We start from the raw sequence: 56,355 nt of genomic DNA on the forward strand, positions 1-56,355 counted from the left end.
GAGCTGGGGAAGTAACAGCTGTCGAGGCGTGGGTCGGCCGTGCGTTTCAGGGGCAATAGCAAACGCTCTGTAGCGATCCTTCGCGCCCCCCTCTGTCCTGCCGGACATCTCCCCCACAAGGGGGGAGATTGGCAGTTTGGGCGCTCCGCTCACGAACTGCGATGTTGGAGATTGGCGAAAGCCGGCGTGACGTCCGATCTCCCCCCATGTGGGGGAGATGTCCGGCAGGACAGAGAGGGGCGCTGTCCCGCCGACGTCAAAGTTTCTGCACCGCACCTAACCCGCCCCATACAGCATCTCGTCCTGCAGCCGGCGCAAGGCGAATAGCCTGGTCGTCGGGTCGGGCTCGGCATTGTCGGCGGTGAGCAATTCGCCTTTCCTCACCGGTTTCAGCACCTTGCCGCCTTCGAGCAGGCCGACGGGCACGGCGTGGTGGGCGCGAGCCTCCTCGACGGTCATGGTCCAGGAGCGGTAGCAGGTCTCGCCGATCGCGTCGAACGTCTCGCCTGCCGCCAGATCGCGCTTGGCCACGGCGCAGACCTCGGCCACCGGCCTCGGCAGCGGCACCATGTCGGGCTTGCCGTAAAGCGCGATACGGGCGGCCGTCAGCGGCACTTCCAGCGAGGTCAGATGGTAGGGCCTGAAGAAGCTGTAATAGGGGCCGTGGCCGATATGCAGATCGTCCATGCGCTCGATGATCCGCGGATGAGTCGCCTCGACGATGACGAAGACACCGGGCGCCACGCCCTTGCCGACGGTATAGTCGACAACGCCCTTCTTCGACAGGATGCCGCCCTGCTCGCGCGGGATCAGCACCTTGACCAGCTCGTCACGGTCGGCCTTGGGGCCGTGCATGCCGGGAACGTCGGGTACCAGCCCAGTGGCGTTGGCGATGGCGCACATCTCGACCATGGTTTTCGAGCCGTCGACGAACTCGACCAGCATGCGCGGATTCATGTTGCGGCGCAGCGCTTCCGCGCGGTAGTCGTCGGGAACGGCGTCGTGGTTGAGAGGGTTGTTCTTGCCCTTGCCGGCGGAGACGATGGTGTAGCCGAGCGCCGAGGCGAACTCGATCAGCTCCATGCAGCTCGACGGCTCGTCGCCGGCGCCGACCGAATAGACGACGCCGAGCCGGTCGGCCTGCTGCTTGAGGTAGCAGCCAATAGTGACGTCGGCCTCGACATTCATCATCACCAGATGCTTGCCGTGCTGCATCGCCATCAGGTCGAAATCGGCGGCGACGCCGGGCTTGCCGGTGGCATCGATGACAACATCGATGAGCGGATTGGTGACCAGCATCTCGTTCGAGGTGATTGCGATCTTGCCGCTCTCGATCGCCTGGCTGACCTTCGAAGCGCTGTCCGCTTCGGCTGCCATTGCCTCGTCGCCATAGGCGATGCGGATGGCGTCACGCGCTGTATGCGGCCGGCGGGTCGAAATCGCGCAAACCGAAATGCCCGGCATCAGCATGCCTTGTGTCACCAGATCGGTGCCCATCTCGCCCGAACCGATGACACCGATGCGCACCGGGCGGCCTTCCGCCGCGCGCTTGGCAAGATCCCGGGCAAGCCCAGTCAAGGCGACATTGGTCATGCTGGAAACGTCCACTGCTTTTTTGATTTGAAGCGGGAATAGCAGGGAACGGCAACCCTTTGCCAATCGAAACCGGTCGCGGCCACCTTTTCCTGTGCGCTATTGCAATTCGGCCAGCAACGCTTGTGCCTTGGCAAGGTTCTTTGCGGAGCCGGCGGCAAGGTCGTCCATCTTGCCATCCCGAAAGATGACGAGCGCATGCTGGCAGGCGGCTATCGCTTCCTCGGCCATTGCCTTCTGCTTGCGAGCAGCACCCAGATCGGTAAGCACGTCGCACAGGCTGTCCTCGGTGAACGCAATGCCCGGCACCGAACCGATCTTCTTCTGCACGGCGATGGCCTCGCGCAGGATCGGCACCGCCTCCTCGATTTTGGCGACGTCGTTTTCGGCGCGGCCGGCGAGCGTCAGCTGATAGCCGATCTCGTTTTGCAGGCTCGCCCAGCGCTCGGGGTCGCGGTCGCGGTCGACCTGGTCTGCCAACGCCCGATTGACGGCGACCGCCTCGTGGAACAAAGCCGGCGAAGGCTCTTTCGCGCCGATCATGCCAAGCACATTGGCCAGGCTTGCCTGCGTGCTGGCCCAACGTTCGGGGGCGCGGTCGCGCGTGCGCACGCTCTGGATCGAACGATAGATGCCGGCCGAACGCTTCAGCAGGGCAACGTCGTCGCGCCAGTAGCCCAGCGTCGAAAGCGCGCTGGCCAGATTGGTCTGGTTGCGCAGCCATTCGTCGGCATCCCTGTCGCGGCTTATCACTGTCAGTGCCGCCTCATAGGCCTGGACAGACTTGGCCATGGCGTCCGGGTCGGAACTGGCGTTTGCCTGCATCATGCGGACATTGCCGAGGTCGCCTTCGACCGAAGCCCAGAGCGAGCGGTCGGGCAGCGTGGCATAGACGGCCAGTGCCTTTTCATGCGCGGCCGCCGCCTTCTGGTAGAGCGACGGGTCATTGGCGCTGCCGGCAAGGTAGTAATAGGCGCTGCCGAGTTCGTTCTGCAGCTGGGCGTGATCTTCCGGCACCGTGGCGAGGTCGTAGAAGGGCAGCGCCGCTTCAAGCGCCGTCGCCGACTGGTTGAACGCTTCGCCGTCCTGCGTGCGGTCGCCCAGAACCAGGAGCACATGGCCGAGACCCCATTGCGTTGCCGCCCAAGCGTCGGGGTCGCTGTCACGGCTCTGCATTTCGAGCGCCGCGCGATAGGCCACCGCCGAGCGCTGGAGCGCCTCGTCCGAACCGCCATCGGCCTTGCCGAGCATGGAAAGTGCTGCGCCCAGCCGGTACTGCGTCTTCGCCCAGTCCTTCGGGGCGCTCTCCTTGGTTCGCACGGTGAGCGCTGCATCATAGGCGGCGACCGCTTCTTCAAGGACCGCTTTGTCGCGAGCACGGTCGCCCCAGGTCGACAGCGAGTTGCCGAGACTGTGCTCTATTGAGGCGAATTCGAGCGGCGCGGCGGCGACGGTATAGACCTGCGAGGCCTCGCGATAGGCGGACGCCGACTTCCGGAGATAGTCGATGCCGGTGTCCCGATCGCCAAGCGTCGCATAGACCGAGCCCAGATTCTGGTTCAACGAAGCCCAGTCGAGCGGCAGCTTTTCGCGCGGATATTCAGAAAGTGCGGCCTCATAGGCAGCGACCGCCTTGAGCAGCGCGTCATTGCCGGCCTGCCTGGCGCCGAGACGCTGCAAGGCATTGCCAAGCGTCAACTGGGCGTTTGCCCAGCTGGCCGGCGCATGGTCGCGCGTCCACACCGTCAGTGCGGCCTCTGCCGCCTCCGAGCACGCTGAAGCGTAGCAATGTCGCCATTGATCTGGCCGATCGATTCCAGCGCCGAACTCAAATTGTTCTGGATCGTCGCCCATTGCGCCGGCGCGCGCTCGCGCGTCATTTCCTCCGTCGCCGCCTGATAGGCGGCAACGGCCTGCTCAAGCGTCGGTACGTCTTGTTCACGCTCGCCAAGGCGAAACAAGGCCGTGCCGAGATTGACCTGGCTCAACGCCCAGTCGAGCGGCACGCGCTCCCTGCGGTATGCGGTCAGCGCGGCGCGATGCGCTTCGATGGCGGCGCGAAAGCTGTCGCTGGTGGCTTGGCGCTCACCCAGTTCGGAGAGCACGATGCCGAGATTATCCTCAGTCGCCGCCCATTCGAGCGGCAGCTTTTTCGACACTTGCACCTCGAGCGCCGCGCGGAACGAGGCAACGGCATTGTCGAGCAACGTCGTGCCGTTCTCGCGCTGGCCGAGCCGCCAATAGACGGTGCCGAGATTGCCTAGCGTCGAGGCCCAGTCGTCCGGATTGGCGTCGCGCGTGTAGACGCTCAGCGCCTGATCGAAGGCGGCTGCCGCTTTGTCGAGGTCTTCGCGGCCGGCCTCGCGCTCGCCCAGCGTCGACAGTGTGGTGGCGAGATTGTTTTGCGTGGCCGCCCATTGCCGCGGGCTGTTTTCGCGCGACACATAGGTCAGCGCCTTTTCATAGGCAGCGACCGCCTGCACCAGAAAGGCGTTGTCGCCCGAGAAAGAACCATGCGCGGAGAGCGCCTGGGCCTCGGCTGCCTTGTAGAACCAGGCTTCATGGTCGTCCCATTTCTCGACCTGCTCATAGGCCTTGGCATAGTCCTGGGCTGCCGCCTGATAGCTGAAGGAGATTTCGTAGGTTTTGGCGCTGTCGCCGAAAACCTCGGCAAACTCGAAACGACGCGCCTTGAGGTCGGCTTCAGCCCGGTCGACGGTCTTCGACAGTTCGCCAACGCGGGCCTTGGCCTGTTCATGGATTTTCTGCGCTGCTTCCAGCGCGCCTTCCTGCACCGCTTGTTCGGCCAGTTTTGAAAGCCGGACCATTTCCGGATCCTGGCTCTTCAGCGTCGCCTGCTCGGCCAGTACCTGTTTCAGCCGCTCGGTCTGGCCGCGCAGCAATGTGTCGAGTTCGGCTGCATCCCTGGGTGTCTCGGTGCCCAGCGTCTTCAGCATGGCGTAGAGCGCGTCCATCGGTACGCCGCCGTCGCGGGCGATCGTCTCGATCTGGCGGCGTTGCGGGTCGGGCAGCGTCGAGATCGTCAGCAGCAGCCGGCGGCGCTCTGTGAGGATCTCGCCCTCCTCGCCTTTCGGCACCTCGGCGGGCGTGCCGAAATAGAGCAGCCGGCGCAGGCTCTCATTGACCCAGGGCCGCTGCCGGCCGCCGGTCTTGAGATAGACCTCCTCGCCGACCATGCGCAGCACAGTGCCGAATTCCTCGCCGCCCATCGTGTCGATGTGACGCAATATGGCTGCCGCGTAGGGGCTGTTGCCGTCGGCGGGACCGTCGAGCGCCACCTTGCCGGGCTCGGCGGCAAAGCCGATGACCTGGCCCAAGCTGTCGTTGCCAGAACCGCTGTCGTCGGCCGAACCCTTGGCCGGCGCGCTGTCTTTTAACGCCACGACGCTGCGGGTATCGCCGAGGCCGCCGGCGCCGATCGGCTTGCCCGCTTCACCCGGCTTGAGTTTCAAAAGCGTGCCCGGCGGAAACGGGTCGTTGCGGCAGGCATCGAGCAGCACGATGGTGACCGGCACCTTGGCCTTCAGTTCGGCCACGATCGACGACAGCGGGACCAGCTTCTCGCCGGCATCCTCGAGCGCCGCAATGTCGGCATCGACGGGCACCAGGAAATTCTCGCCACCGGCTTCGATGCCGTGGCCGGAATAGTAGATAATGGCGACGTCGGCACCCTCGGCATCGTCGACGAAGCCTTCGAGGTCGCGCCGCAATTTGCGCGCGTCGCGATTGACGGCGACATCGGTTTCGAAGCCGAGCCTGTCGAACATCTCCTCGATGGCGCGGGCGTCGTTTTCCGGATTGGGCAGCTTGCCGACATGCTCATAGTCGGACTGCCCGATGACGAGCGCGACGCCTTTTAGCGCCTTCGGCTCCTCGCCCCGAGCAGGAACCAGCGCGCACAAAAGCAGCGCGGCAAACGCCACGCCTATGCGCCCTGTTGCACCTGGAAACAACATCGCCCACCCCAACCCAGCGTGCAATCTTCCACAGCGCCATGGCATCATGATGGCCGGCGCTTGGCAAGTGTTCGGGCAAGAGGTGTTCTTGTCGTGGCCTGTCGTGCCGCTCCGTTGCGATCTTCGCGCCCCTCCCTCGCCCAGCGCTGCGCCGCCGCTACTTGTTTGTTGACAGCATGCGAGGCCCACATGTGGAATTTGGCAGCAGAGAGCTGGAGGCTCCTCAAGCAGAGCGTCCTCGGCTTCATCGATGACAATGCGCTGAGCCATGGGGCGGCGATAGCTTTTTATGCCACGACCTCGCTTGCGCCGATCCTGCTGATCGTCGTCGCTATCGCCGGCATGGCCTTCGGGCACGAGGCGGCACAACTCGCCCTTTCGGCACAGATCGCCGGCCTGATGGGACCGCAAAGTGCCGAGCTGCTGCAGGCGACGATCGAAAACGCTTCGCAGAAGGAAGCGGGAACCCTTGCCAGCATTCTGGGGCTGGTCACGCTGTTCGTCGCCGCATCCGGCGTGTTCGGCGAAATGCAGCTGGCGCTGAACGAAATCTGGAAAGTCAAACCGAGGGCAGCAACGATCTCACGGCTGGTGCGGGCACGCATTGCAAGCCTGGGCCTGGTCGCCGCTCTCGGTTTCCTGCTCCTGGTGTCCTTGGTTGTAAGCGCCGCGATTTCGGCGCTCGGAGACGTCATCAACGCCTATCTGCCGTTCGGCACCATCATCCTGAGCGCGGTCAACGGGATTGTCTCGTTTGCCCTGATCGCGCTGCTGTTTGCCGCGATCTACAAGGTGCTGCCCGACCGCAGTCTGCAATGGCGCGATGTCGGCCTTGGCGCCGTCGTCACCGGGTTTCTGTTCACCATCGGCAAGTCGCTGATTGGCTGGTATATCGGAACCAGCGCTTTCGCATCGTCGTACGGCGCGGCCGGCGCCCTGCTCGTCGTGCTGTTGTGGGTCTATTATTCGGCCGAGATATTTCTGCTGGGCGCCGAATTCACGCGAGCCTATTCGGTTCGACACGGCAGCCGGTCCGATTTGAAGAACAAGGTGGAATTGCATGACAAATGAGTTCACGCCGAAATTCGACCTGGCCGGCAAGGTGGTGCTGGTCACCGGCGCCTCGCGCGGCATCGGAGGCAGCGGCAGGCGGACTGCAGTGGTCAAACCTGGTGTCCGGCTTTCTCATTCATTGCCGGCGAGCCAACGGACCATGTTCGCCGTCAGTTTTCCGTAGAACGGCCATGCGAGAAAATCCTGCGAGAGCCAATGCGGGCCGATATCGGTTGCCCAGGCAATCGTGCGGCCGCGGCCGTGGCTGCCGACGGCAAGGAGCGTCCAGTCGGTGCCGCGGTGGTGGCAGGTCGCCAGAAGCCGGGATGAACCGTCGCGCCTGAATTCCAGCTTGTTCATGCCGAGGATCGGCGGCAAAGGCCCCTCCACCCCGGAAAAAATCGGATGTGACGGCTGCAGGATGGAGGCCTGCAGGCCTTGCGGCACCTCCATGCCGTCGCAGTAGGGTAGGCAACGGACCGGCAGAACGTCCTCGACCGGGGTGTCGTGGAACCGCGCCGTCCCGAACATGCCCTGAAAGCCCATATAGCCGCCGGCTAGCATCAGCCCGCCGCCACCTTCGACATAGGCTTTGAGCAGATCGAGGCGGTTGACGCCGACACGCCCGGCGCGGGCATCCGGCGTCACCAGCAATGTCAGGGCGCCGACGTCGGAGATCACCACCGCCTGATATTGGGCGAGCCCATCGAGGTCATAGGGAAACTCCGCGCTGCAACGCTCACCGCCGATCTGCGTGACGGCGATGCCCTCAGTGGCCAGCGCGGCATTGAAGGCCGTCGCGCCATTTGTCGAGGTCGCACTTGTAAGCACATCGCTACCGACGGCGACCGACGTCGTCGCCGCAAAGGTTTCGCCCGCAAGCAATATCTTCATTGCCGCCCCCGCACTGTTTTCATTCGAGAGGTTTAGGAAGGGCGCCGGTTGGACCGGCGCCCCGCGGAGTTCGAACTCCAAAGGATCAGAACTTGAACTCGGCCAGATTTTCGGGGGTCACGATCTTGGCTGGACCAAGGATCAGTTCGCCGCCGGCGCCAATCGTGTATTCGCCGAGCCTGCCTGCCGTGAACTTCTCACCCTCCTTTCCGGTGATCTTGCACTGCGCAAGCGCCTGGGCCGTCTGGTAGGTAAGATAGCCAAGATCGGTGACGTTCCACCAGATATCCTGGGCCGCCCCGTCCTTGATGTATTTCGAGATCAGAGTAGCCGGCGCGAGGCCGGTCAGCTTGACCTTGCCGATCATGCCCGCCTCCTCGAGCGCACGCGCGGCCGCCGGAAGGCCGATGCCTGCCGGGACGATGATCACCTTGAGATCGGGAAACGCCTGGACCAGCGCCAGCGCCTGCTGCTGGTTGATTTGTTCGCTTTCTTCGCCATAGGCCACCTGCACCAGCTTCATTTTGGAGAACTTCGGCTCGGCAGCCATCTTCGCCTTCATGAAGTCGATCCAGGCGTTCTGGTTGGTCGCCGTCGGCGTCGACGACAGGATCGCGAATTCGCCTTCACCGCCGCTGAGGGCGAATGCACTTTCCAGCATCATCTCGGCGAGACTGTCGCCCTTGACCTGATTGACAAATGCCGCGCGGGCATCGGCGGCCACATCGGAGTCATACGAAATCACCCTGACGCCCTGCTGAACGGCGCGCTTCAGCGCAGGCGCGACGGCATTGGCGTCGTTGCCGGCAATTGCGATGACCCCAACCTTCTGCGACACGAGGCTGTTGATGAATTCGATCTGCGCCTCGGCAGTCGCCTGCGATGGGGCGACCTGCGTAGCGGTGCCGCCAATTTCCTTGGCTGCCTCTTGTGCGCCTCCAAAGGCCACTTTGAAGTAGGGGTCGGTGTCGAGCTTGGGCAGGAAACCGACCGTTACGGGTTCCTTGGCGCATTCCTGGCTGAACGCCAGCGAGGTTGGCGCGAGCAGAACCGCGGATGCGAGCAGGGCTAATCTAAACGCTTTCATTGTGACTCCTCCGTTTAAAATTCGGGCTTGAAGGAAGGGGCCCGAGATCACCCCTTGGTCTCGCGCATTGCGCGGGATCTGCTGAGCATCTCCTGTGTGGAGCGCCAGTAATTGCCGACCAGCAGCGAGCCGATCAGAAGCAGGCCGATGATCATCCCCTGCGCGTCGCCACCGATCTGGTTGAGCGCCAGCACATTGCGGATGATGGCGATCAGGACCAGCGCCAGCATGACGCCGGTCAGGCGGCCCTTGCCGCCAAAGACGCTGACGCCGCCGAGCAGCACGATGGTGATGACGTCGAGCTCCATGCCGAGCGCATTGTTGGCGCGGGCATTGGAAAGGCGCGCGGTATAGACGATGCCGGCTATCGCCGCGACGACGCCCGAGACGACGAACAGGTTCAGCACCATCCGGCGCGTGTTTATGCCGGAATAGCGCGCCACCTCGGGGCTGCCGCCGAGCGCGTAGATGCGCTTGCCGGTCGGCGTCTTCTGCAGCACGACCGCAAACACCGGCGCCAGCGCCAGGAAGGGGACGATGGTCCACGGTATCTCGGTGCCCGGCAGATTGTTGATGCCGAAATCCACGACCGCGGGCGGCAGGATGTTGACCGAACCGGTGCCGAGCAGGATGTAGCCAATACCTCGATAGAGCGCCATCGTGCCGAGCGTCACCACCAGCGACTGCAGTCCAAGGCCCGAGACCAGGTAGCCGTTGAAAGCGCCGAGCAGGCCGCCGGCGACGAGCGTCAGCGGGATTGCGGCAAGCGTTGGCACGCCGGCCTGTACCAGCAAGCCAAAGACGACGGACGTCAGCGCCAGCACCGAGGCGATCGACAGGTCGATTTCGCGGGTGATGATGAGCAGCGTCATCGGCAGGATCAGCAGCGCCTTTTCCGAGGCGCTGGCGGCCAGTTGCGAGAGATTGAAGCCGGAGACGAAATTCGGCACGAAGATCGCCGCGTAGAGGAAGATGGCCACGCAGGAGGTCGCCAGCAGCAGATCCCAGAAGTCGATCGAACGGAGGAACTTTCTCACCGCGCCCTCGCCTGTCTTGCCTGCTCGGCACGCCGCACGATGAACGTGTCGATGCCGATGGCGACCAGGATCACCAGGCCGTAGACGCCCTGCAGCCACAGCGGGTCGACGCGCACCAGCGTCAGCCCGTTCTTGATGACGAGCAGCGTGAGCGCGCCGAGGATGATGCCGAGCAGCGTGCCCGAACCACCGCGGATGGCGACGCCGCCGACCACCGCCGACGCGATCACGGTGAGTTCGAAACCGAGCGCGACGCGGGCATCGATGGTCGCATAGCGGGATGCCCACAGCGCACCGCACAGGCCGCCGAGCAGGCCGGCCATGCCAAAGGCCAGCAGAATCCGCCGGTCGACGGGGATGCCGATAAGACGTGCGCCGTCGGGATTGGAGCCGGCGGCAAACAGTTCGCGCCCGATGGCGGTGCGATAGAGCAGCACATAACCCAGGCACAGGATGACGATCGCGATAATGACGATCAGCGGCACGCCGGCGATCTTCAGGCCGGTCATGTCGAGCCAGGCTTGCGTGACTTCGTCGGCGCTGATCTGGTCGCCGGCTGCCCAGATCGAGTTGAAGCCGCGAAATATCGACATCGAGGCCAGCGTGACGACGATGGCCGGGATCTTTCCCCTGGTGACGACGAGGCCGTTGATCAGGCCGGCGACACCACCGACGGCACATGCCGTCATCAGGCCGATGCCGATGTCGAGCCCCGGATAGGCCTGAACCATGCTGGCCGCCATGTAAGCCGACAGGCCAATCACCGCCGCGATCGAAAGGTCGATGTTGCGGGTGATCAGCACCAGCATCTGCGCGAGCGCTGCAACCACGAGCAGGGCGGCATCCATCGACACGGCGGTCAGGTTTGCCGCGCTCACCATGCGCGGGTTGATGATGGTGACCGGGATGGCCACCGCCAGCATCGCGGCGAGCAGGCCGAACTCCCGCCGCTTCAGTATGTCGAACGGTCCTTTTCTCTTCTCCTCGCTGGCAGGCTGTGCTGCCCGGTCGGTGCTTTCGCCGGCCTTGGTCGCTGCTTCCAGCACCTTTTCCTGGGTGGCTTTGCCCCTGGTAAATTCGGCCGTCCGATGGCCTTCGCGCAGGACGATGATGCGGTCGCACATGCCGATGAGCTCGGGCATTTCGGAGGAGATCAGGATGATAGCCATGCCTTGCGCGGCAAGGTCGGCGATCATCGCATGCACTTCCGCCTTGGTGCCGACATCGATGCCTTGCGTCGGCTCGTCGAGGATGAGGACACGCGGTTCGGTGCGCAGCCATTTGGCCAGCACCACCTTCTGCTGGTTGCCGCCGGATAGTTCCTTCACCGGCTGCGCGTAGCCGGAAAAGCGAAGCTTCATCCGCTTCAGCCAGTCCGAAACCAGATCGATCGCGCGGTCCGTGCCGTAGAAGCCGGAGCGGGCTGCCTTGTCGAGGACGGGCAGCACCGCGTTGTCGAGGATGGAAAAATCCATCACCAGGCTCTGGCCCATGCGGTCTTCCGAGACATAGGCGATGCGCGCATCCATGGCGTCGCGTGCCGATGCGAAGCGCACAGCCTCGCCGTCGATCAGGATTTCGCCGGCATCGGGCTGGTCGATTCCGAACAGCACGCGCGCGATCTCGGTCCGCCCGCTGCCGACCAGGCCGCCGAGCCCGAGCACCTCTCCGGCGTGGAGCTTGAGGTCGATGTTGGAAAAGCCGCCGGCGTGCGAAAGCCCCCTCGCCTCCAGCACCAGCGCGCCGGTTGCGTGGTTTCGTTGCGGATAGAGGTCGGTCACCTCGCGGCCGACCATCATGCCGATGGCGGCGGCGCGGCCAAGCTCGGCCTTCGGCTTGACGCCAATGAGGCGCCCGTCGCGCAGCACCGCGATGCGGTCGGCGATGCGGAAGATCTCGTCCATGCGGTGGCCGACGAACATCATCGCCACGCCATGCAGCCGCAGGTCGGCAACGACGGTGAACAGCCGCTCGACCTCGCGCTGCGACAGGGCGGCCGTCGGCTCGTCCATGATCAGCACCCGCGCGTCGAGCGACAGGGCGCGGGCGATCTCGACCAGTTGCTGTTCAGAGGTGCGCAACATCCCGAGCCGGGTTTCGGCCGGCACGTCGAGGCCGACTGTCGCCAGCACCTTACGCGCACCGGCAAGCATGGCGGCGTTGTCGATGCCGCCGAAGCGGTCGCGCGGTATATGGCCGAGATAGATGTTCTCCGCCACCGAAAGATCCGGGAAAAGACCGGGGTGCTGGTGCATGACCGAGATGCCGGCAGCCTGGGCATCGTGCGGCGAATGGAAGACCACAGGCTTGCCGTCGACTTCGATATGGCCGCCGGTAGGGAGGTACACGCCGGCCAGCAGCTTCACGCAGGTGCTCTTGCCGGCACCGTTTTCGCCAAGCAGAGCCAGCACCTCGCCTGAGCGCAATTCGAAGGACGCGTCCTTGAGGGCAATCGTGCCGCCGAAGGCCTTTGTCGCCTGAACCAGGGCAACGGGGACAGCCACGTCGCTCTTCACCACGGCATCGGCTTCGCCTAATGCGCCCAAGTGCAGCACCCTTCCTCCCTGGTCCTGTTTTTTCAATTTGCTATATTAAATGGTTTGACGCCGCAACTGGAAAATTGACTTCCATGACCCCGAAGGGCACTGTCGCGTCGCGCACGGGTGCAGCTGGAGTGCTCGACCCAGCAGCCTAAAAGCTGCAGGCGGCCAGAGTGGCTCCGCGAGAATGAATGGGGAGGCGCCGGTTTTGTCCGGAAAAGGCAGCAATTCGGTCAAGGTTCGGCATTACAACGAGCGCTTCGTGCTTGATGCCATCCGCCGTCTGAAGGAGGCATCCAAGTCCGATCTGGCGCGCGCCGCAAATCTGACGCCGGCCGCGGTCGCCACCATTGTCGACGGGCTGGAGTCGTCCGGATTCGTAAAGCAAGTGGGAAAAAGGTTCGGGCAACGCGGATCGCCGTCCACCCTCTACCGGCTTACACCGGAGCGCATCTACAGCGCCGGCATCAAGATCGGCCGGCGCGCGCTGGAAGCCGTGCTCGTCGACTTCGCCGGCGAGGTCCGCTCCCGCGAGTCGCACGAATATCGCTTTCCGGACCCCGATCTGGTGCTCAAGGCCGGCAACATGTCGCTGGCCAATTTCGACAAGCTGGTCGAGGGGCTTGGCGATGCCAGCATCGTCGGTGTCGGCATCGCTTCGCCATATTTCCTCGGCGGCTGGAGCGAGGAACTCGGCTTTCCCGATGACCTCGGTAGCCGCTGGGAAGCAATCGATCTGACGACATTCTTCGCCACAAAACCGAAGACCCCGGTCTTCGTGGAAAACGACGCGTCATCGGCCGCACTCGCCGAACTCATCCAGGGGACCGGCGCGCGGTTCCGCGACTTCATGCATATTTCGATCGACACCTTTGTCGGCGGCGGATTGGTGCAAGGCGGCAAGGTCCATACCGGTCCGCACGGCAACAGCGCCGCGCTCGGTCCTTTGCCGGTTTCGCCTTCAAGCCTCGATTCGGTGGCGGCCAAGCCGGCGCGTTACCAAAGTCTGCTGCATCGCGCCTCGATCTATGTGCTGGTCAATCATCTCAAATCGCGCGGCATCGAGATCAATCGTGTGCGCGAACTGAATCCCTTGCCGCCAGGGGCGCGCGAGCCGCTGTCCGAATGGATCGACGATTGTGCCAATGCGCTGGTCGAGGCGATCATCGCCATCACCTCGGTCATCGACATCGAGGCGATCGTCCTCGACAGCATCCTGCCGCGGCCGATCCATCTCGAGCTGCTGGCAAAGGTGCAGACCCAGTTCAACACGATCAGCGCCATCGGCATCGTGGCGCCGGAAATCGTATCGGGACAATTCGGCCCCGAGGCCTCGCCTATCGGCGCCGCGATGCTGCCGTTCTCGGCACTGTTGGCGCCCGACAGCGGCGTGCTGATGATCGGCAAGGACAGAACAATGCTGCTGGGCAGCCTTTCGAGGCTTGCCAGCCAAGGCCACCCAGCGAGAAGCTCAGCGCCTTCAACGGGATAGGATGGCGCTGCGAGAGAGCATCAAGCTCTGGACATCATCAACATCAGCTCGCAGTCCGGCACGGGCACGGCGGGCTTTTTTGCGCCGGCTCCGGAACTTTTAGCGGCCGCTAATCTTCATTCGTCACCGACATCGAAATGCTCGATCGGTCCGCGCTCCGCTTTAGTGCGGGCCCAGGAAGCAAGGAGGAACATATGAACTGGGATCAAATCAAGGGAAAATGGACGCAGTTCAAAGGCAAGGCGAAAGAGCAGTGGGGTGACCTCACCGACGATGATCTTGATCGGATCGAGGGTAACCGAGACCAGCTCTTGGGACGTATCCAGGAGCGATATGGGATCGCCAAGGAAGAGGCGGAGCGCCAGGTAGATGACTGGTCCAGAAGCATCGGCTGAGCCTTGGACGTAACGCTGTCTGCTGCCCACCACCGGGTTAACCTCTGAGTCACCCGCCGTGCCGAATGGTGCGGCGGGCTCTTTCGACAGCGAGGCCCGCGAGGAACCTTTAGCTATATCTAATGTTCTACTTGCGTGGCGGGCTTCGCCTTGGCGTGTGCCCGACCCGGAGGCGAAGGAGCGTAATCATGAACAACATTATCTGGCTGGTCGGCGCCATCGTGATCGTAATAGCCATTTTGAGCTTTTTGGGTCTGCGGTAGCATCTGGGCCTTCTCTTCGACCCGACAGCGCTCCCCCGGTCGGCGTGGCCTCACTGACCGCTGCGCCCAACAGATCAGACTTAGGTCCTAAGCAATACCCTCCAGAAATGGACCGAAGCCCCGGCTGAGGAACGTAGCCGGCTGGCTCACGTTGTAGTGAGCTTTGGCGCGACCAAGATGCGTCTGGGCGGAAGAGTTCAAGCCAGAGAGGAGAAGCCCGACGCTCCGAACGAGCGTCGGGTTTGGGCGTAAATGCAAACGATCAGCCGACTATTCGATTCCCATGCCCAGGCAGCACGTGCTGTTGCCAGGCTTCAGGCCGCCGGGATTCGTCGCCGGCAGATCAGCGTGGTCGGATCTTACAATGACAACGATGAACCGATCAGCGTTGCTGGATATTACAACGATGAGATGAGCGCTCTCTGGCAAGGTGCGGGCGCAGGCGCCGCACTTGGCGCGACGGCTGGTCTGCTGGCCGGTTTTAGCGCTTTTGGAGCTCAGGGCATTGATCCCGCGGGGATGACCGGCATGGCTCTGGTCGGTGCGGCGTGGGGCGGCTTTGGCGGCGGGCTTCTCGGAACCTTCGCCAATTTTGCCCAGAAGCCGGGCAAGCCGAAGATCGCAGAGGGTGTCGTTCTGGTGATGGCCCGCGTCGATGAAAAGCAGGCCGGCGCCGCGCAGGCAGTGCTTCGGAGTTCCGTGGAGATGCCGCGGCGCATCTGCCGTTCCGGACAGATGAAGACGAGCGCTTACACAAATTCAAGCCGGCTCCGCGTCCAATCTGGTGCCCGATGAAGTTTGTTTCGCGAAATGGGAATTCAAACCGGAGGCGCCCGACAAAAGTTTGGCAAACCAACACCTTGGAGGCATGCCGGCTGCTTGCCGTCGTGCTGTCCCTTATCCTTACCGTTCTATTGGCAGGTCTCATCCTTGGCTGAAGCCGTGCCCTGCCGCCGGCGACACGGTGCCAAGCTCCGGCAATCGGCAACTGGCGAAAGGTGCGGCCAGTTCGAAGGATTAAACCATTCGTGCTAAGCGTTCACAGCTTGTCGCCATAGGAGAGGACGCCGAGATGGACAAACGGGCTGAAGGAGACGCGGAGAGATTGGCTCGAGGCGAGTTCGAGCTCAAAGCCGAACGATATGGCGTGAACGCCTTTCTTCTCGTTGTCGAACTTATAAATCTGCTGGAAAAGCGCGGAACAATCAGCAGCGACGACGTCGCGAAAATAGCCGAGGCCGCCGCACTTGCCGTTGCCGCATCCAGCGAACCCGACATGAACAGCATCAATCTGTTGCAGGCCATCGCCGCCGCACGCCGGCCCAAATAGGGCAAGTCCGCCAGCAATCGGCGCGAACCGATAACGCTATATTGAAACTGATCTCGATCGAGCGTCCGGAGCCATATTAATGTGCAATGACTACGAGCAGCACATCGCCTGGGCCGAGTATTGCCGGATGATGGCTTTGCTGGCGCTCAATATTCCCAGCCATCAAACCGAACTGGATCTGCCGCAGGCGGATGACATCCACATCAACGACCCCGCGCCTGTAATGCGGGCTGCCGGCAACACAATCGAACTGGCGTCGATGACGTTCGGCTTTCCTCCGGCCGGACCAAAAGGCGGACCTGTATTCAACTTTCGCTCGGAGGGTCGACAATTCGGCAACAGCAAACGCTGCCTCGTCCCGGCGTCGGCATTCTTCGAATTCACGGGAACGAAATATCCGAAAGCCAAGCACAAGTTCACGCTGAATGGCCATTCGTTCATGGCGATTGCCGGGCTTTGGCGCGAGGGGGTCGGCAACAAGCCGCCGACGTTCACGATGCTGACGACCGATCCGGGGCCGGACGTGGCGCCATATCACAACCGCCAAGTGGTTGTGCTGCGGCCATCGGACTGGGCGGCATGGATCCATCTGACGAAGTCCGAGGCTGAACTCATGCGGCCGCTGCCGGAAGGGTCGCTCAGAGCAGAAACAGTTCGCGCAGGTTCCGAGTAGGAACCATCGAATGAGCGTGGAAAAGATTATATGATTGCGCCAACATCGCAGGTAAACTTGTCGACCAAAACTGATGCCGATCTTCTCAGTCCAGCATACGACGGTCTATCGCTATAGCCGGCCGGTGAGGTTCGGCGAGCATCGGCTGATGTTCAGACCGCGCGACAGCTTCGATCAAAGACTCCTGGACCACGCCTTGTCTGTCGATCCCGAGCCGAAAGAGGTTCGCTGGATCCATGACGTTTTCGGAAACTGCGTGGCGGTGATCGATTTCGAGAATCCCGCGAAAGAACTGCGCTTTGCGACAGACATTCGGCTGGACCACACGCCGCAGCATGCGCCTGATTTCCGTATCGACGAAGCTGCGCTTCACTATCCGTTTTCCTACGATCCCGACGAAGCCGCAGATCTCTCCCAGACGATGGAACGTCAATACGAGGATGACAGTGACGAGGTTGGCAACTGGGCACGACAGTTCCTCAGTGCCGCAGGGCACACCGGGACCGGCAATCTGTTGATGACGCTTTGCTATGCCATCCACGAGAGCTTTGTGTATTCCCGTCGAAGCGAGCCTGGGACGCAGCCGCCGCTGATGACGTTGCACCTGCGTCGCGGCACATGCCGGGACTTTGCGCTGTTCATGATGGAGGCGGTTCGTTCGCTCGGCTTTGCCGCCCGTTTTGTGACTGGTTACGTCTATGTGCCGAGCCGCGACAGCGCGACGGTTCTTGGCGGCGGGTCGACGCATGCCTGGTGCCAGGTCTACCTGCCGGGTGCCGGCTGGGTCGAGTTCGACCCCACCAATGGCATTGTCGGCAATCGGGATTTGATCAGGGTGGCCGTGGCCCGGCATCCTCGTCAAGCCATTCCGCTTTCCGGGAGTTATTCGGGAAGCGCGTCGAGCTTTCTTGCAATGACCGTCGAGGTGAATGTGGCGAAGGAGATCGGTGCGTAGGAAAATTAGCATCCGCTGATGTTTTCCCGGAACTGTTTGGCCGACGCGGAGTTTGCCCGGTTGCTGAATGACAACAATCGGAGCGTCGATGCGGATCCGCGCAGGTTACACCCTCACCTACGAATGTCCGCAGCCAACGCCGATGCTGTTGGCGCTCGAAATCCATCCATCGCGCCGGGTCGATCTGTTGACGGAACAGGTCATCGATTTCGATCGTCCCGTCGAAGCACGCGGCTACGTCGACGGTTTCGGCAACGCCTGCACGAGGATCGAGGCGCCCTCGGGCCTGACGACGATCTCAACCACCTTCGATATCTACGATAGCGGCGAGCCCGATGCGGTCGCCGAGCAGGCTGTGCAGCACAAGATCAAGGACCTGCCGGACGAAGTGCTCGTCTTTCTTCTCGGCAGCCGCTACTGCGATACCGATCGTCTTGGAGATTTTGCCTGGGCGAAATTCGGCAATACCGCGCCTGGATGCGCGCGTGTCCAGGCGATCTGCGATTTCGTTCACAATCACATCGTCTTCGACTACCAGAAAGCCGACCCGCTGCGGACGGCTCACGACAGCTTCACCGACCAGGCCGGCGTTTGTCGTGACTTTACCCATTTGGCGATCGCGCTATGCCGTTGCATGAATATTCCCGCGCGGTACTGCACCGGCTATCTCGGTGACATCGGGGTACCGCCGGCGCCGTATCCGATGGATTTCAGCGCCTGGTTCCAGGCCTATCTCGCCGGCACCTGGTTCACATTCGATCCTCGCCACAACCGCCCCCGCATCGGGCGGATATTGATGGCAACCGGGCGCGACGCGACCGACGTCGCCATCTCAACCAGTTTCGGTTTTTCGCGGCTTACCCGCTTCGAAGTCGTGACGGAGGAGGTCCAGGCCGAACCTTCCCTGGCGTCTGTCGAAAATTCCGCGTTCTCACCTTGAGCTGCAAGGTTCGTAGAGGTGGGTCGACGATGTCCCGAGGCCCCTCTGACCTCGAGGTCAGGGCCGCGCTGCATTCAGGGCGACGCTGGCGCCATGCGAATGCATCCGCCCGCACGATATAAGCGCTTCAGCCCCGCTTGACGTTGCCGGCGGTGACCTCGTCTTTGTGGGCGGCGAAAGCTTCCAAGACTTCGGTTTTCTCAGGCTTCGGAATTTTGAAATGATCCAGGGTCCGCCCGAGTTCCGCTGCGACCTCATCGAATTCCGCGGGGGAAATCCGCAGGTCGCGATGCGCCTCCTCGAGGCCGAGCGGCGTCGTGCCGGGCTTGGTGGCGACGAACTTGAAGGGCCCGCCAGAAACGTCGCAGACCCACAGCGTGCGCATGAACTTGAGGCCGGGCAACCTTTCAAGGTTCTTGGTGTGCCATTTGCGCAATTGTGGGTTCTTCGACTTCTTGCCGACGATCGGGTTCTTCACGACGGCGTCGCTGAAATGATCGATCACCGCTGCGATGGCGAATACGCCCCCCAGCCGCTCATACAGACTTTTGTCAGCTGTGGTTTTCTTGGCCTGGGCGAGTGCGTTGTCGGCGGGCAATACCGCCGTCGACGCGGCGGCCAGCGCCAGCGCGGCAACAACACTTCGTCTTGTCAAAGAGGTTGAAACAGCCGTTTTCATCCCTGGTTCCCTTCGAGGTTAGGCCAGAGCAAGCCGCAGCCTGTCTGGCGGGCTTCATGAAGTGACATTCGGACACTTTGCTATATTTTAGCATCGTCTAAGGAACAAACGAGCCCTTCGCCCGAATTATTCCGATGGACGGCATTCTCACGGTCAACATGCGTAAAAAGGGCGAAGGCCGCGCGGATGAGGAAGGCTTAAGCACGCGTCGCTGCACGCGGCAGAGGTCGCGAAGCCACTTCGGCCGCATCGGCCCGATCGATGTTGCGGGCACCGTAGTGTTCCTGGCCTCGCTGGCGGCGGTCGCCTGCGGCCAATAGCCTGTGCTTTTCAAAAATCGCTAGCTTCTGCGGATAGGTGATCCGCACCTTTGCGTTGCACCCGTCGCATTTGAAGTGCGCGATTGTTCTGAGTGCAGAGCCCTTTCTTACCGCCGGATGCGAGCAATCCGGACATTCGAATGTGAGCGCGACATCCGATAAGTCTTTGGCTAAGCCCATTTCCATCCCCTTCGCAAGCTCGGTGGCTACACTCTGGCGATTCTCAATGGGCAATTCAGATGCCAAACGGCTGTGCCAAAGCGGGATTAGACCAATTCACCTCGGAACGCCGCAAAGCTAGTGCGCCTTCTCTCTGCCTTTTGAGCGACGAAGAGACCTAACTTCCTCCAGCAGTTCGCGCTCATTGGTAGTCAAGTTTCGGAAGATTGCGACAATCATCACCGCTAAGGCTTCGGCATCCAGGCTTAAAAGGTCAATGTGTTCATCTGCGCAAACCTGATCAAACACGCGTTCACAAATAGCCAAATCGTGAGGGCTGAGGCGAGTGCTATTGAAACGCCGGCGCGACATTTGCGAGCCTTCGACGCCCGCCGCCCTGTTGCAAAAGAAGCGGGCCCTGGCAGAAACGCGAGTCGTTGAGTGGTTGTTCCCGGCTGCAAGCTTTGCTAAGCCGCCTGCAGCAGGGGCAGACCAGAAGCCTTTCCCCGCACGCATCATGGCGCATGCGAGCGGAGCTGTGCGCCGACCTTGGCACCTCAGACATTTTCGAGCGCCCGCCTGAGCGGCTCTGGCTGCCATGCGCGGGCCGATCTTGGACGGCAGGACCGTTGGACTCACGTCAGACACAGTAGCCTGGGGGCAAGACTGCTTCGAACCCTAAACGGGGCCGTCGGCTACCCATTTGACGACCGGAGGAGCCACGCGTTCCTCTGCTGGCACTCGTCATCGCAGCCAATGCCACCGCGACGACCTAGTTCCAATACTTGAAAACTCTCCCGAGACGGTTTGGCATCATGAACAGTCTTCTTTGGCGGCAGGCGCACTAGGGTGGCCCGAAATTTGGTCCGCCCCGTAAGGCGGTACATATGCTATAGCTAATATTGTGTCGAGGGGGTGACCATGAACAGGGAGGACCAACCATGAAGCCGCATTCCCTCAGCGCCCGCCGTATTAGCCTGCTTATATTCTCGGTGTGTGCTTTCGGGCTGATGACGTCAGTCTCAATGCCCGCAGACAGCAAATTCGCCGTCGAGCCGGTGGTTGAGAAAAAGGTGACGGAACTGCCCTCCGGACCGTTGTACTGGCGGCTGGATAATCTGCCAACGCTGGCGCAGGCCCAAAGCGCGGCGGGCCCGACCTCGCTTGCGGCGGAGATCGCAGGCAAGGTCTGGCTGTTCACGCTTGGACCGAAGGATGGCTCGACAACCGGCGGAACCAAGGTCATCGAGATCGGACCGATCCCTCCGATCAGTGCAAGCGAGTATTTGCTGCGCGTCAACCGCGCCGGTGGAGCGCCCGGCGTCAAGACGAAGATCCATACGCATCCGGGACCGGAGGCCTTCTATGTGCTGGCCGGCAAGGTCGGCCAGAGGACGCCCCACGGAGTGACCTATGCTGAAGCTGGCACAGCCATGATCGGACACGGGGCCAACACACCGATGGAGGTGTTCAGCGCCGGCACAACCGATCTCGATGAGCTGGCCATCTTCGTGGTCGACGCCAAGCAGCCGTTCTCGTCGCCGGCCAGCCTCGACTGAGGCGACATTTCCCGGGGTGGTACTTCCGCTCTCCACCTGTTGCAGACAGTCGGTCAACGAGCTGTGAATGTCTGCCCTGGGTCGAACTCGGGTCGTTCAGCGTGGTGGGTTTTGACCCCAACGCCATCGGATTGGGTTCGCCTGACCTGCATAGCCGTCCATTTCCCGCTCGGGGCTCATATTTCCAGCGAGGCCTGACAACGACGGTCCAGGCCTTCATGGGGCGGGAAGTTTCACGATCTTGTCTCTTCTGTAGTCATAGCCGGTCTTCGGAGTTCCGTTGCGATAGTCGTTATAGGTCCAGCGGCCGGTGGCCCAAGCATTGACAAAGTCGGTGCACCACTTCACGCCTCCGGGAGGAGGTCGTCCTCGAACCCATCTCTTTTTCGATGTTACGCCTTTGAGGCAGTGCTGAATTGCAGCGCGCCTCTGTTCCGGACTCTGCAGTTTCGCTCTGCCTGCTTCAAACTGGGTTCTACCATCGCTTTGACAGCCAGCAATCAGCAGTGCTGTTGCGACGATCAATTTGCCGGCGCATTTCAAATGAGGCTCTCCAAATCGGGCACGTCAGTGTACCGCAATTAATTGGCACATGGACCGTCCCGCCACAATCGCTTGGAACGATCAACCGTGCGTCTTCGGCACGCCTGCATCAATTGTGTCGAGCCCCGGCATCTATACACGCCACCGCGAGGTCATCGCGGATGCGATGATGCGGCATGAACGGAACTTGAGAGGTGAAACGGCGAGAGGCGCTCACTTCGGTGGTGGCATCGGCGGCTTAATGTCGGTCCGGTAGAACCAATATCTTGTCCACTCAAAGGGTCCTTTACACACCATCTTTAGGGGTCTGTATTTTGGAGTTTCAAGCCAAGTGGTGCAGCGGTACGACTGGTGTTGGTCGTTGATCATTTTATCATATCTGATGACCACGGTATTTATGCCGTCCAACTTCTCTTCACCGACGCGGCTGCAAGTTCGGTTTATCGGCGTCCCGTCCGGATTCAAGTCGCTGCCCGGAGGACGTGCCGTCGCGATCCAGCGCCCAAAAGGCTGGCGTCGTGAGTATACCATATCGCCTATGTAGATCTCTTCTTGATGCAGAAACCCAGGTTGGTCACCATACCTAATTAAGTGGTCCGTAACCTGAATGGCGGGCGTCCTTAATACTCTTTCGTTGGCTTTGTTTAGAGGACTGCACGCCTCGGCCTCCTGCACATCGCGGGATGCTGTGGAGCCTGGAGCCGCTTTGGATTCCAAAGGCAGACAGATCAAGCAGACTGAAAGGGCGAGGATGAATCGAGCAAAAAGGCTCATCGTCCTTGTAAAGCACGTCCCATCGAGCACCGTGAGATAGACCCCGACTGAATTTACTCCATATCCGGCACGTCACCGCTGGTGAATAGCACGGTCGGCGGGCCGTAGTCACCAAGCGCCGGGTTCGCGTCACGGCTCCATGCGATTACGCCAACGTGCTTCCCTGCGAGCGTCTTAGCGGTGCGGATGGCGCGTTCCTCGCTTTGCTGATCAGCCGGACCAAAGGTGGGAAACAGTTCGCCGTCCTCGCCACGATCGAACGCCACGACGACGATCAGCTTGGGCTGCTTCTGGCCAGGCAGAATATGATCCGACATGGCGGTAAGCTATCACATCACAGAGGATTGAGTCGCGTTCGAGACTCGGGAGGTGAGCGTGCAAGACGATCATTTTTGACAAGCCTGCGCGCGTGGCACTCGGCAGGTCGCGGGGCGCCTATTTTTCGGCAACCTCGCCAACCGTGCACAATCATCATCGAGCAGGTCAAGCGGCCTTGGAAGGTGCGCTAGCGAAAACGATCTGGTGCTGCGAGAGAGGATTGAACTCTCGACCTCTCCCTTACCAAGGGAGTGCTCTACCACTGAGCTACCGCAGCCGCCGATGGCGGGGCTTCTGCCATATCGAACCGGCAAGCGCAAGGCCAAGACAAAGACGGGTTGAAAGGCCGCACCAGGCGATTGTTCCGGACATGGCCATGCCACAATGTTGGCTATCCCTTGATCCGCACGGGCGGGTCGCCGGCCGGGGACGGGACGATGAACGACAAGACAATTTCTCCGAACAAGGATGGTCTACCAAAAAAGGCTGGCCGGAAGGACCGGCTGGCCGAGCAGTTGCGTGCCAATCTGCAGAAGCGCAAGGCGCAATCGCGCTCACGGCGAACCGGCGGGGCCGACCAGCGGCCGGACGGGCTGCAGGCGGCAAAGCAGAAGGATTAACGCGAATCGGCTATGTTGGTCGCCGGTATTTTGGCCAAGGTATCGTGGGCCAACGCGGGGAAATAGCCTGTTTCTTGAACCAAGCCGGCCAATGGTCTAGATGGGCCGCAACTGACTCAACCGATTTAAACCGGCTTTTCGGCCGAGGGGACGCTCTTCATGGATCGCATCAGAATTGTCGGCGGCAACAAGCTTGCCGGAAGCATCCCGATCTCGGGCGCGAAAAACGCCGCGCTGCCGCTGATGATCGCCGCGCTTTTGACCGACGACACGCTGACGCTGGAAAACGTGCCGCATCTGGCCGACGTCGAGCAGCTGATCCGCATCCTCGGCAATCACGGCGTCGACTATTCGGTCAATGGCCGCCGCGAAAAGCAGCATGAGGGCTATTCGCGCACCATCAATTTCTCCGCCCGCAACATCGTCGACACGACGGCGCCTTACGAGCTGGTGTCGAAGATGCGGGCGTCGTTCTGGGTGATCGGCCCTCTGCTGGCCCGCATGGGCGAGGCCAAGGTGTCGCTGCCCGGCGGCTGCGCCATCGGCACGCGGCCGGTCGACCTCTTCCTGGAAGGCCTGCAGGCGCTGGGCGCCGACATCGACGTCGATACCGGCTATGTCATCGCCAAGACCAGGAACGGCCGGCTGGTCGGCAACCGCTACGTGTTCCCGAAAGTCTCGGTCGGCGCCACCCATGTGCTGATGATGGCGGCCTCGCTGGCCAAGGGCGAGACGGTGCTCGAAAACGCAGCCCGCGAGCCCGAGATCGTCAACCTTGCCGACTGCCTCAACGCCATGGGTGCGAAGATCTCCGGCGCTGGCACCGCGACCATCACCATCGACGGCGTCGAGGCGCTGTCGGGCGCCCGCGTCAGGGTGATCCCCGACCGTATCGAGACCGGCACCTATGCGATGGCGGTGGCGATGACCGGCGGCGACGTCGTGCTGGAAGGCGCGCGGCCCGACTTGTTGCAGACGGCGCTGGACATCATTTCGCAGACCGGTGCTGAGATCACGCAGACCAATTCCGGCATCCGCGTCAGGCGCAACGGCGCCGGCATTTCGCCGGTCGACGTGACGACGGCGCCGTTCCCGGCGTTCCCGACCGATCTGCAGGCGCAGTTCATGGGCCTGATGACGATGGCCAAGGGTAAGTCGCGCATCACCGAGACGATCTTCGAAAACCGCTTCATGCACGTCCAGGAGCTCGCCCGGCTCGGCGCCCACATCACGCTGTCCGGCCAGACGGCGATCGTCGACGGCGTGGCGAAGCTGAAGGGCGCGCCTGTCATGGCAACCGACCTTCGCGCCTCGGTGTCGCTGGTCATCGCCGGCCTTGCGGCAGAAGGCGAGACCACGGTCAACCGCGTCTATCATCTCGACCGCGGCTTCGAGCGGCTGGAAGAAAAGCTGTCCGGCTGCGGCGCGGAGATCGAGCGCATTTCGGGGTAACGATAGCAGGCTCAGGTCAGCGCCGCCCCTCATCTGCCTGCCGGCATCTTCTCCCCGTATAGGGACGGGAGAAGGACCGCCTGGCGAAGGATTTCGCCAATCTCCAGCGTTGCGGAGAGGGTGCCGAGGTTGCGGCCAGCCTCTTCTCCCCGTCCCTATACGGGGAGAAGGTCCCGGCAGGCGGACGAGGGGCGGCGCTGACCGGGGCGATTGCCTGGCCAAGACCTCCGGTGCGGTTGCACGAGCCGGAAAGACCGCCTAACAGAAGGTCGAATAGTCAACTCGCAGGTGCGAATTCCGCATGAATGGCCTTAAGCTTGTCGCGCTCGACGATCAGGATCTGAGCATCATCTCGGCGCATGTCCAGGATGCCGTGATGAAGGTCAGCGATCTCGAATACCTGCCTTCGGTCAAGCGCTTCGTGCTGACCATGAACCGCTTCGTCTGGGAGGCGAAATCGGGCTTCTTGCGCCAGCACAATGAGCGGCGGCAAGCCGTGCTGCATTTCGACCGGGTGCTCGCCGCCAAGACCAGCGGCATTGCCCGCGACAAACCGGACGAGGTGCTGTCGCTGCTGGCGATCAGCTTTCTCGCGCTAGACAAGCCGGCCGGCATCGTCGAGCTGATCTTTGCGGGAGGCGGCGCCATCATGCTCGATGTCGAATGCATCGAGGCGCGGCTTGCCGATGTCGGCGGTGCCTGGGAAGCGACGTCGCGCCCGGTCCACAGGGTCTGAGCCGATGGCCATCACGCTTCGCCAGTCCGACGCCGATTTCGAGCAGCGCTTTGCCGCGTTCCTGCTGACCAAGCGGGAAGTCTCGGCCGACGTCGACGCCGTGGTGCGCGAGATCATCGCCAAGGTGCGCGCCGACGGCGACGCGGCGCTCGTCGCCTACACGCAGAAATTCGGCGGCGGCGACCTGACAAGGCTCGGCATTGCGGTGTCCAAGGATGACATTGCCAAGGCTTACGATGCAGCCGATCCGCAGACGGTCGAGGCGCTGAAATTCGCCCGCGAGCGCATCCGCTCCCATCACCAGCGGCAGCTGCCTAAAGACGATCGCTATACCGACGCCGCCGGCGTCGAGCTCGGCTCGCGCTGGACGGCGATCGAGGCCGTCGGGCTCTATGTGCCGGGCGGCACGGCGAGCTATCCGAGCTCGGTGCTGATGAACGCCGTGCCGGCCAAGGTCGCCGGCGTCGAGCGCATTGCCATGGTGGTGCCAGCCTCCGGCGGCGACGTGCCGCCGCTGGTGCTGGTCGCGGCCGACCTTGCCGGCGTTTCCGAAATCTACCGCGTCGGCGGCGCCCAGGCGATCGCAGCCCTTGCCTATGGCACCGAGACGATAAAGCCCGTCGCCAAGATCGTCGGCCCCGGCAATGCCTATGTCGCGGCGGCCAAACGCCAGGTGTTCGGCACGGTCGGCATCGACATGATCGCCGGGCCTTCGGAAGTGCTGGTCGTCGCCGACGGCAGCAACGACCCCGACTGGATCGCAGCCGACCTGCTGGCCCAGGCCGAGCACGACGTGTCGTCGCAATCGATCCTGATCACCAACGACCCTGCCTTCGGCGACGCGGTCGAACAGGCGGTCGAACGCCAATTGCAGAACCTGCCGCGCGCCGCGACGGCGGCGGCGAGTTGGCGCGATTTCGGCGCCATAGTCCTGGTGCCGACGATCGAGGCAGCACTGCCGCTGGTCGACCGCATCGCGGCCGAACATGTCGAGCTTGCCATCGACGACCCAGAGCCTTTCCTGGCGCGGATGCGCAATGCCGGTGCGGTGTTTCTCGGCCGTCATACGCCGGAGGCCATCGGCGACTATGTCGCCGGCTCCAACCACGTGCTGCCGACGGCGCGCTCGGCGCGCTTTTCGTCCGGGCTTTCGGTGCTCGATTTCGTCAAGCGTACCTCGATCCTGAAGCTCGGGCCGGAACAGTTGCGGGCGCTGGCGCCGGCGGCAATCACGCTGGCCAAGGCGGAAGGACTCGATGCGCATGGACGCTCCGTCGCCATCCGGCTGAACATGTAGAAATGTCCGACTACGACGAAACCCGCGCCAGGCTGATCGATGTCGAGCTCGACGAGACGATCGGCCGATCGACGCCCGATGTCGAGCATGAGCGGGCGGTGGCGATCTTCGACCTGATCGAGGAGAACCGTTTCCAGCCGGTCAATGACGACGGTGCCGGGCCATACCGACTGAAACTGTCGCTGGCCGAATCCCGGCTGGTGTTCGCGGTGGCGCGCGAGGACGGCGCAGCCGTGGTCACCCATATCCTGTCGCTGACGCCGCTTAGGCGCATCGTCAAGGATTACTACATGATCTGTGAAAGCTATTACGACGCCATCCGCACCGCGACGCCCAGCCATATCGAGGCGATCGACATGGGCCGGCGCGGCCTGCACAATGAAGGCTCGCAGACGCTGATGGACCGGCTTGCCGGCAAGATCGACATCGATTTCGACACGGCGCGCCGGCTGTTCACGCTGGTTTGCGTGCTGCACTGGCGAGGTTAAACTGGCCGCCCCGCTGCCCCGCTCGATCCTGCCCCGCTCGATCCTGTTTGTTTGCGGCATGAACGCCGTGCGCTCGCCGATGGCCGAATTGCTGGCGCGCAAGGTGCTCCCGCCTACCACTTTCGTCGCCTCGGCCGGGGTGCGCGGCGGCGAACGCGATCCGTTCGTCGATGCCGTGCTGGCCGAAGAGGGGCTGTCGCTCGGCGAACGGCACCCGAGAACGATGGACGACCTCGAAGACGATTATTTCGACCTGATCGTGACGCTGGCGCCGGAAGCCCACCATACCGCGCTCGAACTCACCCGCTCGCTGGCCGTCGAAGTCGAATATTGGCCGATGCCCGACCCGACCGGCGTCAGCGGCACGCGCGAACAGATCATGGCTGCCTATCGCGACGTGCGCGAGCGGCTGAAGGCGCGGATCGGCCGCCGTTTTCTCGGCAACGAGGCTGAAAACGCCGCGGATTAAGCGTGTTCACAAGCGGACGTTTATCATATAGGTTCCGCGCAACTTTCCGGCCGGGGCGCTGGAAGTACCCATCCAAGCAAAGGTATCGAATGCCGAAGGAAGAAGTCCTCGAGTTTCCGGGTGTCGTGACGGAATTGCTGCCCAACGCGATGTTCAGGGTCAAGCTCGAAAACGAACATGAAATCATCGCCCATACGGCCGGCCGCATGCGCAAGAATCGCATCCGCGTTTTGACCGGCGACAAGGTCCTGGTCGAGATGACGCCCTACGACCTGACCAAGGGCCGCATCACCTACCGCTTCAAGTAAGTTCAAGGACCCGGCCGGGATCGCGATGGGCATTTTGCAGAAGCTCGTGCTTGCCTCGGGTTCGCCGCGCCGGATCGAGCTGTTGCAGCAGGCCGGCATCGAGCCGGATCGCGTGCTGCCGGCCGATGTCGACGAGACGCCGCTGCGCGCGGAGCATCCGCGGTCGCTGGCCAAGCGGCTAGCGACGCAGAAGGCCGAGAAGGCGCTGGTCTCGCTGAAAACCGAGACGGACTACCTGCCGAGCTTCGTGCTGGCCGCCGACACGGTGGTTGCCGTCGGGCGGCGCATCCTGCCCAAGGCCGAGACGCTCGACGATGCCGCCAACTGCCTCGGGCTGCTGTCCGGCCGTTCGCACCGGGTCTATTCCGGCATCTGCCTGATCACGCCGGGCGGCAAGCAGCGCTTGCGGCTGGTCGAGACCAGGGTGCGCTTCAAGCGGCTGCCGCGCGAGGAGATCGACGCCTATATCGCGTCGGGAGAATGGCGCGGCAAGGCCGGCGGCTATGCCGTCCAGGGGCTTGCCGGCGCCTTCGTCGTCAAGCTCGTCGGCTCCTACACCAACGTCGTCGGCCTGCCGCTCTACGAGACGGTGGCGCTGCTGAGCGGCGAAGGCTTCAAGGTGCACGTCAACTGGCTGGCGGGTGCGCGGATATGAGCCCGGACGACAAGGTCACGCCGCTGCGACCCAAGCGGCCCTGCCCCGAATGCGGCAAGCCATCGGCGCGCGAAACCTACCCGTTCTGCTCGAAGCGCTGCAAGGACATCGACCTCAACCGCTGGCTGAAGGGCGTCTACGTCATCCCGGGCCGCGACGACGAGGACGACGACGACCACCAGAAATAGCGCCGTCCGCCTGCAGTTTTCCACAAGCTCGGGACGGTTTCGCGGCCGCGATTGTGACCGATGATCGGCCTTGCCGACTGCCTGTCGCTTCCCGCCTGAACTCAATGTCCAGAAGCTGTTCCATCCGGGTAGAGTCGGATGGAACAGGTTCTGGCGTTTTGCCTGAGCATGATCTTTTCCGAAAACCGGATTCCACTTTTCGGGATCATGCTCTAAGCGCTGGACAGGCCGAATTCCCGTGCTATAACCCACGCGCTTTCAAGGGGTGCCGACGGCGCTTTCATGAACCCGGTGTGCAGATTGCCGCCCGCCGGAGCAGGCCCAGATAGCTCAGTTGGTAGAGCAGCGGACTGAAAATCCGCGTGTCGGTGGTTCGAATCCGCCTCTGGGCACCACTACTTCCTCATATAAAGTCAATGGCTTGCGGTGTCGCCAGCTTGGCGACTTACGGCATTTCATGTCGCGCCGTGTTGCGAACTGTTACCGTTGAGTTTCAAGGGTTTCCTGCGACTGTCGGCAACTCCACGCGACATGAACGCGACATGAGCTTCAACAAAGACCAGCCTCATGGCAAATGCTCGGTTTCAAATTTCATGTGCCCGCCGGCTTTACCGCTTTCTGGCAACCACCAGGAAATTCTGCGCAAGCTCCGCCGGAATCCTGGCACTTGCGCAGATCCTTTCAAACGGCACCATCAATATTTCGCACAGTCTTGGCAGCAATTTCCCGGGTCGCGGCAAAAAACCGTACCCAACTATCCGCTCGACAATAAAGCCATTTGCAATGAGCGTCTGCTCGTATCCTTTAATGCTCAAAGTGTGGCGGACTGTCCCTCCTGCATAACGGTTCAGAATGCGGCAGACCAGCCCTATTGGGGAGGTCGCATTCATGTGGATATTCGAGATTAGCAATCCACCTTCGTTCAAATGCGCGCTGATGGCCGACAGTGCATCCTTCCTGAGCTCATCTTCAGCATTGAGGAAGAATCTGAATGCCGTGACCACGTCGAACCTTTCGGCAAGCGGAGAGAACGTAAGATCAGCGCGGACCAATTTCACGTTCTTCGGAACCCGTGCGCTAGCCAGCATAGATTGGGAGATGTCAACGCCGACGACTTCACCAAAAAATGGAGCTGCGATATTTGCTATGCGGCCTGTGCCGCATGCGAAGTCCAGGCATTTCCGGTTCGGCCCGCCGACAGGCAGGAGAATACGTTCGACCAAAGGCTTTTCGATACCCGACCACAGAGCTGCATAGTAGCCGGACCGGTACGTGTCGGAGTAATGGGCACCGTACCCAGCCGTCTGGTGGCTTGCTCGGTAATCCCGACGAGCGGGTGCACGGTTCTCATGGACGCTCCCGAACGGTCGCCGCTGCGCCCGCAGAAATCTGCGAATGCCAACGAACGATCTCACCGTGAGCACCATGCAACTCGCGCCTCTAGTCTGGCCCGACGCATGCCGTCGCGGGCAATCCGTGCCCCACGATGCGCGCGACGACCTGTTCGAAATTGCGTGGGTCGAGGCCGTCGACACGCATCAGCGGCCATTTGTCTTGCAGGCATTGCCCGATCTCCCTCGCGATATCCGCTTGCTTCAGGCCCCTGACCACTCCGACTTCGAGAAGGCGCTCGAGGTACGGCTGCCGCGCATACCGCTCAATGAGGCGGTGGCGCAGCGTTTCCCCGGGCGCGTCGACTTGAATGAGGAGATCCGGTCGCGGCAGGAACGTCAGGCAATTACGAACCATGTCGATACTTTGATTTCGTCCCAACAGGACGAGCGCGCACAACGCCTGAACAATGCCCTCTTCGAAAATGAAGTACCCTTCTGAGGCCTGCGCCGTATTCCAGGCTTCGAAAAGCAAAACGACGTCGATCTTCAGACGCAACGCCCATATTCGACTTTTTGGAGGGATCGATGCCAAAAGCCGCGCAGCGGCCCCCTCGCTCGGCGGGGTCGAGAACAAGACCGGACTCGCGGTGGCGAGCTTGTGCACCAGACGCTGGATGCCATGGCGTGTCTCCGGGCCTTCATCCTCGACCGAATCGACTTCGCTACCGACAGACACAAAATCAATCCGGCGATAGCCATTGACTGTCTTCACACGGATGTCGTGTTTCGCCAGCTCACGGCAAAGGGCGCGGAGAAGGGTCGTCTTGCCTGCGCCAGGCGGACCGAACAACTCGATAATCATGTAGGGATCTCCCGAACAGGAAGCAGAAAGATCGGATGAAGCGAGCTCGCCCGCTCCGGCGGTGTGGCGAGCGTAAACACTCTGGCATCCGCCTGGCCGAGTTGACCCCGCTCGCTGGCATCCTGCTGACGCCGCAAAAAGCTTTGGAGGAGATGCGATGCGGTGGAAGACTGCCTTTCCATGGCGTGCAGTCCCGCCTGTTGAGCCGCGACAGCGTTGCCGGTTGACTTGAGAACTTGCAATTGCTTCTCGATCGCCTGCGCTTGCGGCTGGTTGACACGCCTGTCGCTGTCGAACTGGCTCGTCGCCCGTGCCATCTCCTGATCGATCGAGCGCCCCACGGTTGCCCGTTGGTCGACGTCGGTCGTCGTGGCTTCCAGGCGTGCGAGCCTCGACGACGCCGACCCCGCCGCCTGCGCCAACACCTCCGTCGTCGCGCCGCTTGCGCCCATAGGGAACATGGACCTCAGAAAGTCTCTAAATTGCCTGGGGATCAGTGCTTACTATGAGTGCCGAACCATACCATCATCCATCTGAATGACTGTCGGCACCACGGCACGCGCGTTTGGGCGCTGAACAGGGCAACGAGTTCAGGCCGAGCGGGCGGTTTTGGCTTGACGCGACACAAACGCGACATTCGGCCTAAAATCTGAACAATATCAATCACCGACAGCGGACTGAAAATCCGCGTGTCGGTGGTTCGAATCCGCCTCTGGGCACCATTTTTCCCTGTACGGCCCGGAGACATAGGTAACAGTTTATACCTAGACATGGGCGACAATCTCGCGCCGAGCGGATTGTCGATGGCGTGCAAGAATTATCTGGACCATGGCGCCAGAGGCTCCTGCTCGCCGGCCAAATGGCGATGAAGAACGCCTTCAGCATCTTGGATTCCGCTCCGGCCACAACCGCTCTAAAGACCGAGGGCGCAGCCGTCCTTGCGCGGTTCAGAACCGCCCAGCAGCGTCCCGTTTGCCCAATCGATGCGGATGGCCTGCGCACCGCCGATCGGGTCCGTCGCAGGGATAATTTCGAAACCGCGCCGGCTAAGTTCAGCTACGGTTTCGCGAGCGAGCCCGTGTTCGGCCTGGACCTTCATCGTGCCGCTGACGGGGGCGACCCGCGGCAGATCGATCGCCTCCTGCAGGTCCATCCCGAAGTCGAGCACCTTCGTCAGCAGGTGCGCGTGGCCCATTGCCTGGTAGTAGCCACCCATAACGCCGAAAGGCATCTCTGCCCGGCCGCCTCTCGCAAGCATCCCGGGTATGATGGTATGCAGAGGTCGCTTGTTCGGTGCCACTGCATTGGGGTGCCTGGGGTCAAGCGAAAAGCTTTGCCCGCGATTGTGCAAGACGACACCGGAGCGTGGCGAGACCAGGCCCGAGCCAAAGCTGTCGAAGACCGAGTTGATGAAACTGACCGCATTGCGATCCTTGTCGACAACGGAAATATAGACCGTGTCGCTGTGCAGCGGCATATCGAACGCCGGCAGGTCCGCGCGGGCGCGCTTTAGGTCAATCATGCCGGCCAGACGATCGGCCCAAGCATTCGACAACATATCGGCCACCGGGACCTCGGACGCATCAGGATCGGCGACGAGCAGGTCACGCGCGGCGTAAGCGAGGCGTGTCGCTTCGATTTCCAGGTGAAGCCGGTCCGCGGATTGCGGGTCGCCGTTGGCTTCGAAGCGCGAGAGGATGTTTAGAATCAGCAACGCGATCACACCCTGGCCATTCGGCGGACATTCGAACACATCGCAGCCTCGAAACGCCGTGCTGATCGGGGTCACGTACTCGCCTGTTGCCGAGGCGAAATCTTCGAGTGTGTGCAATCCGCCGAGCCCACGAAGATAGGCGACCATGTCTTCGGCCACAGGGCCAGCGTAGAAAGCCTCTCGTCCTTTTCTTGCGATCAGCCGCAGCGTTGCAGCCAACTCAGGCTGGCGATGCACTTGGCCAACGCTTGGCGCGCGACCGTTTGGCAGGAAAATCCGTTTCGCAGTAACATCGGAGGCCAGAAGTTCTTCCTCCAACGCCCAGTCACGATGGACCCGCGGTGAAATGGCGTAGCCTTCCTCGGCGAAGCGTATAGCAGGGGCCAGGATTTGATCGAAGGGCATGTGCCCGTGATCAGCGTGCAATCTGGTCCAGGCATCGATCGCTCCCGGGATGGTGACGGAGCCAGGAGAATTGCGAGCTACCTCCGCCATGCCACGTTCGAGGAACCAGTCAATTGTGAGGACGGCGGGTGTCCTGCCCGATCCGTTGTAGGCGATGACCTCGCCGGATCCGTTTCGCGACAGAAGAGCGAAGCAATCGCCTCCAATGCCTGTCGAGGCTGGTTCGACGACACATTGCACCGCGCAGGCTGCGATGGCGGCATCCATGGCGTTGCCGCCGGTCGCCATGATCTCCACCGCCGTCAGGGTCGCCGACGGATGAGAGGTGGCGGCCATGGCCTCGCGTGAAACGACGACCGAGCGCGTTGGTTTCTCAAAATTTCGCATGCTACGCCCTTCTGATCGTGCTCAAGAGGCGGCGTCCCTCATCGTCGAGGGGCGGTGCCGCAGATGCCGCGACATCCAGTATTCGAGTGCCGCCAAGGCACGGATGATCGCGAAATTCAAAGTGAGATAAATGGCGCCCGCGCAGATGAAGACTTCAAAGGCGCGGTAAGTCTGGGAGATCAATCCCTGGGCAATTCCAGTCACCTCCATCAAGGTCACGATGGAGGCCAGAGACGTGCCCTTGATCATCAGGATGATTTCGTTGCCGTAACTCGGCAGAGCCTGGCGAAAGGCCAGCGGCAGGATAACATGCCGATAGGTCAGACAGGTGGACAGGCCGACAGACCGGGCCGCCTCGACAAGGCCGCGCGGCACCGATTGAATCGCGCCGCGGAGGATTTCACTGCCATAGGCGGTGGTGTTGAGTGTCAGCGCGATGATTGCGCACCAGTAGGGTTCGCGGAAAACGGCCCATAATCCAATTGCCGACAGTTGGTGCCGGAACTGACCAAGGCCATAATATGTCAGAAAAATCTGCACCAGCAGGGGCGTGCCCCTGAACACGGCAACGAAGCCACGGATCGGCAAAACGACGAAGGGCGATTCCGATTGCTGGGCAAGCGCCAATGTGACGGCAAGGACGAAGCCGGCAACAATGGAAGTCAGGGCCAATTCTATCGTAAGCGGCAGGCCGGCGAGGAGCTTCGGCAGGATTTCGAGGAAAAAACTGAAATCTATCATGCCGACCGGACGCGCCACGGCGCCTTTCGTTCCAGACGGTAAAAGGCATGGCCCGTGACGGAAGCGATAGCCAGATAGAGCAAGGCTGCAGCAATGTAGAAGATGAATGGTTCACGGGTCGAACCTGCAGCGATCTGTGCCTGGCGCATCAGTTCAACGAGGCCGATTACCGATATCAGCGACGAGTCCTTCAGAACCAACTGCCACACGTTGCCGAGACCTGGCAGCGCGTAGCTCAGGAGCTGGGGAAAAATAACCTGTCGCAGCCGCTGCAGCCGGTTGAGACCAAGCGCGCAAGCGGCATCGTGCTGTCCTTGGTCGATGGCGAGGTAGGCCCCTCGATAGACCTCGGCTTGATAGGCGCCCGAGATGATTGCGATGGCCAAGGTTCCAGTGGCAAAGGCCGGAACGCCGACGAATCCGGACCCGCCCAGGCTATGACCAAGCGAGGTCAGGGCGACACTTCCTCCATAGTAAAGCAGATAAATGGTCAGAAGGTCGGGCACGCCTCGGAAAACCGTGCAATAGCCAAGGGCCAAGAACCTCAATACCTTGGAGTTGCGGAGACGGCCGGCCGCTGCCAGCCCACCGAATACAGCGCCAAGCGCAAAGCCCAGCACAGACAGAAGCACTGTAACCGAGGCCGCCATGAGAAGAGCAGCCCCCCAACCTCCGTGCTGGAAACCAAGTAGCCGGAATGCGTCAACCATCGATACCCCCGGCAGGGCGAACGGCTCAGCTCCGGAACGGGTCAGGAATGGCCGTTCGCCGACAAGCGCCTACTTGACTGGAGTGACGTCGCTCTTGAGCCATTTAAGCGACAGGGTTTTGATCGTGCCATCGGCGATCGCGGCGTCGATGGCCCCGTTGAGCATATCTTTCAGCTTGATGTCCTCTTTGCGGATACCGGCACCGGAGCCAAGACCGAAGAGCCCCCCGACAAATCCCGGCCCGGCAAGCGTATAGTCGCTGAACTCCGGTTTGCCCAGCGTGGCGGCCAGCGCTGTCTGCTGTGCGAAGAGCGCGTCGATGCGACCCGCGGCAAGATCGAGATCGTGTTGCTCGGTGGTCTTGTATTCGCGAATCTCAGCGACGTCCGAGAAGTATTTTTTCACAAATTCCAGGTTCGCCGTTGCGGCCTGAACTCCAATGATCTTTCCCTTCAGCAATGGCTTGAGCTTGTCGATTGCCGCCTGCGCAGAGGCTTCATTCTCCAGCTTGAACCGCTCGTTGGAAATGCCGACCTTGCCCAGTTCGCTATCCTTTGCGACCGCGAAACCTGAGGGATCCACCGCATATGGCTGGGTAAAGTCAATGATCTTCAGACGTTTTTCAGTGATGAACATGCTCGCCATGATCACGTCGAACTTGCCGACGGTCAGCGCGGGGATCATGCCGTCCCAGTCCTGTGCGACGATCTTGCACTCGATCTTCATTCGCCCGCACAAATCATTGGCGAGATCGACTTCGAAGCCGTCCAGTTTGCCGTCGGCTGTTGTGAAATTCCAGGGCGCGTAGGCTCCTTCGGTGGCAATGGTAATTGCCTTTGGTGTTTCTTGTGCGACGGCGGCCTGGACCAGGCCGAACAGGACCGACGCAATGGCTGCGATGCGGCTAATTTTCATGTCATTCTCCTCTTTTTTGCCGGTATGGCAGTTCCCTTTCGTCGTGCCGGATTATCTTCCGGCTTCAACGAGTTAGATGGCGTTTTCTAGCGGCGGCCGGGACTTGCGAAGTTGGCCAGAAGGGGCGCTGTCTCGACGATATGATCCCGCATGACGATCTCTGCCTTGCCGGCATCACCTGACCGCAACACCTCAATCAGGATCTCGTGCTCGGCGCGCGCGCTGGCGGGCTTGTCGACATAGTCGAACCAGATGCGCAGGTAGGGTTCGATCACGACGTGCAGGCTGGCAATCTGCCGGACCAGCTTGGGTCGGTTGCTCAGTTGGCAAATCTGCAAATGGAAGGCCTGATGGCGCACGACCCAGTCGCTGCTGCCGGTCTGGCTGGCGCGCTCCATGCGGTCGAGCTGGCGTTCCAGTTCTTCAAGCACTTCGACATCGATGTGCGGCATGGCAAGCCTCACCGCCAACCCTTCGAGCACCGAGCGCATTTCAAAGGTTTCGTAAATCTCATCGAGGGTAAGCCCGGCGACGATGCAGCCACGGTTCGGGCGAATGACCACAAGACCTTCCGCGGCCAGCTGGCGGAACGCTTCGCGAACCGGCATGCGGCTCATGCCGATTTCCGTCGCGATCTCTTCCGGGATAAGCCGGTCCCCGGCGCGGTAGCGCCCCATCCTCAAGGCACGCTGAATGTGGCGATAAGCCTCCTCCTCGGCGGTCGTGATGCCCAGCGGCTCGATTGCGTCTGCTGCCATGTCCTTGGTCCAATCAGAGCGTATCTGTGTATCCACTTATCCAGTTGTCGCGACCTGTGTCAAGCACCGAAGCTTGTGCGCGTTAGAATTTCTCTTGTGAGAATAAACACTTGGGGGGAAAATGGGGCAAGCACACCGTCATCAGCTAAGCCGCTGATCGGCCGCTTTCAACGTCCGGCAAAAAGGCCCGCCGCTCCATTTGCGAAGCGGCGAGGCCCCATATTCGGGGACGATCGCCGGAGTGTTCCCCGGCATTGCTTACAGCGCAATTCAGGTGCCAGAATTATTGACCCAAAACGGGTCACCGCATCGGAGGCGAGAAGGCGGACCTTCCGCGATCACGCTACTGCCGCGCTTTGCCATTGCTGCTACATTACTTTGCGGCGGACCTGATTTTTCCGCCTGGCCGGCGTCCGTCAGGCAACTTACCCCAACGCGCCCCCCCAAGTGACGCCGGCCATTTTCCCCATATTGCAGCACGGGCGCGCCGATTCCGTTATGCGCTTTCGAGCTATGGCAATCCGCCGGCGAGCCGCTTTGTCCAGCCTGCAATTGTCAGCCCGAAGGCCATTCCGGCGCAGTCGGCCACCCAGTCGAATAGATCCGGGTGGCGCCCTATCAGCTGCACGGCCTGAAGGCCCTCGATCGCCGCGCCCGTGAGCACGAGGAGGACGATCAGCTTCGCCTTGTGTTCCGGCCAGCCGAGACTTCCGAGAGCCGCCAGCACGACGAAGGCGGCGGCGTGATTGAGCTTGTCGTGACCAAACGTGAAAGCCAGGCCAAGACCCTGCAGGAGCTGCTCCGGCAAAAGGGCAAACAGCAGAACGCCGGCAAACGCGGCGGGAAAAGCAATCCTTGCCACGATCTGATAAGAATCCAGGCGCAACAAGGGTGAAATGGCCTTTCGTCCGAAATCTGCAGGGAACACCGCTGGCCGCTGAATCGAGAGCGAACGCGGCGTCCAATTTCCGCCGTCCGGGCGTCCGGTGCATCGTCAGAATGAATGAATGCTTCGGGTCAGCCGCTGCACAGGCCGGGCTCGTGGCAAGTGGCCTGCAATGGTGTGGCTTCCGCGATCACGCAATTACCCGCCGCGCCAACGCAGCTACTATCTGGCTGCGGCGGACCTGATTTCCGCTTGGCCGGCGCTGCATCAGGCACCTTACCCCACGCCTCACGAAGCAGCGCCGGCCATCTCTCCCAGCTAAAGCGCGTCGCGTTCGACCGGCCTCATGCGACGCGCTTAAGGTTCTTGTCTTGATGCATGTCGTTATCGCAAAACCGCTTCACACTTTTGCGCGACATGCATTGGATTTCCACCGGTTGCGCGATAACCCGGCCCGTATCAAAAAGCCCGCCGCCCTGTCGGACGACGGGCTCCGTTGCCTGGGCGCCAGGGCGCCGCGGTAGCGACTTCTTCTACTTATGCTCCCGCAGGTTTCCAATATGCTGCCACCGCATGGCGTTGCGCATCGGCTAAACAAACGAAGCCCGCGCCTCTGGCGGAGGGCGCGGGCCGACCGGGTTGCACCCCGATCTGCAGCAGAAACCCGGGAGGTTCCCGCTGCTTAAGATAACAATTAGAGACTTCTAATGTTCCCTTGGGGAAGATGCCGGCTGCTCCAGAATCTCATGGTCGGCACGACAACGATCGGGCCGTCAACTCATGCGCATGTTGATCTGGAAAATCCGTTCGTCGAAATGCCGCGTTTCGACGGCAAAGGTCAAAGCCACTTCAAGCACCAGACCGTCATGGTCGTTCCGGACCTTGACTGTGATCCTACGGTGAGGAAGGCCATCCCTGGCCATCTCGCCCAATGTGCGAAGGGCTTCTTTCCTGACCAGCGGGAAATCGTCACATGACGTTCCCTGATCGTCGGAATAGACGATTCCGTCTTCATCGGAATCGAAGAAATAAAGGGGCATTGGCTTGGCCGAAGCAGCGGCATCCGGGCACGTTGTCGATAGCTGACCGGAATTCTCGGCAGATCGTGATCAGTGCCTTTCCAACCGCCGGCTCCGCCGCCGTCTCACTTGCGCTCGCGCAATGCTTTCACCGCTTGCGAGAGGATCATCCGGTCGCCACCGGTCCTTTTGATCAGCTTGCTCACCTGGCTGGGCGAGACACCATTTTCCCGCGCGAAATATTCGACTTCATAATACTCATCCGCCGACACGCGGTTGCGGTCGCTGAAGTCTCGCTTGCTCTTGTCATCGGCCATTTCTCTTCTCCTCGTCTCTTCTCCTCGCCTCAGGGTCAACTTTGGTCAGAAGCACGCTGCAATTGAGGGTTCGCCCGCCACAAAAGTGACGCGCGAACCCTATCGGCGCAGGAAGGGACAGGGCTGCGCAGATGCCAGGTTCGATCGGAATGGAAACAGCCAAGATCGGTGCGAGCAACCGTCGACATTTTCCAAAGAATCCTCCCGGAACGTGCAGCCAGCAACGAATTTGAGCGGCGGCGGTTCCGGGCTTCGCGACAAACCTACCCTTTGCCCGCGAGGATCAGACTTAGGTCCTGCGGCAACACGTCGATTGGTCCCCGCCGGGTGGGACCGAAGCCCCGTCGACGGAACGTTTTCAGCTGGCTTCCGTTCGAATGAGCCTTGGCGCGAAGAGCGGACCGAGTTCGCAAAGGAGACGACCATGAGAATGCATCTTTCCACCGCGGCGGCGGGACTTTTGCTGCTGGCAGGCGTCGGCGCCGCTGCGGCGCAAGACGTTGTCATCGAACCGCAGCAGGAAACCGTCATCAGGGAGTATGTGAAAAAGCAGCCGCTGGCCTCGGTGAAAATCCCTGGGGTGGAGCTCAACATCGGCTCGACGCTCCCCGACACCGTCGAGCTTCATGAGGTCCCGAACGTCAAATATCGTTATGTCGTCATTGACAACCGCACCGTTGTCGTCGACCCAGGCACGCGCAAGGTCATCAAGGTCATCGAGTGACGTGAAAACTCGGGCAGCCGTCGCCCGTCGCTCGGAAATGAGCGGCGGGTGACGTTTGCGTCAGGCGGTTCCTCGGCGCTCAGCTGGGACCCGCCTTACCGTCGAGGGCCGGGGGGCCTCACAGGCAGTTTCAATGCGAACAATCAGCAGACTTTTCGATTCCCATGACCAGGCGGCGCGTGCCGTCGAAACGCTTCAGGCAGCAGGAATTGCTCGCCAGGAGATCAGCGTCATCGGACCCTACGATGATGAAATCGGCGCCGTCTTGCGCGATCCAGGTACGGGTACCGTCCTTGGTGCGGCAGCCGGTTTGTTGGCCGGCCTCGGCGCCTTTGATATGCCCGGCATCGATCCCCTCGGCGCGGGATGGCTGGCATCGGCCCTCGTCGGTGCAGTCTTGGGCGGCGTTGCCGGCAGACTTTTCGCGACATTGTCCCGTATCGGCAAGCAGCCGGGCCAGCCGGATGCCGCACAAGGTGTGATCCTGGTGCTGGCGCATGTCGATGAAAGACAGGCCGACACCGCACAGGCGGTGCTTGGAGCTTCCGTTCAGGCGACGCAGTCTTTGGCCAGGGCGGCTTGAAGATTAAGCTCGGGCAAAACACTTGACCCGACCGAGCAGCGGGGCGATCAAAGCACGAACCCAAAAATCTCTGGCAAGCCGCCGCCAGAAAGTGTTGAACACCGTGCCGATCACATTCGGCGAGCGGTTGCGCTCGGCGAGGCTTGATGATTTGCTGTCGGTTTGCGGAGAACGAATGATGCATGAGCCTGTCGGTCAAGACGAATATGGGTCGACCAGCCCGTTCGATCCGGACGATCTGTCGAGGTTGAACGCGATCGGCCCGAGCGCCGGCAGCAACGATTTCGAAAAATACGCGGTAGCCGTGATCATCGTATTCGGCGCCCTGATCATCGGCGGCCTGATGGCCGCCGGCTTGAGCTTCGGGCGCCGCAGCACCTTCTTTTTCGCGCTTGGCGGCGCCACCGCGGCATGGATATCCGGCAACGCGCTCCTGCTCGATCGGCCGCGCATCTACGCCCTGTTCGTCGGCGTCGCGGCGTTGATGCTGATTGCGTCGACCATCGCGCTGGTCACCTGAAGCAAGGCGAATCTTCCTATTGACCGTGACCTTATCCGAAAACCGGTTCCGCCTTTTGAGACCATGGTCTAATACCCGATAGCCTCACCGGATGCGGCGCGGCTGTCGATGGCGCCGTTGTAGCGGGCGCCGCCGCCCTTCTCGATTTCCGCCAGGCTCTTGCCGCCGACCAGGATGCCGGCCGCCTGGCCCCAATTCGCCTCGGCGAGATCGAGATGGTAGCCCATGCCGGTAAGCAGCTTTTCGGTATCCGGCGACAGGCCGAAGGGTTCGATATAGACCGTGTCGGGTAACCATTGGTGGTGGGTGCGCGGCGCGTCGATCGCTTCCTGGATGTTCATGCCGTGATCGATGACGTTGACGATCGCCTCCAGCGTGATGGTGATGATGCGTGAACCGCCAGGGCTGCCGATGACCATGAACGGCTTGCCGTCTTTGGCGAGGATGGTCGGGCTCATCGACGACAGCGGCGTCTTTTTCGGCGCGATCGCATTCGCCTCGCCCTGGACGAGGCCGTAGAGATTGGGCACGCCGGGTTTCTGGGTGAAGTCGTCCATCTCGTTGTTGAGCAGGATGCCCGTGCCGTCGGCGACGACGCCGGCGCCGAAAGAGCCGTTCAGCGTGTAGGTTACCGCGACGGCGTTGCCGTCATTGTCGATGATCGAATAATGCGTCGTCTCGCTGCTTTCGCCAAAGCCCTTCGGCATCAGTTCCTGCGAGACGCCGGCCCGGAACGGATCGATCTTTTCACGGATTTCCCTGGCGTAATTCTTGTCGAGCAGTTTTGCGACCGGATTGTCGACGAAGCCGGGATCGCCGAGCGCCGAATTCCGGTCGACATAGGCGTGGCGCATCGCCTCGACCATGACGTGAACCGTCTCGGCCGAACCGGCGCCGAGATAGGACAACGGATAGAACTCAAGCACGTTGAGGATCTCGCAGATGATGACGCCGCCGGAGCTCGGCGGCGGCGAGGAAATGATCTCGTAGCCGCGATAATTGCAGGTCGCCGGCTTCAGCTCGCGCACCGCGTAGTTTTCGAAATCAGCCCTGGCCAGAATGCCGCCCTTCTCGCCGCTTGCCCTGACGATAGCGTCGGCGATCGCGCCTTTGTAGAAGGCATCCGCCCCGCGTTCGGAAACGGCGGCAAGCGAAGCCGCGAGATCGGGCTGAACGAGGCGCTCGCCGACAGCATAAGGCTTGCCGTCCGGCTTGAGGAAAATGGCCGCCGCCGCTGGGTCCCTCGCCAACCGCTCCGCGCCGCCCCGGAGCGAGGCCGCATCGCCCTGCTCCAGCACGAAGCCCTCCTTGGCAAAGCGGATGGCCGGCGCCAGCAAGTCCTGCCGCGACAGCGTGCCGTATTTCTCCCGCGCCGTCTCGAAACCGGCAACCGAGCCCGGCACGCCGACCGCCAGATAGCCGTCGAGGCTGGCGCCCTTCACCGGCTTGCCGTCCTTGTCGAGATACATGGTTTTGGTCGCGGCCAGCGGCGCGCGCTCGCGGAAATCGAGGAAGGTCGAGCGGCCGTCCTTGAAGCGGATGGTCATGAAGCCGCCACCGCCGATATTGCCGGCGGTCGGATAGACCACGGCCAGCGCATAGCCGACGGCGACCGCGGCATCGACGGCATTGCCCCCCTTCTTCAGCACCTCGACGCCGACTTCCGAGGCCAGATGCTGGGCGCTCACCACCATGCCGTGCTCGCCCTTCGCCGGCTGCGGCGAGGCGGCAAAGGCGAGGAAGGGTACGAAGGTCAGGGTGAGGGAAAGGCTGACGGCGATTAGGGTTCGGCGGGTGTTGTGCATGGCCGTTCTCCGAGGCGTGGGGTAGGCCTAGGAAACGCGCTTGGCGAGGTCGAGTCTACTGACATTAATGGGATTGGCGAGGGTTCAGGCCGGCGGAACTGCCGATCTCCCCCCTTGCGGGGGAGATGGCCGGCAGGCCAGAGGGGGGTGCTGTCCCTCCGACCTCTCCAGCAATGCGCGGGCACATCCTCTGGCTATTTTGCAGGTTGCACGGTTCGACGTTGGAGATCCGTCCCACCCCCCTCTGTCCTGCCGGACATCTCCCCCGCAAGGGGGGAGATCGGATTTCGCCTTTGGTTTTCGCCAACATTCAACGCTGACAGGCAATTTTGTTCTTGCTTTGTGCCGGCAGCTATGCTATTAATTTGGGTAAGGTGCCAATTGGCTCCAACGACCCGCCCTTCGTGGCGGGTTTTTCATTTTCACCCCAACATCAAACAATCCCGCCGCCGACGCTCGCCACCGCCGGCCGTTCCGCTGCGACCTTCGCCCGGTAGCCGGAGGCGCGGTAGGCGGCGACCGGATCGATGGCGCCACCGGTCTTCAGCCGCGCCATGGCAAGGATCGGCTCGACATCGGTGCGATAGGCTATCTTCAGCGTCTGCGTTGCCATCAGCGCATCATTGGCGTCCTGGAAGCCTTCGAGCGCCTTGCGATCGACCAGCAGCGCCTGGGCATAGGCGCGCTGCACTTCAACCGCCGACAGCATCAGGCTTTCGATCGGATCGGTGACGTTGTGGCTCTGGTCGAGCATGTGGGCCGGATCAAACCCTTCGGCACCGGAAAGCTCGGCATCGACCAGTTCGTTGAAGACCAGGAACAGCCGGTAGGGATCGATCGAGCCGGCGTCGAGGTCGTCGTCGCCATATTTCGAATCGTTGAAATGGAAGCCGCCGAGCTTCTTGAACTGGATCAGCCGCGACACGATCATCTCGATGTTGACGTTGGGGGCGTGATGGCCGAGGTCGACCAGGCAGAACGCCTTGTCGCCGAGTTCCGTGGCGATGATGTAGTTGGTGCCCCAATCCTGCACGACGGTCGAATAGAAGGCCGGCTCGTACATCTTGTGCTCGGTGAACAGCTTCCAGTCGTCCGGCAGGCCGGCATAAATCTCCTTCATCGCGTCGAGATAACGCTCGAACGCCTTGGCGAAATTAACCTGGCCGGGAAAATTCGAGCCGTCGCCGATCCACACCGTCAGCGCTTTCGAGCCCAGCGTCCTGCCGATCTCGATGCATTCGAGATTATGCTCGACCGCCTGCCGGCGTGTTGCGGCATCGGCATGCGACAACGAGCCGAACTTATACGAAAGTTTTTGGTCCCTGGCGTCGGAGAAGGTATTGGAGTTGATGGCGTCGAAGCCGAGGCCGAAGCGGGATGCCGCCTGCTTCAGCCGGTTCGGATCGGCCTTGTCCCACGGAATATGCAGCGAGACGGTCGGCGTCGCCTGCGTCAGCTGGCGGATGACGGCGCAGTCCTCGATCTTGTCGAAAATGTCGCGCGGCTCGCCAGCGCCGGGAAAGCGGGCAAAGCGGGTGCCGCCGGTGCCGACGCCCCAGGACGGGATGGCGACGGCGAATTTCTCGACCTTGTCGCGGATGGCATCGATGGCGATGCCGCGGCGGTCGAGGCGCTCGCCGAGGGACTCGTAGTCGCGCTTGAGGTCGGCATTGCGCGCGGCATTGTGCCTGTCGACGAGGTCGGCGGAGATGATGGTTTCGGACATGGTTCCTCCCAAATGCGTTCGGTTGGCGCTGCCCCTCATCCGCCTGCCGGCACCTTCTCCCCGTATAGTGACGGGGAGAAGGGTAAAGCTCCGACGTCGGCGCCAACCCTCAAACGACTGCTTATCGCGTAAAACTCTGCGCGTTGCCGGCGTCGACATTGATGATGTTGCCGGTCGATTTTGCCGACATGTCGGAGGCGAAAAAATAGATCGCTTCGGCGATGTCCTCGGGGAACACCGACCGCTTCAGCATCGAGCGCGAGCGGTAGTGCTCTTCGAGATCGTCGGTCGACATCTTGTAAGCGGCGGCGCGCTGTTCCTTCCATTCGCCGGTCCAGATCTTCGAGCCGCGCAGCACGGCGTCGGGATTGACGACATTGACCCGGATCTGCGCTTCCGCGCCCTCCAGTGCCAGGCAGCGCGCCAGATGGATCTCGGCGGCCTTGGCCGTGCAATAGGCGGCGGCATTGGGCGATGCGGCAAGGCCGTTCTTGGAGGCGACGAAGACGACGTTGCCGCCGATCTTTTGCGTCCGAAACAGCCGGAACGCCTCCCGCGAAACCAGGAAATATCCCGTCGACAGGATGTCCATGTTCTTGTTCCACAGCGCCAGCGTGGTGTCCTCGATCGGCGCCGAGGAGGCCAGGCCAGCGTTGGACACCAGGATGTCGATGCCGCCGAACTCGACCGCTGTCTCGGCAAAGCCGGAGATCACCTGATCCTCGGACGTGACGTTGATGACGACGGGCCGCACGAAATCCTTGCCGTAGGCCTTGGCAAGCTCGTCATTGGCGCTGGCAAGGGCTGCCTCGTCGATATCGGCCAGCACGACGCAGGCGCCTTCGCGCAGCAGCCGGTTGGCGGTGGCGCGGCCAATGCCGCCGGCGCCGCCGGTGACCAGCGCGATTTGGCCGGCAAGAGCTTTCGGTTTCGGCAGGCGCTGCAGCTTTGCCTCTTCGAGCAGCCAGTATTCGATATCGAAGGCTTCCTGGTCGGGCAGCCCGATATAGGTCGACACCGTCGAGGCGCCGCGCATGACGTTGATGGCGTTGACGTAGAATTCGCCCGATATACGCGCCGTCGCCTTGTCGCCGGCGAAGGTCAACATGCCGACACCGGGCATCAGATAGACCACGGCGTTCGGATCGCGCACCGGTGGCGAATCCGCGTGCTTGCAGCGGTCATAATAGGCCTGATAGCCGACGCGATACTCCGCCACATCGTCGACAAGACGGGCAATGACGGCATCGACATCGGGATTCCTGGGATCGAACTCGATGACCAGCGGCCGGATCTTGGTGCGCAGGAAGTGGTCCGGGCAGGATGTGCCGAGTGCCGCCAACGGCCGCAAATCCCTGGAATTGACGAATTCGAGCACCGCAGGAGAATCGTCGAAATGGCCGAGCTTGTGGCTTTTCTCCGAGATCAGGCCGCGGATCCTCGGCATCAGTTTTGCAGCCACAGCGCGACGCGCCGGTGCATCGAGCGATTTGACGATTTCGCCGCCGAAGATCGGCTTGCCCTGGCTCTTGTGCTCGAACCAGTCGATCGCCTGGTTGATCACCGAAATCGTCGTCTCGTAGCATTCCTTCGGCGTGTCGCCCCAGCTGAACAGGCCATGGCTTGCCAGCACGACACCCTTGGCCTCGGGGTTCTCGAGGCAGAATTTCTCCAGCCACAGGCCGAGTTCGAAGCCCGGGCGCTTCCATGGCAGCCAGCCGATCGTGTCGCCGAATATCTCCTTGGTCAGCGCCTGCGAATCCTTGGCGGCGGCAATAGCGATGATGGCGTCGGGGTGCATGTGGTCGACATAAGGCTTCGGCACGAAGGCATGCAGCGGTGTGTCGATCGAGGCCGCGCGCGGGTTGAGGTTGAAAGTGCAGTGGGGCAAATAGCCGACCATCTCGTCTTCATGTTCGAGGCCACGATAGAGACCTTTCAGCGCGCGCAATTTGTCCATGTAGAGCGTGGCGAAGCCGTCGAGTTTGATCGAGGCGCTGTCGCCGCCCGAGCCCTTGACCCACAGCACTTCCACGCTCTGCCCAGTGAGCGGATCGTTTTGCCAGATCTTGGAGGAGGTGTTGCCGCCGCCATAATTGGTGACGCGCTTGTCGGAGCCAAGAACATTCGAGCGATAGACCAGACGTTCGGGCTCGCTCATCGCTTGCGCTTTTGCGTCATCCCAAAGATTGGCGAGGCGCGTGCCGGAGCGCTTGTCGAGCATAGGTAATCCTCCCTTTGGGACACGCAAACGGCGCGGGTCCCTTTTGTGCGAATTTCTACGCAAGCGGCTGTCTTGTCAATCATAAACGATCAATATCAATCATATTGCACTGCACAATGAAATTATCTGATCGGAAATGATTGACACTGCGCGCTTTGGGTGCCTAGATGCTCAAGCAGGGAGGAACCATGCACGAGAAAGAGCGCCACAGGATCATTCTGTCCGCCGTCCAGGAAAAGCCTGTGGTGACGGTGCAGGAGATGGTCGACCTGACGGAGTCGTCGGAGGCGACGATCCGGCGCGACATCGCGGCATTGCATGTGCAAAAGCGGCTGCGCCGAGTGCGCGGCGGCGCCGAGGCGCTCTCGCCGCCGCAGTTCATCGGCCTTGCCGGCCGGCCGTTTTCCGTCAACGAGACGATCAACGCTTCGCAGAAGCGGGCGATCGCACGAGAGGCCGTGGAACTCTGCAAGGACGGCGAGCCGATCATCATCAATGGCGGCACCACCACGTTCCAGATGGTGCATTTCCTGAGCGGCCGCCGCATGCCGATCTTCACCAATTCCTTTCCGATCGCCGAGCACCTGCTCAGGCATTCCAAGAACACGGTGATGCTGTCGGGCGGCACCATCTACCGCGAGCAGAACATCATCCTGTCGCCCTTCGACAATGACGTGACGCGCAATTTCTACGCGCGCCGCATGTTCATGGGCGCGCAGGGACTGGGGCCGCTGGGTCTTATGGAAGGCGACCCGCTGCTGATCCAGGCCGAGCAGAAGCTTATCGACCAGGCGGACGAATTGGTGGTGCTGGTCGACTCCTCGAAATTCCGCAAGCGCTCGAGCCTGATCCTGTGCGGCCTGTCGCGCATCGCCACGGTGATCACCGACGACGGCATCGAGGATCGCGAAGCCAAGATGCTGGAGACCGCCGGCGTGACGCTGATCGTCGCCCGCACAACGGCAAGCAACAAGGAAGAATCTTCGCTGCAGGCCTGAGAAAACTCACGCCCGCAGCGGCGATGGAATGCAACGCTCAAGGGAGGATATTCGATGAGCTTTCTGAAGAAACTGATGGTTACGGCGGCGTTTTCCGCCGCCATGTTCGTGAATGCCGCCTATGCCGAAAACGTCAAGATCGCGCTGGTGGTGAAGTCGCTCGGCAACGGCTTCTTCGACGCCGCCAACAAGGGCGCCGAAGAGGCGGCCAAGGAACTCGGCGACGTCGAGATCATCTACACCGGCCCGACCAAGGCGACCGCCGAAGCGCAGATCGAAGTGGTCAATTCGCTGATCGCCCAGAAGGTCAACGCCATCGCCATTTCGGCCAATGACGCCGACGCGCTGGTTCCGGCGCTGAAGAAGGCGATGGAACGCGGCATCACCGTCATCTCGTGGGATTCAGGCGTCGCGCCGGAAGGCCGCCAGCTTCACCTCAACCCTTCCGACACCAACCTGATCGGCGAGACCATCATCAAGCTTGCCGCCGACTACCTGCCGGAAGGCGGCGATGTCGCCATCCTGTCGGCTTCGTCCACCGCGACCAACCAGAACGCCTGGATCGACGCGGCCAAGAAGGTGCTGCCGGAGAAGTTCCCCAAGATCAAGCTCGTCGCCACCGTCTATGGCGACGACGACTCGGCCAAGAGCACGGACGAGGCCAAGGGCTTGCTGAAGTCCTACCCGAACCTCAAGGCGATCATCGCACCGACCACGGTCGGCGTCGTTGCCGCCGCGCAGGTGGTGACCGATGAAGGCCTGATCGGCAAGGTCAACGTCACCGGCCTGGCGCTGCCGTCGGAGTTCAAGAAGTTCATCGACAACGGCGCCAGCCAAGCGGTTGCGCTGTGGAACCCGATCGACCTCGGCTATTCGGCCGTCTACCTCGCCCACGACCTGGCGGTGAAGAAGGAAGAGGCGAAGCCCGGTGCTACGCTGTCGATCGGCCGCGTCGGCAAGGTCACGCTCGACGACACCAACTCGGCTGCGATGGCTCCGCCCTTCCAGTTCGACAAGTCGAACATCGAAAAGTTCTCCAAGATCTATTGATCCTGGAGCCTTCGAACTGGTGCGGCGGGACCTTGGCCCCGCCGCGGCCTCAACCGGACCTAGTTTCAGGGCTTGATACGATTATGGACACGACAGCCCAACACGAAGTGGCGAAGGAAGCGCCTTTGTCTCCCGGGCCGCGGCTGACGCTGTCCGGCATCTCGAAAAGCTTTCCCGGCGTGCGCGCGCTGCACGATGTCAGCCTGTCGCTCTATCCCGGCCAGGTGACCGCGCTGATCGGCGAGAACGGCGCCGGCAAGTCGACGCTGGTCAAGATCATGACCGGCATCTATCAGCCGGATGCGGGCACGATCAGCATCGACGGCCAGCCCGTCGCCTTGCCCAGCGCCCATGCCGCCTTCGGGCATGGCATCACCGCCATCCATCAGGAAACCGTGCTGTTCGACGACCTGACGGTGGCCGAAAACATCTTCCTCGGCCATGCGCCGCGCACCCGCTTCAAGACCATCGACTGGCGCACGATGCGCAAGAACGCCCGCGAAGTGCTGGACACGATGGGTGCCGGCCATATCGACGCCGATGCCAGGCTGAAGGATCTCGGCATCGCCAACAAGCATCTCGTCGCCGTTGCCCGCGCCATGTCGATCGACGCGCGGATCGTCATCATGGACGAGCCGACGGCGGCGCTTTCGATGAAGGAGATCGAAGAGCTTTTCCTGCTGATCGAATTCCTCAAGAGCGACGGCAAGGCGATCCTGTTCATCAGCCACAAATTCGATGAGATCTACCGCATCGCCGACCGCTATACCGTGTTCCGCGACGGCGAGATGGTCGGCGAAGGCCTGATCAAGGACGCCGGCCAGAGCCAGATCGTGCGCATGATGGTCGGCCGCGCGGTCGATCATATCTTTCCGCAGCGCAAGGCCGAGATCGGCGCGCCGGTGCTGGCCGTCTCCGGCCTGTCGCATCCGACCGAGTTCGATGATATCGGCTTCGAGCTGCACAGGGGCGAGATCCTCGGCTTCTACGGTCTTGTCGGCGCCGGGCGCAGCGAGGTGATGCAGGCGATATCAGGCATCACCCGCACCAGCGGCGGCACGATCACGCTGGAAGGCAAAGCGATCGCGCCGAAATCGGCGGCGGATTCGATCGATGCCGGCATCGTCTATGTGCCGGAGGAACGCGGCAAGCAAGGCGTGGTGATCGGCCTGCCTATCTTCCAGAATGTCTCGCTGCCTTCGCTCAAGCGAACCTCCAAATCCGGCATATTGCGGCTGGCGGAAGAGTTTGCGCTAGCCCGCTCCTACACAGAGCGGCTCGACCTGCGCGCCTCCTCGCTCAGCCAGGACGTCGGCACGCTGTCGGGCGGCAACCAGCAGAAGATCGTCATCGCCAAATGGCTGGCGACCGCGCCCAAGGTGATCATACTGGACGAGCCGACCAAGGGCATCGACATCGGCTCGAAGGCCGCCGTGCACGGCTTCATGGCCGAGCTCGTCGCGCAAGGCCTGTCGGTTATCATGGTGTCGTCCGAACTGCCGGAAATTCTCGGCATGTCCGACCGTGTCGTCGTTATGCGCGAGGGCCGCATTGCCGCGGTCTACGACAATAAGGGGCTCGACGCCGAAACGCTGGTCAGGACGGCAGCGGGGATCGCGGCATGAAGGCTCTTCTCAAATACCGCGAAGTCTGGCTGCTGGCGGCAATCGCCGTGCTGATCGGGCTGATCTCGATGCGTTTTCCGGGCTTTGCCGCTCCCGGCAATGTGCGCCAGGTGTTCAACGACACGTCGATCCTGATGATCCTGGCGCTCGGCCAGATGGTGGTTATCCTGACCCGCTCGATCGACCTGTCGATGGCAGCCAATCTCTGCTTCACCGGCATGGTGGTGGCGATGCTGAACGCCGCGCATCCGGCAATCCCGATCCCGCTGCTGATCGTCATCGCACTTCTGGTCGGCCTGGTGCTCGGCGCCATCAATGGCCTGTTGGTGTGGCGGCTGAACATTCCCTCGATCGTGGTAACGCTCGGCACTCTCACCATCTACCGCGGCGCCACCTTCGTTATTTCAGGCGGCGCCTGGGTCAACGCCGACCAGATGAGCCCCGATTTCATCGGCCTGCAGCGCGCGACGTTCCTCGGCATACCGGTGCTGTCATGGATTGCCCTGCTGGTCATCGCCTTGTTCTTCCTTGTGATGACGCGCACGGCGCTCGGCCGCTCGATCTACGCCATCGGTGTCAACCCGACCGCATCGGTCTATGCCGGCATCGACGTCGGCCGGACGAAATTCATCGTCTTCTGCATTTCGGGGATGATCGGCGGCCTCTGCGGCTATCTCTGGATCTCGCGCTACGTCATCGCCTCGGTCGAGGTCGCCAACGGCTATGAGCTCAACATCATCGCCGCCTGCGTCATCGGCGGCATCTCCATCGCCGGCGGCATCGGCTCGGTCGGCGGCGCGGTGCTCGGCGCGCTGTTCCTCGGTATCATCTCCAACGCGCTGCCGGTGATCAATATCTCGCCCTTCTGGCAAATGGCGATTTCGGGCAGCGCCATCATCCTGGCCGTGGTGCTCAACGCGCGCGGCGAACGCCGGCAAGGCCGCATCATCCTCAAAAAGGCGGAAGTGGCATGACCGATACCCCTGCCCCGCGCCATGTTCCGAACCGACTCGACAAGCCGTTCACTGCGGCGATCTTCTCATGGGAGGCGCTGCTGGTCGTCGTGGCGGTCGCCATCTTTGCCGTCAACAGTTTTGCCTCGCCCTATTTCCTCGACGCGTGGTCGCTGTCGGACCTGACTTTCAACTTCACCGAAAAGGCGCTGATCGCGCTGGCCATGGCACTGCTGATCATCTCCGGCGAAATCGACCTGTCGGTCGCCGCTATCATCGCACTCGCCTCGACGATGATGGGCATGGCGGTGCAGGCCGGCGCCGGCACGCCTGTCCTGGTGGCAATCGGCATCGTCGTCGGGCTCGGCTGCGGCGCCTTCAACGGGCTGCTCGTCACCAGGCTGGGGCTGCCGTCGATCGTCGTCACCATCGGCACGATGAGCCTGTTTCGCGGCGTTGCCTTCATCATCCTCGGCGACCAGGCCTACAAGGGCTATCCCGCGAGCTTCGCCTTCTTCGGCCAAGGTTATGTCTGGTGGGTGGTGTCGTTCGAACTGACGCTTTTCCTGGTCGCGGCCGTCGTCTACTGGTTCCTTCTGCATCGGACGAGCTTCGGCCGCCGGGTCTTTGCCATCGGCAACAACCCGGTTGCGGCGCAGTTTTCCGGCGTGCGTGTCGGCCGCATCAAGTTCATCCTGTTTTGCCTGACCGGCCTGATGGCGGGCATCGCCTCGGTGCTGATTACGTCACGGCTCGGCTCGACCCGGCCGTCGATCGCGCAGGGCTACGAACTCGAAGTCATCACCATGGTGGTGCTCGGCGGCGTCAGCATTCTCGGCGGCGCCGGCAGCATTCTGGGCGTCGTGCTGGCGGCCTTCATCATGGGGCTGGTGACCTTCGGTCTTGGCCTGCTCAACGTGCCGGGGATCGTCATGTCGATCTTCATCGGCCTGCTGCTGATCATCGTCATCGCGCTGCCGATCCTGTGGCAGCGCGTGCGGCGGGAGCGCTTTGCCTGATGCCCGAAAAATATGCGTTCAAGATGAAGCTCAATCCCGGCATGAAGGCCGAATACAAGAGGCGCCACGACGACATCTGGCCGTCACTCGTCGCGTTGCTAAAACAGGCTGGTATCTCCGATTACTCGATCCATCTCGACGAGGAGACCAACACCTTGTTCGGCGTGCTGTGGCGCCGTGACGACCATGGCATGGACGAATTGCCTAAGCATCCGGCGATGCAGCGCTGGTGGGCCGAGATGGCAGACATCATGGAAACCAAGCCGAACAACGAGCCGGTGGCGGTGCCGTTGGAAACAATGTTCCATATGGAATGACCCGCCACGTCGCCGTCATCGATATCGGCAAGACCAACGCCAAGGTGGCGCTGGTCGATCTCGCCGCAGCAAGCGAAGTGGCGCTGCGCAGGATGGTCAACGAGCCGGTTCGGCAACGCCCGTATCCGCACCACGACGTCGAGCGGTTATGGGCGTTCATCCTCGGCAGCCTGGCAGAGATCGATCGCGAGCAGCGCATCGACGCGATATCGATCACCACCCATGGCGCAACGGCGGTGCTGGCCGACGCATCAGGCGAACTGGCGCTGCCGGTGCTCGATTACGAGTTCGACGGTCCGGATGCCTTCGCCAAGGACTACGACGCGATCCGCCCGCCTTTCACCGAGACCGGCACGCCGCGCCTGCCGGCCGGCCTCAATCTCGGCGCGCAGTTGTTCTGGCAGCAGAAGCGCTTTCCAGCGGATTTCGCCAGGGCCGCCGCGATGCTGATGTATCCGCAATACTGGGCCTTGCGCCTGACCGGCGTCGCCGCCAGCGAGGTGACTTCGCTCGGCTGCCACACCGATCTGTGGAACCCGTGGAAAGCGGATTTTTCCTCACTGGTCGACCGGCTGGAATGGCGCCGGCTAATGGCGCCGGTGCGGCAGGCCAAGGACCGCTTGGGCCCGATCCTGCCCGCTCTGGCGCGGCAAACCGGCCTCGATCCGCAAACGCCGGTGTATTGCGGCCTGCACGATTCCAACGCCTCGCTGCTGCCGCATCTCCTGTCCGACAAGCCGCCTTTCTCCGTCGTCTCGACCGGCACCTGGGTGGTGTCGATGGCGGTTGGCGGCAGCAAGGTCACGCTCGATCCGGCGCGCGACACGCTGGTCAATGTCAACGCGTTCGGCGATGCCGTGCCCTCGGCGCGCTTCATGGGTGGCCGCGAGTTCTCCGTGCTGACGGAAGGCCAATCGGAAGACTGGACCGAAGACGATGTCGCCGCGGTGCTCGCGCGCAAGACGTCCCTGTTGCCTTCGACCCAACAGGATTCGGGGCCGTTTCCGCACTATGCCGCGGCGTGGCTCAGCGCCGAAGGTATGACGGCCGGCCAGCGCTTTGTCGCCATCTCGTTCTACCTGGCGCTGATGACCGCGACCTGCCTCGATCTGATCGGCGGCGGGGGGTCAACCATCGTCGAAGGACCCTTCGGCCGCAACCGGCTGTTCACCCGCATGCTGGCTGCGGCGACGGCGCGCGCCGTCATTGCCTCCGCGGCTGCGACAGGCACCAGCATCGGCGCCGCCTTGCTGGCGTCGGACCAGGGGACACCGCAAGGCAGAGGCGAAAGGACCGAACCGTCGGCCGATCCACTCTGGACAAGTTACGTGCGCTCCTGGCGTTCGGCAGTCGACGAACGAGCCTGACCGCCGAGCTCATGGCGCCCTGCGGTCAGGCCGTTGCTAGCCCGCGTAGAGCAATCCTTGTGGATCGATCTCCGGCTTGCGGCCGGCGACCACGTCGGCAAGGAATTTTCCCGAACCGCAGGCCATGGTCCAGCCGAGATGGCCGTGGCCGGTATCGAGATATAGATTGTCATACCGCGCCCGGCCGATGACCGGCACGGAGTTCGGCATCATCGGGCGAAGTCCAGCCCAGAGCTCGGCCTTGCTCTCGTCGAAGGCGCCGGGGAACAGGTCCTTGCCGGTGTTCAGGATCGAGTTGAAATCGCGCGGCTTGAACGTGCGGTCGAAACCGGTGAACTCCGCCGTCGAGGACATCCGCAGCCGATTTCCCAGCCTGGAATAGCCGATCAGCCGGTCCTCGTCGGCGCCGCCCATGATCGGCCCGTTGCTTTCATCTTCCAGCGGAACGGTCACGGTATAGCCCTTCACGGGATAGACGGGCAGGTCGATGCCGTAGCGGCGGCCGAGCAGACCGCTCTCCGGCCCCATGGAAATGACCACGGCGTCGCCGGCCACCGGGCCGGCCGAGGTCATCACCGCGCGCACCCGGTCGCCGTCGATGTCGAGGCCTTCGACCGTCGTGCCGTAGAGGAATTGGACACCGAGTTTTTCGGCGGCATAGGCAGCGAGGCGCTGCGTGAATTGACTGGAATCGCCGGTCTGGTCGATCGGCGAATAGACGCCGCCGGCAATTTTGTCCTTGGCTCCGGCAAGGCCGGGCTCGAGCTCGACCAGCCGGTCGCGGCCGACGATCTCGATCGGCAGGCCATGTTCGGCGAGATAGCGGTAATTGTCGGTGCCGGTATCAAAGCTCTGCTGCGAGCGGAAGAAATACAGAATGCCTTTCTTGCGCTCGTCATAGTGGATGCCGGTGTCGGCGGAGATGGCGTTGATGCAGTTGCGCGAATAGAGCGCCAGGCGCAGCTTGATCTCGGTGTTGGCGCGCATGCGCTTATGCGTGCACTGGCGCAGGAAGCGCAGGCTCCAGGCGACAAAATACGGATCGAAGCGCAGCCGCACCTTGATGCCGAGATCGTGGTTGTAGAGGGCTCGCAGGAACGTTTTAAGCGCGGCGGGCGAAGCCCAGGCGGTGGCATCGCCGGGAGATACCAGGCCGGCATTCGACTGGCTGGTGCCGCGCGCCGCCGCCGGATGGCGCTCGATCACCGTGACTTCATGGCCGTCGCTGGCCAGACAATAGGCCGCCGCCGTGCCAACGACGCCGGCTCCAAGCACCGATATTTTCATGCCGCCCCCAAGTCGAACGCAGCCGAACGCCTGCACGCTCAGCCGTGAGGCCCTTCAATAGCGCCTCTGCCTCCTGCCGACGAGCCCTTGCGGAGAGCCCGCGCTTAGCCCAGAGCCGAATTCTTGCTGGTCAGGATGCGCTCCCAGGCAAGCGCATCGGAGACGATCTGGTCGAGGTTGTCACGCTGCGGGGTCCAGCCGAGTTCGCCGCGGGCCAGCTCCGAATTGGCGACAACCGCGGCGGCGTCACCGGGGCGGCGCTCGCCCATCCGCACCTCGAAATCATGGCCGAAGACGCGGCGTACGCTGTCGATGACCTCGAGCACCGAATAGCCGTGGCTGTAGCCGCAATTGGCGACCAGGCTCGATCCGCCGGCACGCAGCCGCTGCAGGGCCAGCCGATGCGCCGCCGCCAGGTCGCTGACATGGATATAGTCGCGCATGCAGGTGCCGTCCGGCGTCGGATAGTCGGTGCCGAACACCTGCATGAAGGGGCGCTTGCCGAGCGCCGTCTCGCAGGCGACCTTGATCAGATGCGTGGCGCCGGGCGTCGACTGGCCGGTGCGGCCCTTCGGGTCGGCGCCGGCGACGTTGAAATAGCGCAGCGCCGTATAGCGCAGCCCATAGGCAATAGCCGCGTCGCGGAGCATCCATTCGCTCATCAGCTTGGACAGGCCGTAGGGCGATTCCGGCGCAAGCCTGGCGTCCTCGCGTACCGGCTCCAGGCCGGCGCCGCCATAGACGGCGGCGGTCGAGGAAAAGATGAAATTGGGCACGCCTTCGCGCACCGCGGTCTCGATCAGGGTGCGTGTCTTGCAGGTGTTATTCTCGTAATAGGCAAGCGGGTCGGCCACCGATTCGGGCACGACAATCGAGCCGGCGAAATGGATGATCGCGTCGACCTTGTTGTCGCGGATGATCGAGGCGACCAATTCCTTGTCGGCGACATCGCCGACGACGAGCTTTGCTTCCGGAGCCACCGCCCATTCAAAGCCGGTCGAAAGCCGGTCGAGGACGACGACGCTGTCGCCCGTGTCCAGCAACTCCCAGACCATATGGCTGCCGATATAGCCGGCACCGCCTGTCACCAAAACCGTCATCCGCATCCTCGCTATTCATGATTTATCGGAACTGTCTCAATCGTCGCCGTACTGGAAAACCTGCCGCCAGGCCATTACAATCTGCAGTAACCAGTCTCATCGGCGGGTGGCATTGTCCTGAAACAAGATTGATCCACATCAAGGGAATAGGCCACGTTCCGTGGTCGTTAGGAACAGGCCTGGGGCGTGGCATTTTGACCAAAACGGTGCGGTGG

The 56,355-nt window shown here is 62.1% G+C and carries 54 protein-coding genes and 2 tRNA genes; 30 read left to right on the forward strand and 26 right to left on the reverse strand.

The window, feature by feature from the left end:
- Positions 1 to 276: 276 nt before the first annotated feature.
- The 3 genes from NKI22_RS08855 to NKI22_RS08865 form a co-directional block, all read right to left on the reverse strand.
- Entirely contained in the window at positions 277 to 1,593 is a 1,317-nt protein-coding gene (locus NKI22_RS08855; protein WP_352937710.1) for an NAD(P)H-dependent oxidoreductase, read from the reverse strand.
- Between the two features lie 99 nt (positions 1,594 to 1,692).
- Positions 1,693 to 3,336 (reverse strand): tetratricopeptide repeat protein, encoded by a 1,644-nt coding sequence (locus NKI22_RS08860; protein ID WP_352937711.1) that lies wholly within the window; start codon positions 3,334 to 3,336, stop codon positions 1,693 to 1,695.
- 2 nt (positions 3,337 to 3,338) lie between these two features.
- Positions 3,339 to 5,537 (reverse strand): caspase family protein, encoded by a 2,199-nt coding sequence (locus NKI22_RS08865; RefSeq protein ID WP_352937713.1) that lies wholly within the window; start codon positions 5,535 to 5,537, stop codon positions 3,339 to 3,341.
- A 222-nt stretch (positions 5,538 to 5,759) separates the two neighbouring features.
- Between NKI22_RS08865 and NKI22_RS08870 the strand changes: the two genes are divergently transcribed.
- Positions 5,760 to 6,641: a YihY/virulence factor BrkB family protein gene (locus tag NKI22_RS08870; RefSeq protein WP_023719423.1), complete on the forward strand. Its 882-nt coding sequence runs from the start codon at positions 5,760 to 5,762 to the stop codon at positions 6,639 to 6,641.
- 114 nt (positions 6,642 to 6,755) lie between these two features.
- Here NKI22_RS08870 and NKI22_RS08875 read toward each other — a convergent pair whose 3' ends face one another.
- From NKI22_RS08875 to NKI22_RS08890, 4 genes are all read right to left on the reverse strand, one after another.
- Positions 6,756 to 7,517 carry a glutamine amidotransferase gene (locus NKI22_RS08875; RefSeq protein WP_023719424.1) on the reverse strand — a complete coding sequence of 254 codons (762 nt, stop codon included), beginning with the start codon at positions 7,515 to 7,517 and terminating at the stop codon, positions 6,756 to 6,758.
- A gap of 85 nt (positions 7,518 to 7,602) precedes the next feature.
- The gene (locus tag NKI22_RS08880) at positions 7,603 to 8,604 is read right to left on the reverse strand and encodes a rhamnose ABC transporter substrate-binding protein (RefSeq protein WP_352488291.1); all 1,002 of its coding nucleotides are present in this window, start codon (positions 8,602 to 8,604) and stop codon (positions 7,603 to 7,605) included.
- A gap of 47 nt (positions 8,605 to 8,651) precedes the next feature.
- On the reverse strand, positions 8,652 to 9,641 hold the full coding sequence (locus NKI22_RS08885) for an ABC transporter permease (RefSeq protein ID WP_352817593.1): 990 nt from the start codon (positions 9,639 to 9,641) through the stop codon (positions 8,652 to 8,654).
- The gene (locus tag NKI22_RS08890; RefSeq protein WP_502897687.1) at positions 9,638 to 12,196 is read right to left on the reverse strand and encodes an ATP-binding cassette domain-containing protein; all 2,559 of its coding nucleotides are present in this window, start codon (positions 12,194 to 12,196) and stop codon (positions 9,638 to 9,640) included. Before NKI22_RS08890 ends, NKI22_RS08885 begins: the two co-directional genes overlap by 4 nt.
- A 193-nt stretch (positions 12,197 to 12,389) precedes the next feature.
- Between NKI22_RS08890 and NKI22_RS08895 the strand changes: the two genes are divergently transcribed.
- The 7 genes from NKI22_RS08895 (at position 12,390) to NKI22_RS08925 (ending at position 18,229) form a co-directional block, all read left to right on the forward strand.
- Positions 12,390 to 13,673 (forward strand): ROK family transcriptional regulator, encoded by a 1,284-nt coding sequence (locus NKI22_RS08895; RefSeq protein WP_352817587.1) that lies wholly within the window; start codon positions 12,390 to 12,392, stop codon positions 13,671 to 13,673.
- 194 nt (positions 13,674 to 13,867) lie between these two features.
- Complete coding sequence (locus NKI22_RS08900; protein ID WP_352817585.1) at positions 13,868 to 14,068, forward strand: CsbD family protein; 201 nt, start codon at positions 13,868 to 13,870, stop codon at positions 14,066 to 14,068.
- 611 nt (positions 14,069 to 14,679) lie between these two features.
- Positions 14,680 to 15,126: a hypothetical protein gene (locus tag NKI22_RS08905; protein ID WP_352817584.1), complete on the forward strand. Its 447-nt coding sequence runs from the start codon at positions 14,680 to 14,682 to the stop codon at positions 15,124 to 15,126.
- Positions 15,127 to 15,403: 277 nt separating this feature from the next.
- The gene (locus tag NKI22_RS08910; RefSeq protein WP_023719431.1) at positions 15,404 to 15,661 is read left to right on the forward strand and encodes a hypothetical protein; all 258 of its coding nucleotides are present in this window, start codon (positions 15,404 to 15,406) and stop codon (positions 15,659 to 15,661) included.
- 79 nt (positions 15,662 to 15,740) lie between these two features.
- Positions 15,741 to 16,334, forward strand: coding sequence for an SOS response-associated peptidase (locus tag NKI22_RS08915; RefSeq protein WP_352852428.1), 594 nt, complete (start codon positions 15,741 to 15,743; stop codon positions 16,332 to 16,334).
- Between the two features lie 73 nt (positions 16,335 to 16,407).
- Positions 16,408 to 17,289, forward strand: coding sequence for a transglutaminase family protein (locus tag NKI22_RS08920; RefSeq protein WP_352817581.1), 882 nt, complete (start codon positions 16,408 to 16,410; stop codon positions 17,287 to 17,289).
- 88 nt (positions 17,290 to 17,377) lie between these two features.
- The gene (locus NKI22_RS08925; RefSeq protein WP_352547875.1) at positions 17,378 to 18,229 is read left to right on the forward strand and encodes a transglutaminase-like domain-containing protein; all 852 of its coding nucleotides are present in this window, start codon (positions 17,378 to 17,380) and stop codon (positions 18,227 to 18,229) included.
- A 127-nt stretch (positions 18,230 to 18,356) separates the two neighbouring features.
- Here the strand turns inward: NKI22_RS08925 and NKI22_RS08930 are convergent, their stop codons facing one another.
- The gene (locus tag NKI22_RS08930; RefSeq protein ID WP_352547877.1) at positions 18,357 to 18,908 is read right to left on the reverse strand and encodes a group I truncated hemoglobin; all 552 of its coding nucleotides are present in this window, start codon (positions 18,906 to 18,908) and stop codon (positions 18,357 to 18,359) included.
- Positions 18,909 to 19,042: 134 nt separating this feature from the next.
- Here NKI22_RS08930 and NKI22_RS08935 point away from each other — a divergent pair, with 134 nt between their 5' ends.
- Together NKI22_RS08935 and NKI22_RS08940 are read left to right on the forward strand one after the other, a co-directional pair.
- Positions 19,043 to 19,228 (forward strand): hypothetical protein, encoded by a 186-nt coding sequence (locus NKI22_RS08935; RefSeq protein WP_352482421.1) that lies wholly within the window; start codon positions 19,043 to 19,045, stop codon positions 19,226 to 19,228.
- Between the two features lie 1,100 nt (positions 19,229 to 20,328).
- A complete protein-coding gene (locus NKI22_RS08940; protein ID WP_352482423.1) occupies positions 20,329 to 20,946 on the forward strand; it encodes a cupin domain-containing protein in 618 nt (205 codons plus the stop codon).
- Between the two features lie 1,370 nt (positions 20,947 to 22,316).
- Here the strand turns inward: NKI22_RS08940 and NKI22_RS08945 are convergent.
- Positions 22,317 to 22,580 carry a hypothetical protein gene (locus NKI22_RS08945; protein ID WP_023719439.1) on the reverse strand — a complete coding sequence of 88 codons (264 nt, stop codon included), beginning with the start codon at positions 22,578 to 22,580 and terminating at the stop codon, positions 22,317 to 22,319.
- 203 nt (positions 22,581 to 22,783) lie between these two features.
- A tRNA-Thr gene (locus tag NKI22_RS08950) sits at positions 22,784 to 22,858 on the reverse strand.
- 160 nt (positions 22,859 to 23,018) lie between these two features.
- On the opposite strand from NKI22_RS08950, the gene NKI22_RS08955 reads away from it, so the two are divergent.
- From NKI22_RS08955 to NKI22_RS09000, 10 genes are all read left to right on the forward strand, one after another.
- A complete protein-coding gene (locus tag NKI22_RS08955; protein WP_023719440.1) occupies positions 23,019 to 23,201 on the forward strand; it encodes a hypothetical protein in 183 nt (60 codons plus the stop codon).
- Positions 23,202 to 23,360: 159 nt separating this feature from the next.
- Positions 23,361 to 24,653: a UDP-N-acetylglucosamine 1-carboxyvinyltransferase gene (gene murA, locus NKI22_RS08960; protein WP_023719441.1), complete on the forward strand. Its 1,293-nt coding sequence runs from the start codon at positions 23,361 to 23,363 to the stop codon at positions 24,651 to 24,653.
- A 301-nt stretch (positions 24,654 to 24,954) separates the two neighbouring features.
- A complete protein-coding gene (locus NKI22_RS08965) occupies positions 24,955 to 25,389 on the forward strand; it encodes a DUF2948 family protein (protein WP_352482425.1) in 435 nt (144 codons plus the stop codon).
- 4 nt (positions 25,390 to 25,393) lie between these two features.
- Positions 25,394 to 26,686 (forward strand): histidinol dehydrogenase, encoded by a 1,293-nt coding sequence (gene hisD / locus NKI22_RS08970; protein WP_023719443.1) that lies wholly within the window; start codon positions 25,394 to 25,396, stop codon positions 26,684 to 26,686.
- Positions 26,687 to 26,688: 2 nt separating this feature from the next.
- Entirely contained in the window at positions 26,689 to 27,174 is a 486-nt protein-coding gene (locus NKI22_RS08975) for a UPF0262 family protein (RefSeq protein ID WP_023719444.1), read from the forward strand.
- Positions 27,175 to 27,232: 58 nt separating this feature from the next.
- Positions 27,233 to 27,643, forward strand: a complete 411-nt coding sequence (locus tag NKI22_RS08980) for an arsenate-mycothiol transferase ArsC (RefSeq protein WP_023719445.1) — start codon at positions 27,233 to 27,235, stop codon at positions 27,641 to 27,643.
- An 89-nt stretch (positions 27,644 to 27,732) separates the two neighbouring features.
- Positions 27,733 to 27,951: a translation initiation factor IF-1 gene (gene infA, locus NKI22_RS08985; protein WP_006200926.1), complete on the forward strand. Its 219-nt coding sequence runs from the start codon at positions 27,733 to 27,735 to the stop codon at positions 27,949 to 27,951.
- Between the two features lie 25 nt (positions 27,952 to 27,976).
- Positions 27,977 to 28,606, forward strand: a complete 630-nt coding sequence (locus tag NKI22_RS08990) for a Maf-like protein (RefSeq protein ID WP_023719446.1) — start codon at positions 27,977 to 27,979, stop codon at positions 28,604 to 28,606.
- Positions 28,603 to 28,794 (forward strand): DNA gyrase inhibitor YacG, encoded by a 192-nt coding sequence (yacG, locus tag NKI22_RS08995; RefSeq protein ID WP_023719447.1) that lies wholly within the window; start codon positions 28,603 to 28,605, stop codon positions 28,792 to 28,794. The genes NKI22_RS08990 and yacG overlap by 4 nt, the downstream gene beginning before the upstream one ends.
- A 319-nt stretch (positions 28,795 to 29,113) precedes the next feature.
- Positions 29,114 to 29,189: transfer RNA gene (locus NKI22_RS09000), tRNA-Phe, on the forward strand.
- A 213-nt stretch (positions 29,190 to 29,402) separates the two neighbouring features.
- Here NKI22_RS09000 and NKI22_RS09005 read toward each other — a convergent pair.
- From NKI22_RS09005 to NKI22_RS09055, 11 genes are all read right to left on the reverse strand, one after another.
- Positions 29,403 to 30,017, reverse strand: coding sequence for a class I SAM-dependent DNA methyltransferase (locus NKI22_RS09005; protein WP_352482429.1), 615 nt, complete (start codon positions 30,015 to 30,017; stop codon positions 29,403 to 29,405).
- A 217-nt stretch (positions 30,018 to 30,234) separates the two neighbouring features.
- Positions 30,235 to 30,990, reverse strand: coding sequence for an AAA family ATPase (locus tag NKI22_RS09010; RefSeq protein WP_352716933.1), 756 nt, complete (start codon positions 30,988 to 30,990; stop codon positions 30,235 to 30,237).
- Positions 30,987 to 31,442, reverse strand: coding sequence for a hypothetical protein (locus NKI22_RS09015; RefSeq protein WP_352791676.1), 456 nt, complete (start codon positions 31,440 to 31,442; stop codon positions 30,987 to 30,989). The genes NKI22_RS09010 and NKI22_RS09015 overlap by 4 nt, the downstream gene beginning before the upstream one ends.
- A gap of 461 nt (positions 31,443 to 31,903) precedes the next feature.
- Positions 31,904 to 33,496, reverse strand: a complete 1,593-nt coding sequence (gene ggt / locus NKI22_RS09020) for a gamma-glutamyltransferase (protein WP_352716937.1) — start codon at positions 33,494 to 33,496, stop codon at positions 31,904 to 31,906.
- Between the two features lie 21 nt (positions 33,497 to 33,517).
- Positions 33,518 to 34,237, reverse strand: coding sequence for an ABC transporter permease (locus NKI22_RS09025; RefSeq protein WP_352716986.1), 720 nt, complete (start codon positions 34,235 to 34,237; stop codon positions 33,518 to 33,520).
- The gene (locus NKI22_RS09030; protein ID WP_023719453.1) at positions 34,234 to 34,947 is read right to left on the reverse strand and encodes an ABC transporter permease; all 714 of its coding nucleotides are present in this window, start codon (positions 34,945 to 34,947) and stop codon (positions 34,234 to 34,236) included. Before NKI22_RS09030 ends, NKI22_RS09025 begins: the two co-directional genes overlap by 4 nt.
- Positions 34,948 to 35,016: 69 nt before the next feature.
- Positions 35,017 to 35,862 (reverse strand): transporter substrate-binding domain-containing protein, encoded by an 846-nt coding sequence (locus tag NKI22_RS09035; RefSeq protein WP_023719454.1) that lies wholly within the window; start codon positions 35,860 to 35,862, stop codon positions 35,017 to 35,019.
- A gap of 86 nt (positions 35,863 to 35,948) precedes the next feature.
- Entirely contained in the window at positions 35,949 to 36,620 is a 672-nt protein-coding gene (locus tag NKI22_RS09040; protein ID WP_023719455.1) for a GntR family transcriptional regulator, read from the reverse strand.
- A 511-nt stretch (positions 36,621 to 37,131) separates the two neighbouring features.
- Positions 37,132 to 37,482: a VanZ family protein gene (locus NKI22_RS09045; protein WP_031194161.1), complete on the reverse strand. Its 351-nt coding sequence runs from the start codon at positions 37,480 to 37,482 to the stop codon at positions 37,132 to 37,134.
- A gap of 797 nt (positions 37,483 to 38,279) precedes the next feature.
- Entirely contained in the window at positions 38,280 to 38,546 is a 267-nt protein-coding gene (locus tag NKI22_RS09050; RefSeq protein WP_352493800.1) for a DUF6894 family protein, read from the reverse strand.
- 104 nt (positions 38,547 to 38,650) lie between these two features.
- Positions 38,651 to 38,842: a DUF3606 domain-containing protein gene (locus NKI22_RS09055; RefSeq protein ID WP_023719459.1), complete on the reverse strand. Its 192-nt coding sequence runs from the start codon at positions 38,840 to 38,842 to the stop codon at positions 38,651 to 38,653.
- A gap of 424 nt (positions 38,843 to 39,266) precedes the next feature.
- On the opposite strand from NKI22_RS09055, the gene NKI22_RS09060 reads away from it, so the two are divergent.
- The 3 genes from NKI22_RS09060 to NKI22_RS09070 all read left to right on the forward strand — a co-directional run bounded on the left by NKI22_RS09060 (position 39,267) and on the right by NKI22_RS09070 (position 40,669).
- Positions 39,267 to 39,566, forward strand: coding sequence for a DUF1236 domain-containing protein (locus NKI22_RS09060; RefSeq protein ID WP_023719460.1), 300 nt, complete (start codon positions 39,267 to 39,269; stop codon positions 39,564 to 39,566).
- A gap of 133 nt (positions 39,567 to 39,699) precedes the next feature.
- Positions 39,700 to 40,149, forward strand: a complete 450-nt coding sequence (locus NKI22_RS09065; RefSeq protein ID WP_352493799.1) for a hypothetical protein — start codon at positions 39,700 to 39,702, stop codon at positions 40,147 to 40,149.
- A 175-nt stretch (positions 40,150 to 40,324) separates the two neighbouring features.
- Entirely contained in the window at positions 40,325 to 40,669 is a 345-nt protein-coding gene (locus NKI22_RS09070; RefSeq protein ID WP_198030499.1) for a hypothetical protein, read from the forward strand.
- 68 nt (positions 40,670 to 40,737) lie between these two features.
- Here the strand turns inward: NKI22_RS09070 and ggt (NKI22_RS09075) are convergent, their stop codons facing one another.
- The 3 genes from ggt (NKI22_RS09075) to NKI22_RS09085 form a co-directional block, all read right to left on the reverse strand.
- On the reverse strand, positions 40,738 to 42,474 hold the full coding sequence (gene ggt / locus NKI22_RS09075) for a gamma-glutamyltransferase (RefSeq protein ID WP_352937718.1): 1,737 nt from the start codon (positions 42,472 to 42,474) through the stop codon (positions 40,738 to 40,740).
- A gap of 433 nt (positions 42,475 to 42,907) precedes the next feature.
- A complete protein-coding gene (rhaI, locus tag NKI22_RS09080) occupies positions 42,908 to 44,200 on the reverse strand; it encodes an L-rhamnose catabolism isomerase (protein ID WP_352852425.1) in 1,293 nt (430 codons plus the stop codon).
- A gap of 121 nt (positions 44,201 to 44,321) precedes the next feature.
- Complete coding sequence (locus tag NKI22_RS09085) at positions 44,322 to 46,424, reverse strand: bifunctional rhamnulose-1-phosphate aldolase/short-chain dehydrogenase (protein ID WP_352852424.1); 2,103 nt, start codon at positions 46,422 to 46,424, stop codon at positions 44,322 to 44,324.
- Between the two features lie 188 nt (positions 46,425 to 46,612).
- On the opposite strand from NKI22_RS09085, the gene NKI22_RS09090 reads away from it, so the two are divergent.
- From NKI22_RS09090 to NKI22_RS09120, 7 genes are all read left to right on the forward strand, one after another.
- Positions 46,613 to 47,422 carry a DeoR/GlpR family DNA-binding transcription regulator gene (locus NKI22_RS09090; RefSeq protein WP_352493797.1) on the forward strand — a complete coding sequence of 270 codons (810 nt, stop codon included), beginning with the start codon at positions 46,613 to 46,615 and terminating at the stop codon, positions 47,420 to 47,422.
- A gap of 54 nt (positions 47,423 to 47,476) precedes the next feature.
- Complete coding sequence (rhaS, locus tag NKI22_RS09095) at positions 47,477 to 48,472, forward strand: rhamnose ABC transporter substrate-binding protein (RefSeq protein WP_023719466.1); 996 nt, start codon at positions 47,477 to 47,479, stop codon at positions 48,470 to 48,472.
- An 83-nt stretch (positions 48,473 to 48,555) separates the two neighbouring features.
- Complete coding sequence (locus NKI22_RS09100; RefSeq protein WP_352852423.1) at positions 48,556 to 50,097, forward strand: sugar ABC transporter ATP-binding protein; 1,542 nt, start codon at positions 48,556 to 48,558, stop codon at positions 50,095 to 50,097.
- Positions 50,094 to 51,071 (forward strand): ABC transporter permease, encoded by a 978-nt coding sequence (locus NKI22_RS09105; protein ID WP_352493795.1) that lies wholly within the window; start codon positions 50,094 to 50,096, stop codon positions 51,069 to 51,071. Before NKI22_RS09100 ends, NKI22_RS09105 begins: the two co-directional genes overlap by 4 nt.
- Entirely contained in the window at positions 51,068 to 52,069 is a 1,002-nt protein-coding gene (locus tag NKI22_RS09110) for an ABC transporter permease (RefSeq protein ID WP_352482463.1), read from the forward strand. The genes NKI22_RS09105 and NKI22_RS09110 overlap by 4 nt, the downstream gene beginning before the upstream one ends.
- Positions 52,069 to 52,386: an L-rhamnose mutarotase gene (gene rhaM / locus NKI22_RS09115; protein ID WP_352482465.1), complete on the forward strand. Its 318-nt coding sequence runs from the start codon at positions 52,069 to 52,071 to the stop codon at positions 52,384 to 52,386. The genes NKI22_RS09110 and rhaM overlap by 1 nt, the downstream gene beginning before the upstream one ends.
- Positions 52,383 to 53,753 carry an FGGY-family carbohydrate kinase gene (locus NKI22_RS09120; RefSeq protein ID WP_352852422.1) on the forward strand — a complete coding sequence of 457 codons (1,371 nt, stop codon included), beginning with the start codon at positions 52,383 to 52,385 and terminating at the stop codon, positions 53,751 to 53,753. The genes rhaM and NKI22_RS09120 overlap by 4 nt, the downstream gene beginning before the upstream one ends.
- A 36-nt stretch (positions 53,754 to 53,789) precedes the next feature.
- On the opposite strand, the gene NKI22_RS09125 is transcribed toward NKI22_RS09120, so the two are convergent.
- Positions 53,790 to 55,040, reverse strand: a complete 1,251-nt coding sequence (locus NKI22_RS09125; protein WP_352482468.1) for a D-amino acid dehydrogenase — start codon at positions 55,038 to 55,040, stop codon at positions 53,790 to 53,792.
- A 104-nt stretch (positions 55,041 to 55,144) separates the two neighbouring features.
- Positions 55,145 to 56,140 carry a UDP-glucose 4-epimerase GalE gene (galE, locus tag NKI22_RS09130; RefSeq protein WP_023719473.1) on the reverse strand — a complete coding sequence of 332 codons (996 nt, stop codon included), beginning with the start codon at positions 56,138 to 56,140 and terminating at the stop codon, positions 55,145 to 55,147.
- Positions 56,141 to 56,355 lie beyond the last annotated feature (215 nt).

Source organism: Mesorhizobium sp. M0778 (assembly GCF_040320105.1).
In the GTDB taxonomy this organism is placed as follows: domain Bacteria; phylum Pseudomonadota; class Alphaproteobacteria; order Rhizobiales; family Rhizobiaceae; genus Mesorhizobium.

Excerpts from the sequence above, each read along its gene's own strand:
- NKI22_RS08920 (WP_352817581.1), top strand. The coding sequence starts at position 16,408 with ATGCCGATCTTCTCAGTCCAGCATACGACGGTCTATCGCTATAGCCGG.
- NKI22_RS08980 (WP_023719445.1), top strand. The coding sequence starts at position 27,233 with ATGAACGCCGTGCGCTCGCCGATGGCCGAATTGCTGGCGCGCAAGGTG.
- rhaS (WP_023719466.1), top strand. The coding sequence starts at position 47,477 with ATGAGCTTTCTGAAGAAACTGATGGTTACGGCGGCGTTTTCCGCCGCC.
- NKI22_RS08910 (WP_023719431.1), top strand. The coding sequence starts at position 15,404 with ATGGACAAACGGGCTGAAGGAGACGCGGAGAGATTGGCTCGAGGCGAG.
- NKI22_RS08990 (WP_023719446.1), top strand. The coding sequence starts at position 27,977 with ATGGGCATTTTGCAGAAGCTCGTGCTTGCCTCGGGTTCGCCGCGCCGG.
- NKI22_RS09055 (WP_023719459.1), bottom strand. The coding sequence starts at position 38,842 with ATGGCCGATGACAAGAGCAAGCGAGACTTCAGCGACCGCAACCGCGTG.
- NKI22_RS08855 (WP_352937710.1), bottom strand. The coding sequence starts at position 1,593 with ATGACCAATGTCGCCTTGACTGGGCTTGCCCGGGATCTTGCCAAGCGC.
- NKI22_RS09065 (WP_352493799.1), top strand. The coding sequence starts at position 39,700 with ATGCGAACAATCAGCAGACTTTTCGATTCCCATGACCAGGCGGCGCGT.
- NKI22_RS09025 (WP_352716986.1), bottom strand. The coding sequence starts at position 34,237 with ATGATAGATTTCAGTTTTTTCCTCGAAATCCTGCCGAAGCTCCTCGCC.
- NKI22_RS08965 (WP_352482425.1), top strand. The coding sequence starts at position 24,955 with ATGAATGGCCTTAAGCTTGTCGCGCTCGACGATCAGGATCTGAGCATC.
- NKI22_RS09105 (WP_352493795.1), top strand. The coding sequence starts at position 50,094 with ATGAAGGCTCTTCTCAAATACCGCGAAGTCTGGCTGCTGGCGGCAATC.
- NKI22_RS09035 (WP_023719454.1), bottom strand. The coding sequence starts at position 35,862 with ATGAAAATTAGCCGCATCGCAGCCATTGCGTCGGTCCTGTTCGGCCTG.
- galE (WP_023719473.1), bottom strand. The coding sequence starts at position 56,140 with ATGACGGTTTTGGTGACAGGCGGTGCCGGCTATATCGGCAGCCATATG.
- ggt (WP_352937718.1), bottom strand. The coding sequence starts at position 42,474 with ATGCACAACACCCGCCGAACCCTAATCGCCGTCAGCCTTTCCCTCACC.
- NKI22_RS09085 (WP_352852424.1), bottom strand. The coding sequence starts at position 46,424 with ATGCTCGACAAGCGCTCCGGCACGCGCCTCGCCAATCTTTGGGATGAC.
- NKI22_RS09010 (WP_352716933.1), bottom strand. The coding sequence starts at position 30,990 with ATGATTATCGAGTTGTTCGGTCCGCCTGGCGCAGGCAAGACGACCCTT.
- NKI22_RS09060 (WP_023719460.1), top strand. The coding sequence starts at position 39,267 with ATGAGAATGCATCTTTCCACCGCGGCGGCGGGACTTTTGCTGCTGGCA.
- NKI22_RS09110 (WP_352482463.1), top strand. The coding sequence starts at position 51,068 with ATGACCGATACCCCTGCCCCGCGCCATGTTCCGAACCGACTCGACAAG.
- rhaM (WP_352482465.1), top strand. The coding sequence starts at position 52,069 with ATGCCCGAAAAATATGCGTTCAAGATGAAGCTCAATCCCGGCATGAAG.
- NKI22_RS08900 (WP_352817585.1), top strand. The coding sequence starts at position 13,868 with ATGAACTGGGATCAAATCAAGGGAAAATGGACGCAGTTCAAAGGCAAG.
- NKI22_RS08915 (WP_352852428.1), top strand. The coding sequence starts at position 15,741 with ATGTGCAATGACTACGAGCAGCACATCGCCTGGGCCGAGTATTGCCGG.
- NKI22_RS09015 (WP_352791676.1), bottom strand. The coding sequence starts at position 31,442 with ATGGGCGCAAGCGGCGCGACGACGGAGGTGTTGGCGCAGGCGGCGGGG.
- NKI22_RS09100 (WP_352852423.1), top strand. The coding sequence starts at position 48,556 with ATGGACACGACAGCCCAACACGAAGTGGCGAAGGAAGCGCCTTTGTCT.
- infA (WP_006200926.1), top strand. The coding sequence starts at position 27,733 with ATGCCGAAGGAAGAAGTCCTCGAGTTTCCGGGTGTCGTGACGGAATTG.
- NKI22_RS08940 (WP_352482423.1), top strand. The coding sequence starts at position 20,329 with ATGAAGCCGCATTCCCTCAGCGCCCGCCGTATTAGCCTGCTTATATTC.
- yacG (WP_023719447.1), top strand. The coding sequence starts at position 28,603 with ATGAGCCCGGACGACAAGGTCACGCCGCTGCGACCCAAGCGGCCCTGC.
- ggt (WP_352716937.1), bottom strand. The coding sequence starts at position 33,496 with ATGCGAAATTTTGAGAAACCAACGCGCTCGGTCGTCGTTTCACGCGAG.
- NKI22_RS08935 (WP_352482421.1), top strand. The coding sequence starts at position 19,043 with ATGGACGGCATTCTCACGGTCAACATGCGTAAAAAGGGCGAAGGCCGC.
- NKI22_RS09050 (WP_352493800.1), bottom strand. The coding sequence starts at position 38,546 with ATGCCCCTTTATTTCTTCGATTCCGATGAAGACGGAATCGTCTATTCC.
- NKI22_RS08930 (WP_352547877.1), bottom strand. The coding sequence starts at position 18,908 with ATGAAAACGGCTGTTTCAACCTCTTTGACAAGACGAAGTGTTGTTGCC.
- NKI22_RS09040 (WP_023719455.1), bottom strand. The coding sequence starts at position 36,620 with ATGGCAGCAGACGCAATCGAGCCGCTGGGCATCACGACCGCCGAGGAG.
- NKI22_RS08880 (WP_352488291.1), bottom strand. The coding sequence starts at position 8,604 with ATGAAAGCGTTTAGATTAGCCCTGCTCGCATCCGCGGTTCTGCTCGCG.
- NKI22_RS09070 (WP_198030499.1), top strand. The coding sequence starts at position 40,325 with ATGATGCATGAGCCTGTCGGTCAAGACGAATATGGGTCGACCAGCCCG.
- murA (WP_023719441.1), top strand. The coding sequence starts at position 23,361 with ATGGATCGCATCAGAATTGTCGGCGGCAACAAGCTTGCCGGAAGCATC.
- NKI22_RS09120 (WP_352852422.1), top strand. The coding sequence starts at position 52,383 with ATGACCCGCCACGTCGCCGTCATCGATATCGGCAAGACCAACGCCAAG.
- NKI22_RS09125 (WP_352482468.1), bottom strand. The coding sequence starts at position 55,040 with ATGAAAATATCGGTGCTTGGAGCCGGCGTCGTTGGCACGGCGGCGGCC.
- NKI22_RS08975 (WP_023719444.1), top strand. The coding sequence starts at position 26,689 with ATGTCCGACTACGACGAAACCCGCGCCAGGCTGATCGATGTCGAGCTC.
- NKI22_RS08945 (WP_023719439.1), bottom strand. The coding sequence starts at position 22,580 with ATGTCGGATCATATTCTGCCTGGCCAGAAGCAGCCCAAGCTGATCGTC.
- NKI22_RS09090 (WP_352493797.1), top strand. The coding sequence starts at position 46,613 with ATGCACGAGAAAGAGCGCCACAGGATCATTCTGTCCGCCGTCCAGGAA.
- NKI22_RS08925 (WP_352547875.1), top strand. The coding sequence starts at position 17,378 with ATGCGGATCCGCGCAGGTTACACCCTCACCTACGAATGTCCGCAGCCA.
- NKI22_RS08875 (WP_023719424.1), bottom strand. The coding sequence starts at position 7,517 with ATGAAGATATTGCTTGCGGGCGAAACCTTTGCGGCGACGACGTCGGTC.
- NKI22_RS08955 (WP_023719440.1), top strand. The coding sequence starts at position 23,019 with ATGAACGACAAGACAATTTCTCCGAACAAGGATGGTCTACCAAAAAAG.
- NKI22_RS09030 (WP_023719453.1), bottom strand. The coding sequence starts at position 34,947 with ATGGTTGACGCATTCCGGCTACTTGGTTTCCAGCACGGAGGTTGGGGG.
- NKI22_RS08870 (WP_023719423.1), top strand. The coding sequence starts at position 5,760 with ATGTGGAATTTGGCAGCAGAGAGCTGGAGGCTCCTCAAGCAGAGCGTC.
- hisD (WP_023719443.1), top strand. The coding sequence starts at position 25,394 with ATGGCCATCACGCTTCGCCAGTCCGACGCCGATTTCGAGCAGCGCTTT.
- rhaI (WP_352852425.1), bottom strand. The coding sequence starts at position 44,200 with ATGTCCGAAACCATCATCTCCGCCGACCTCGTCGACAGGCACAATGCC.